This window comes from Hyphomonas jannaschiana VP2, assembly GCF_000685215.1.
GTDB lineage: Bacteria > Pseudomonadota > Alphaproteobacteria > Caulobacterales > Hyphomonadaceae > Hyphomonas > Hyphomonas jannaschiana.
Window position 1 is genome coordinate 1 of record NZ_ARYJ01000017.1, and the last position, 51,080, is coordinate 51,080.

General features: G+C 62.9%; 43 protein-coding genes and 1 pseudogene. 13 read left to right on the forward strand and 31 right to left on the reverse strand.

Annotated features, from left to right (window positions below):
* Both HJA_RS16600 and HJA_RS16605 read right to left on the reverse strand, forming a co-directional pair.
* Positions 1–284 (reverse strand): annotated as a pseudogene (locus HJA_RS16600) (hypothetical protein); the annotation flags it as partial.
* Positions 285–493: 209 nt separating this feature from the next.
* Positions 494–1,642: a serine hydrolase domain-containing protein gene (locus tag HJA_RS16605; RefSeq protein WP_035584517.1), complete on the reverse strand. Its 1,149-nt coding sequence runs from the start codon at positions 1,640–1,642 to the stop codon at positions 494–496.
* A gap of 107 nt (positions 1,643–1,749) precedes the next feature.
* Between HJA_RS16605 and HJA_RS18605 the strand changes: the two genes are divergently transcribed.
* Positions 1,750–2,232 carry an Lrp/AsnC family transcriptional regulator gene (locus HJA_RS18605; protein ID WP_051597824.1) on the forward strand — a complete coding sequence of 161 codons (483 nt, stop codon included), beginning with the start codon at positions 1,750–1,752 and terminating at the stop codon, positions 2,230–2,232.
* A gap of 9 nt (positions 2,233–2,241) precedes the next feature.
* Here the strand turns inward: HJA_RS18605 and HJA_RS16615 are convergent, their stop codons facing one another.
* On the reverse strand, positions 2,242–3,309 hold the full coding sequence (locus tag HJA_RS16615; protein WP_035584520.1) for a citrate synthase/methylcitrate synthase: 1,068 nt from the start codon (positions 3,307–3,309) through the stop codon (positions 2,242–2,244).
* An 80-nt stretch (positions 3,310–3,389) separates the two neighbouring features.
* On the opposite strand from HJA_RS16615, the gene HJA_RS16620 reads away from it, so the two are divergent.
* A complete protein-coding gene (locus HJA_RS16620) occupies positions 3,390–4,523 on the forward strand; it encodes a citrate/2-methylcitrate synthase (RefSeq protein ID WP_035584522.1) in 1,134 nt (377 codons plus the stop codon).
* Positions 4,524–4,529: 6 nt separating this feature from the next.
* Here HJA_RS16620 and tkt read toward each other — a convergent pair whose 3' ends face one another.
* Complete coding sequence (gene tkt, locus HJA_RS16625; RefSeq protein WP_081814780.1) at positions 4,530–6,518, reverse strand: transketolase; 1,989 nt, start codon at positions 6,516–6,518, stop codon at positions 4,530–4,532.
* An 86-nt stretch (positions 6,519–6,604) separates the two neighbouring features.
* On the opposite strand from tkt, the gene HJA_RS16630 reads away from it, so the two are divergent.
* The 4 genes from HJA_RS16630 to HJA_RS16645 all read left to right on the forward strand — a co-directional run bounded on the left by HJA_RS16630 (position 6,605) and on the right by HJA_RS16645 (position 8,080).
* Positions 6,605–6,874, forward strand: coding sequence for a DUF4164 family protein (locus tag HJA_RS16630; RefSeq protein ID WP_051597825.1), 270 nt, complete (start codon positions 6,605–6,607; stop codon positions 6,872–6,874).
* 4 nt (positions 6,875–6,878) lie between these two features.
* On the forward strand, positions 6,879–7,187 hold the full coding sequence (gene zapA / locus HJA_RS16635; RefSeq protein ID WP_035584532.1) for a cell division protein ZapA: 309 nt from the start codon (positions 6,879–6,881) through the stop codon (positions 7,185–7,187).
* 95 nt (positions 7,188–7,282) lie between these two features.
* Positions 7,283–7,489: a twin transmembrane helix small protein gene (locus HJA_RS16640; RefSeq protein ID WP_035584535.1), complete on the forward strand. Its 207-nt coding sequence runs from the start codon at positions 7,283–7,285 to the stop codon at positions 7,487–7,489.
* Positions 7,490–7,507: 18 nt separating this feature from the next.
* Entirely contained in the window at positions 7,508–8,080 is a 573-nt protein-coding gene (locus HJA_RS16645) for a cob(I)yrinic acid a,c-diamide adenosyltransferase (protein WP_035584549.1), read from the forward strand.
* A gap of 99 nt (positions 8,081–8,179) precedes the next feature.
* Here HJA_RS16645 and HJA_RS16650 read toward each other — a convergent pair whose 3' ends face one another.
* The 7 genes from HJA_RS16650 to argH are packed head-to-tail and all read right to left on the reverse strand — an operon-like array spanning position 8,180 to position 17,675.
* Entirely contained in the window at positions 8,180–9,139 is a 960-nt protein-coding gene (locus HJA_RS16650) for an MBL fold metallo-hydrolase (RefSeq protein WP_051597826.1), read from the reverse strand.
* A gap of 57 nt (positions 9,140–9,196) precedes the next feature.
* A complete protein-coding gene (gene mprF, locus HJA_RS16655) occupies positions 9,197–11,743 on the reverse strand; it encodes a bifunctional lysylphosphatidylglycerol flippase/synthetase MprF (RefSeq protein WP_081814781.1) in 2,547 nt (848 codons plus the stop codon).
* A gap of 11 nt (positions 11,744–11,754) precedes the next feature.
* The gene (locus HJA_RS16660; RefSeq protein WP_035584555.1) at positions 11,755–14,517 is read right to left on the reverse strand and encodes a DUF4175 domain-containing protein; all 2,763 of its coding nucleotides are present in this window, start codon (positions 14,515–14,517) and stop codon (positions 11,755–11,757) included.
* Positions 14,496–15,770, reverse strand: a complete 1,275-nt coding sequence (gene lysA, locus HJA_RS16665; RefSeq protein ID WP_035584557.1) for a diaminopimelate decarboxylase — start codon at positions 15,768–15,770, stop codon at positions 14,496–14,498. The genes HJA_RS16660 and lysA overlap by 22 nt, the downstream gene beginning before the upstream one ends.
* A gap of 9 nt (positions 15,771–15,779) precedes the next feature.
* A complete protein-coding gene (locus tag HJA_RS16670) occupies positions 15,780–16,031 on the reverse strand; it encodes a hypothetical protein (RefSeq protein WP_035584560.1) in 252 nt (83 codons plus the stop codon).
* 4 nt (positions 16,032–16,035) lie between these two features.
* Entirely contained in the window at positions 16,036–16,269 is a 234-nt protein-coding gene (lptM, locus tag HJA_RS16675) for an LPS translocon maturation chaperone LptM (RefSeq protein ID WP_035584563.1), read from the reverse strand.
* An 8-nt stretch (positions 16,270–16,277) separates the two neighbouring features.
* Positions 16,278–17,675: an argininosuccinate lyase gene (argH, locus tag HJA_RS16680; protein WP_035584566.1), complete on the reverse strand. Its 1,398-nt coding sequence runs from the start codon at positions 17,673–17,675 to the stop codon at positions 16,278–16,280.
* A gap of 38 nt (positions 17,676–17,713) precedes the next feature.
* Between argH and HJA_RS16685 the strand changes: the two genes are divergently transcribed.
* Entirely contained in the window at positions 17,714–18,298 is a 585-nt protein-coding gene (locus HJA_RS16685; RefSeq protein WP_035584569.1) for a TlpA family protein disulfide reductase, read from the forward strand.
* On the opposite strand, the gene HJA_RS16690 is transcribed toward HJA_RS16685, so the two are convergent.
* The 3 genes from HJA_RS16690 to rpmE form a co-directional block, all read right to left on the reverse strand.
* Entirely contained in the window at positions 18,284–19,087 is an 804-nt protein-coding gene (locus HJA_RS16690) for a hypothetical protein (RefSeq protein ID WP_035584572.1), read from the reverse strand. The genes HJA_RS16685 and HJA_RS16690 overlap by 15 nt on opposite strands.
* A 94-nt stretch (positions 19,088–19,181) precedes the next feature.
* On the reverse strand, positions 19,182–19,682 hold the full coding sequence (locus tag HJA_RS16695; protein WP_035584575.1) for a thermonuclease family protein: 501 nt from the start codon (positions 19,680–19,682) through the stop codon (positions 19,182–19,184).
* A 153-nt stretch (positions 19,683–19,835) separates the two neighbouring features.
* Positions 19,836–20,054, reverse strand: coding sequence for a 50S ribosomal protein L31 (gene rpmE, locus HJA_RS16700; protein ID WP_034766646.1), 219 nt, complete (start codon positions 20,052–20,054; stop codon positions 19,836–19,838).
* Between the two features lie 178 nt (positions 20,055–20,232).
* Here rpmE and HJA_RS16705 point away from each other — a divergent pair, with 178 nt between their 5' ends.
* Positions 20,233–22,080 carry an ABC transporter transmembrane domain-containing protein gene (locus tag HJA_RS16705; protein WP_035584578.1) on the forward strand — a complete coding sequence of 616 codons (1,848 nt, stop codon included), beginning with the start codon at positions 20,233–20,235 and terminating at the stop codon, positions 22,078–22,080.
* A gap of 2 nt (positions 22,081–22,082) precedes the next feature.
* On the opposite strand, the gene HJA_RS18690 is transcribed toward HJA_RS16705, so the two are convergent.
* From HJA_RS18690 to gap, 9 genes are all read right to left on the reverse strand, one after another.
* Positions 22,083–22,241 carry a hypothetical protein gene (locus HJA_RS18690; RefSeq protein ID WP_175354482.1) on the reverse strand — a complete coding sequence of 53 codons (159 nt, stop codon included), beginning with the start codon at positions 22,239–22,241 and terminating at the stop codon, positions 22,083–22,085.
* 74 nt (positions 22,242–22,315) lie between these two features.
* On the reverse strand, positions 22,316–23,815 hold the full coding sequence (locus HJA_RS16710) for a flavin-containing monooxygenase (protein WP_035584581.1): 1,500 nt from the start codon (positions 23,813–23,815) through the stop codon (positions 22,316–22,318).
* An 89-nt stretch (positions 23,816–23,904) separates the two neighbouring features.
* Complete coding sequence (locus HJA_RS16715) at positions 23,905–24,726, reverse strand: inositol monophosphatase family protein (protein WP_035584584.1); 822 nt, start codon at positions 24,724–24,726, stop codon at positions 23,905–23,907.
* An 82-nt stretch (positions 24,727–24,808) separates the two neighbouring features.
* On the reverse strand, positions 24,809–25,480 hold the full coding sequence (gene thiE / locus HJA_RS16720) for a thiamine phosphate synthase (RefSeq protein WP_035584633.1): 672 nt from the start codon (positions 25,478–25,480) through the stop codon (positions 24,809–24,811).
* A gap of 61 nt (positions 25,481–25,541) precedes the next feature.
* Positions 25,542–27,623 carry a M3 family metallopeptidase gene (locus tag HJA_RS16725; RefSeq protein ID WP_035584636.1) on the reverse strand — a complete coding sequence of 694 codons (2,082 nt, stop codon included), beginning with the start codon at positions 27,621–27,623 and terminating at the stop codon, positions 25,542–25,544.
* Between the two features lie 126 nt (positions 27,624–27,749).
* The gene (locus HJA_RS16730; protein WP_035584587.1) at positions 27,750–28,643 is read right to left on the reverse strand and encodes a fructose bisphosphate aldolase; all 894 of its coding nucleotides are present in this window, start codon (positions 28,641–28,643) and stop codon (positions 27,750–27,752) included.
* A 318-nt stretch (positions 28,644–28,961) separates the two neighbouring features.
* Positions 28,962–30,161, reverse strand: a complete 1,200-nt coding sequence (locus HJA_RS16735; protein WP_035584590.1) for a phosphoglycerate kinase — start codon at positions 30,159–30,161, stop codon at positions 28,962–28,964.
* Positions 30,162–30,166: 5 nt separating this feature from the next.
* A complete protein-coding gene (locus HJA_RS16740; protein WP_035584593.1) occupies positions 30,167–30,799 on the reverse strand; it encodes an SAM-dependent methyltransferase in 633 nt (210 codons plus the stop codon).
* 22 nt (positions 30,800–30,821) lie between these two features.
* Positions 30,822–31,829 (reverse strand): type I glyceraldehyde-3-phosphate dehydrogenase, encoded by a 1,008-nt coding sequence (gap, locus tag HJA_RS16745; protein ID WP_035584596.1) that lies wholly within the window; start codon positions 31,827–31,829, stop codon positions 30,822–30,824.
* A gap of 249 nt (positions 31,830–32,078) precedes the next feature.
* On the opposite strand from gap, the gene HJA_RS16750 reads away from it, so the two are divergent.
* Complete coding sequence (locus HJA_RS16750; protein WP_035584599.1) at positions 32,079–33,014, forward strand: DMT family transporter; 936 nt, start codon at positions 32,079–32,081, stop codon at positions 33,012–33,014.
* A gap of 6 nt (positions 33,015–33,020) precedes the next feature.
* Here HJA_RS16750 and HJA_RS16755 read toward each other — a convergent pair whose 3' ends face one another.
* Positions 33,021–34,193, reverse strand: coding sequence for a CaiB/BaiF CoA transferase family protein (locus HJA_RS16755; RefSeq protein ID WP_035584602.1), 1,173 nt, complete (start codon positions 34,191–34,193; stop codon positions 33,021–33,023).
* A 38-nt stretch (positions 34,194–34,231) separates the two neighbouring features.
* Here HJA_RS16755 and HJA_RS16760 point away from each other — a divergent pair, with 38 nt between their 5' ends.
* Entirely contained in the window at positions 34,232–35,389 is a 1,158-nt protein-coding gene (locus tag HJA_RS16760; RefSeq protein WP_081814783.1) for a fatty acid desaturase, read from the forward strand.
* 1 nt (position 35,390) lies between these two features.
* Here HJA_RS16760 and HJA_RS16765 read toward each other — a convergent pair whose 3' ends face one another.
* Positions 35,391–36,794 carry a protein adenylyltransferase SelO family protein gene (locus tag HJA_RS16765; RefSeq protein ID WP_051597829.1) on the reverse strand — a complete coding sequence of 468 codons (1,404 nt, stop codon included), beginning with the start codon at positions 36,792–36,794 and terminating at the stop codon, positions 35,391–35,393.
* 121 nt (positions 36,795–36,915) lie between these two features.
* A complete protein-coding gene (locus HJA_RS16770; RefSeq protein WP_035584605.1) occupies positions 36,916–39,264 on the reverse strand; it encodes a TonB-dependent receptor in 2,349 nt (782 codons plus the stop codon).
* Positions 39,265–39,644: 380 nt separating this feature from the next.
* Here HJA_RS16770 and HJA_RS16775 point away from each other — a divergent pair, with 380 nt between their 5' ends.
* Positions 39,645–42,455, forward strand: a complete 2,811-nt coding sequence (locus tag HJA_RS16775; protein WP_035584607.1) for a TonB-dependent receptor domain-containing protein — start codon at positions 39,645–39,647, stop codon at positions 42,453–42,455.
* A gap of 73 nt (positions 42,456–42,528) precedes the next feature.
* Here the strand turns inward: HJA_RS16775 and HJA_RS16780 are convergent, their stop codons facing one another.
* Positions 42,529–43,485 carry an alpha/beta hydrolase gene (locus tag HJA_RS16780; protein WP_035584643.1) on the reverse strand — a complete coding sequence of 319 codons (957 nt, stop codon included), beginning with the start codon at positions 43,483–43,485 and terminating at the stop codon, positions 42,529–42,531.
* Positions 43,486–43,549: 64 nt separating this feature from the next.
* Here HJA_RS16780 and HJA_RS16785 point away from each other — a divergent pair, with 64 nt between their 5' ends.
* Positions 43,550–44,197 (forward strand): 2-hydroxychromene-2-carboxylate isomerase, encoded by a 648-nt coding sequence (locus tag HJA_RS16785; protein ID WP_035584610.1) that lies wholly within the window; start codon positions 43,550–43,552, stop codon positions 44,195–44,197.
* A gap of 4 nt (positions 44,198–44,201) precedes the next feature.
* Here the strand turns inward: HJA_RS16785 and HJA_RS16790 are convergent, their stop codons facing one another.
* From HJA_RS16790 to cysQ, 4 genes are all read right to left on the reverse strand, one after another.
* Entirely contained in the window at positions 44,202–45,092 is an 891-nt protein-coding gene (locus HJA_RS16790; protein WP_035584611.1) for a hypothetical protein, read from the reverse strand.
* Positions 45,093–45,172: 80 nt separating this feature from the next.
* Positions 45,173–47,032 carry an AMP-binding protein gene (locus HJA_RS16795; protein ID WP_035584614.1) on the reverse strand — a complete coding sequence of 620 codons (1,860 nt, stop codon included), beginning with the start codon at positions 47,030–47,032 and terminating at the stop codon, positions 45,173–45,175.
* A 116-nt stretch (positions 47,033–47,148) separates the two neighbouring features.
* Entirely contained in the window at positions 47,149–48,489 is a 1,341-nt protein-coding gene (gene glmM / locus HJA_RS16800) for a phosphoglucosamine mutase (protein ID WP_035584617.1), read from the reverse strand.
* Between the two features lie 72 nt (positions 48,490–48,561).
* Positions 48,562–49,350, reverse strand: a complete 789-nt coding sequence (gene cysQ, locus HJA_RS16805) for a 3'(2'),5'-bisphosphate nucleotidase CysQ (RefSeq protein WP_035584620.1) — start codon at positions 49,348–49,350, stop codon at positions 48,562–48,564.
* Between the two features lie 135 nt (positions 49,351–49,485).
* Between cysQ and HJA_RS16810 the strand changes: the two genes are divergently transcribed.
* Positions 49,486–51,060: a caspase family protein gene (locus HJA_RS16810; RefSeq protein ID WP_035584623.1), complete on the forward strand. Its 1,575-nt coding sequence runs from the start codon at positions 49,486–49,488 to the stop codon at positions 51,058–51,060.
* Positions 51,061–51,080 lie beyond the last annotated feature (20 nt).

Sequence of the window (51,080 nt, forward strand, 5' to 3'; positions counted from 1 at the left end):
GCGGACTTGCCGCGCACGCAGCCACAAACCGAGACAGGCACATCGCTGCCAAGGGCAGGATGTTTCCAGCGGGGAATGTGCGGCGCTTCATATGTATAGAGATCATCGGGCGGCGGGGCATCAGCCAGGCAAACGAGTCTTATATTGCCGAAACAGTCCACCGCCATCAACGCTTCGCGCCCGGTGCGCGCATGCCAGCGGGCGACGCGCACCAGGTTCCACACCAGCCACGGCCAGAACAGCGGCCAGACATGGTTGAAGTAGCGTTGAAGGTCAGGATGCATGCCCTCAAAGATGGGGCCGGCCCCTATCAGACGAACTCAGACCACCCCCACCGTGTCATACCGGAAAACGCGAAGCGTTTATCCGGGACCCAGTTCTGTCGCGACGACAATGTTTCCGGGTCCCGGATAAGCCCTGCGGACTTTCCGCGATGACATGCTGAGGGTGTGGGAGAGCGCCACGCCTCTCCCCGAACGAGACCGCAGACATGTCAGCCTGCGACCACCTCGCGCAGGCATTGACCGAATAGCGGCCCGAATATCTCTTCATCCGACCTGTTCATGTAAAGCACCAGCACAGAGTCACGCGCGGGCACATAGAAGCCGGCCGTAAAGTATCCGTCGACGCCGCCCGTATGGCCAAGAACCTCCGTCCCTTCGCGGGATGTCATGATATCGAGCCCAAGACCATGCTCGCGGCGCTTGCGCTCCAGAACCGGGTCGGCGGCCATGACGCGGCCAATATCCTCGAACCGGCCGCCGGGAGCCAGAAGGGCCCGCAACCAGATCACAAGATCTGATGGCCGCATCATCATGCCGCCATCGGGCCCAGTATTTTCCCGCGACTCAAACATATCCGCCCACGGATCGAAGGGAGATCCGTAACCATGGATCGTATCGCCGGGCGGAAACACGGCGTCATAATATGTATGCTGTAGGCCAAGCGGCTCGATCAGCTCGGCCTGAAGCAGGCTGGCGACAGACTTGCCGCTGACGGCTTCCAGCGCCAGGGCGACAAGGTGGTAGTTCGTATTGGAATAATCATAGACCGTGCCGGGCACTTGCGTTGCGGGCAGCCCCCGAATGGCATGCAGGACGAGGGCCGGCGTGAGGCGCTGGGAAATATCCCAGTCTTCTTCGTAAAAACGTTCGCTGTAATAATCCGGCACGCCCGACGTATGGTTCAGCAGTTGACGGATTGTCGGGTCCAGCCCCTCCGGAAGCTGCGCCATGACGGCGGGGTCCACATAAAGGCTGAGCGGCGCCTCAAGGTCGATCTGCCCTGCACCGGCCATCTTCACCGTCAGGGCCGCCATATAGGTTTTGCAGATGCTGCCTGCGCGCATCACAGACTCCATCCGGATGGGGGCCCGGGTTTCCCGGTCTTCATAGCCGCGGGTCAGGGAAATCCGCCCGTCCGGACGGTCTACCATCAGGAGGATGCCCGGAACCTCCTCAACCGGCACGGCCTCCAGCACAGCGGCCAGCCGCGCTTCCAGCGAGGCGTCCGGCAAGGCGTCTGGCGCACCAGCCGGCTCCGGCGCCGCCTTCCCTGCTGTGCAGGCCGCCAGAGGCAAGAGGCATGCGCCCCCTGCCATGGCCAGAAGATGACGGCGGGAAAGATCAGGCGGCTGGAACATGCTGTACCTCTGCGGGAACTGAGTTTCCGGGAATCTACCGGAAACCAGAAGGCCAATCTCGCATATTTTGGTTGCCTGAAGGGCGATTTTCGTCGTCTCATGGAGAAATGACAACGAATATCGCCACAATCACCCCTGTCGCGCTGGACTCATTCGACCGGCACATCCTGCGCATCGTCCAGCAGGACAACCAGATGACACATGCCGAGATCGGCGCGGAGGTGGGGCTGTCCCTGTCCGCCGTGCGGCGGCGTCTCAACCGCTTACGGCAGGATGGCGTGATCGCGAAGGACGTCTCCCTTTTGTCTCAGGACGGACTGGGCGTGCGCCTGATTGTGGCCGTGACCTTTGAGCGGGAGATCCCGGAAGCCATCGATGCCTTTGTGGCAGACATGCGCGAAACTCCGGAAGTGCTGCAGGTCTATCACGTCTCCGGTCCGCTGGATTACATCCTCGTCGTCCAGGGGCCGAGCCTTCAATGGTATGAGGCCTGGGGCAAGACCGTTCTGATGACCAATCCGAATATCCGGCGTTACGACACCCATGTCGTCTGGTCGTGCCAGAAATTCGAGACGGCCCTGCCGCTCTGAGGCTGACGCTCAGGCCATTTCAGGCACAGGCCCCATATAGACCGAGCGCGGGCGCACCAGGCGGCCTTCGGCGATCTGTTCGCGGGCATGGGCCGTCCAGCCGAGGATACGCCCACAGGCGAAGGTGGCGGTGAAGGCTTCGCGGGGGATCTGGAGCGCTTCCAGCAGGAGCGCGGTGGAGAACTCCACATTCGTCTCCAGCGTGCGGTTCGGATACTTTTTCGCCAGCCGTCCGAGGACGGTCTTTTCAATATGATCGGCAAAGGCGATCCGGCCCGATGTGCCCGGCAGGCGGGCAACAGCCGCTTTCAGCGCATCGGCGCGGGGGTCGCGTACACGGTAGACCCGGTGGCCGAAGCCCATCAGGCGCTCGCCCCGTGAAAGGGCGTCATCGATCCAGCTTTCCGCATTTTCCGGCACGCCGATCTCGTCCAGCATGTCGAGCACGGGACCCGGCGCCCCGCCATGCAGCGGGCCTTTGAGGGCCGAAATGCCGCCCATCGCCGCCGAGACCAGCCCGGCCCGTGTGGAGGCAACAACGCGCGCGGCAAAGGTCGAAGCGTTCAGGCCATGATCGCAGACCGTGACGAGATAGGCGTCGAGCGCCCGGGCCTCCGCCTCCCCCGGCACTTTGCCGGTGATCATCTTCAGGAAGTCAGCAGACTGGGACAGATCTGCCTCCGGCGCAATCGGGGCCTGACCGCGTTCACGGCGCACGGCGGCAGCCGTGAAGACCGGCCCGGCCGCAGCAAGGCGGATCGCCGAGTCGAGACTCTCATCGTCTTCCAGCAGCGACCAGCCCGTGCGGAGGAAACGGATGATGTCGAGCCCATCCGGAATCTGCGTGACGAGACGGAACGCATCCACCCGCGCGGCGCCGAGCCGGGCGCCGAGGTCTGCCACATCCGGCAGGTCATCAAAGAAGCCCTGCCACAAAAGGTGCGCGGCATCTTCATAGGCCATCGAGGCAGCGAGCAGCTGAACCGGCCAGCCGCGGATGACCAGGCGGCCATTCTGCCCGTCCACATCCGACAGGATGGTTTCAGCGGCGACAACATTTTCCAGACCGGAATCCATTTTCGATCTCCTTCAATTATTTCGCCGTTCATGTCGCGCTAGGGCTAGCGTTCGTCAATCTTGATCAATATAATCAACATATGAGCTGGATTGGACGAGACGACGCGCTGGAGGCGCTGGGCGTGAAACCCCAGACGCTTTACGCCTATGTGAGCCGGGGGCTGATCGCCTCGCGGCCGGACGAGACCGACCCGCGCGCGAGCGTCTATTCCGCCGCAGACATTGCAGGCCTGGTGAAACGCCGGCGCAGCGGACGCGGCCGTCAGGCCATCGCCAGCGCCGCCATTTCCTGGGGTGACCCGGTGATGGAAACCGCCATCACCACGGTGCGGGACGGCAAGCTGATCTATCGCGGAAAAGATGCCGTGAAGCTGGCCGCGGACGCCACGCTGGAGGAAGCCGCCGCGCTTTTGTGGCAGGCGCCCGCCCCCTCGCCCAGCCGCCCGGCCACAGGAAAAGAGGCGGCAGGAGACACCGGCAAGGCCAGGCTGCTCGCCTTTCTGGCCGACCGGGCAGCCCATGATCCACCCAGCTTCGGGCGCGGCAGCGCGGCCTTGTCAGAGGACGGGGCACAATTGCTGGCCGGCGTCTGCACGGCCGTAACGGGCACAGGCGGACGCGGCTTCTATCACCAGCGCCTTGGCCGGCACTGGGGCCTCTCGCCCGGGGGGACGGACCTCTTGCGCCGCGCGCTGGTGCTGGTGGCAGACCATGAGCTGAACCCGTCGACCTTTGCCGCGCGGGTCGCCGCCTCGACCGGGGCGCCGCTGGCCGCGTGCGCGCTGGCAGGCTGCGCGGCGCTGACCGGGCCGCTGCATGGCGAGGCGTCCGCCCGGGCGCTTGCCTATCTGAGGCTGGCAATGAAGGACGGGCCGCAAGCGGCGCTCTCCGGCATTGCCGCAAGGGGCGAACGCATCCCGGCCGTCGGCCACACGCTGTACCCATCGGGGGATCCGCGCGCGGCAGCCCTGATCCGCTGGATGAAGCCCGCCCCTGCCCTGAAGCGGGCGATCAAGGCCGCTGAAGCCGCGAGCGGGGAAGCCGCCAATGTCGACATGGCGCTGGCCGCCCTGTCCGTGCAACTCGATTTGCCGGAGGATGCGCCCTTCCTGATCTTTGCCAGCGGGCGCATGGCAGGCTGGATCGCGCATGCGATCGAGCAACAGGGAAGCGGCCGGCTCATTCGTCCGAGGGCGAATTATACCGGCGGCTGAACCCGTTTAGGCGATCCGCTTTTTCACTTCGGTCACAACCGCCTGCGCCGTAATGCCGAACTTCTTGTAGAGATCGGTGTAAGGCGCAGAGGCACCGAAGCTGTTCATGCCGACAAAGCCGCCATCTTCGCCGATCCAGCGGTCCCAGCCAAAGCGGACACCGGCTTCGACCGCCACGCGCGGCGCGGTGCCAAGAACGGACTTCTTGTAATTGCCGTGCTGCTGTTCGAACAGTTCGAGGCAGGGACAGGAAACGACGCGCGCCGCGATGCCGTCTTCGGCCAGCATGGCCTGGGCTTCGAGGGCAATCTCGACTTCCGACCCGGTCGCCAGAATGGTCGCCTGCGCCTTGCCCTTGCAGTCGGACAGGACATAAGCACCCTTGGAGGACAAATTATCGTCCGTATGCGTGGTGCGGGCCGGAGCAACGCCCTGACGCGTCAGCGCCATGGTGGACGGGCCGGTCTCGTTGGCGATGGCGAGTTCCCAGCACTCCGCCGTTTCCACGCCGTCCGCCGGGCGGAAGACCAGCATGTTCGGCATCGCGCGCAGCGAGGCGATATGCTCGACCGGCTGGTGCGTCGGACCGTCTTCGCCGAGGCCGATGGAGTCGTGCGTCATGACATGCACAACGCGCGTACCCATCAGGGCGCCGAGACGGATGGCGCCGCGCGAATAGTCCGCAAACACCAGGAAGGTGCCGGAATATGGCAGGATACCGCCGTGCAGCGCCATGCCGTTCATCGCCGCCGCCATGCCATGCTCGCGCACGCCATAGTGTACGTACCGGCCAGCCCAGTTCTTCGGCGTCATCGGCTCTGTATGGCTGGTCTTGGTGTTGTTGGACCCGGTGAGGTCGGCCGAACCGCCGACCATTTCCGGCACGAGATGCGTCAGCACTTCGAGCGCTGCGCCGCTCCACTGGCGGGTGGCTTTCTTCTCGCCGCCTTCGGCAACCGCCTTCTTGTGCTTGTTGATCGCCTTGGCGATGTTCTTCGGCAGCCGGCCGGTCATGGCGGCATTGAACTCGCCCTTGTGATCGGACGCCGCGAGGCGCTTCTTCCAGGCCTCATGCTCCTTCTTCGAGCGCTCGCCGGCTTTCAGCCAGGCTTTCTCGATCGCGGCCGGCACTTCGAAGGGCGGGTATTTCCAGCCGATATTTTCGCGGATGCCTGCGACTTCCTCAGCGCCGTAGGGGCCGCCATGGGCCTTGCCGGTGCCGGCAATTTTCGGCGCGCCGTAGCCGATGATGGTCTTCATGGCCAGCATGACCGGCTTTTTCTGCTTCTTCGCCCAGGTCAGCGCAGCCTCGACGGCCTTTTCGTCATGGCCGTCGACTTTCTTGGTGACCCAGCCAGAGGCTTCGAAACGGGCGCACTGGTCGGTATTGTCGGAAAGATCCGTGCCGCCATCGATGGTGACGGAATTGTCGTCGAAGAGAACGATCAGCTTGTTCAGTTTCAGGTGTCCGGCCAGCGTGATCGCTTCCTGGCTGATGCCTTCCATCAGGCAGCCATCGCCGGCGATGACATAGGTATGGTGATCGACGAGGTCATCACCGAAGCGCGCGTTCAGGTGACGCTCTGCCATCGCCATGCCGACAGCGGTGGCGATGCCCTGCCCCAGCGGGCCGGTGGTGGTCTCAACGCCCGGGGTGACGAAGTTTTCCGGGTGGCCCGGCGTCTTCGCGCCCAGCTGGCGGAAATTGCGGATGTCGTCGCGGCTGACAGATTTGTAGCCGGTCAGGTGCAGCAGCGAATAGATCAGCATCGAGCCGTGGCCGGCCGACAGGACGAACCGGTCGCGGTCTGCCCAGGCCGGGTCTGCCGGGTCGAATTTCAGGAATTTGCGGAACAGCACAGTGGCTGCATCCGCCATGCCCAGCGGCAGGCCGACATGGCCTGATTTGGCGGCTTCCACCGCATCCATGGATAGGGCACGAACGGCATTTGCCATGTCCCGGTTGGTTACAGCCATTCTGCTGATCTCCCTCAGTCGCTCCGGAAGTGTGCTAGGCCAGACTCCCGCAGCTACGTCAAGCCGCTTGGCGTAGCTGCGTATTGAGTTTAAGCCTTGGTTTCATGAGCGACATCGACCGCGAATCGCGCCGCCTCGATGCGGCCATCCGGCGCCTGGAGGGGGCCGTGGACGGCTTGCTGGCGCGCGCCGGTGATCCTGATGTGGTCGCCGCAGAAATGGCAGCGCTTGTGTCTGACCGGGAAAGACTGGCCGAGGAACTCGACGCCTCCCTTGCCCGCGAGACCGAATTGCAGGCCCTGGCAGACGAAGCCAGCTCGGCCCTTGGCGCCGCGATTGAGGAAGTCCGCGCCGCCCTCGGCAAGGAGGGCTGACGGCATGGCCAAGGCCGACATCACCTTGCGCGGCCGGAACTATTCCATCGCCTGCGCGCCCGGACAGGAGGCGCGGATTGTCGCGCTGTCACAGCAGCTGGATGCACGGGTGAAGCATATTGCCAGCGCCGTCGGCGACATCGGGGAAGACCGGTTGCTGCTGATTACCGCGCTCGCCCTGCTGGACGAACTGGATTCCGCGCGGCGCACCGGCGGGTCCTCCCCTGCTGCGGAGCAAAAGGCAGCGGAGGCCATGGCGTCGGTGTCCGAGCGGATCGAGGCGCTTGCCGCCCGGCTGGAATCCGGCGGCTGAGGCGAGACAGGCCGGGCGCGACGCTTTCGCGCCTGTCCCCCGGGCCTCGCCAGCCTATATTAGAGTGATTACAAGGCCGGAAAGGCGGACACGACATGCAATTGCTGATTACCATTCTGTTTTACGGCGCCCTGGCGGCCCTGCTGGTCGTGCTGGGCCTCGGCATCGCCAATCTGGCCCGCACGGACGAGAACCAGCCGAGCCGCTCCAACAAGCTGATGCGGCTGCGCGTTTTCATTCAGGCGATTGTGATCGCGCTTCTCGTGATCATCGGCTTCATGGCCGGCGCCATTCATTTCTGACATGCCTGAGGAGACCCCATGGTCAAACTCGACAAGATCTATACCCGCACCGGCGACAAGGGGCAGACCCGCCTGTCGACCGGCGAACAGGTGGACAAATGGCACCCGCGCGTCGCCTCCTATGGCTGCGTGGATGAAGTGAACGCCGCGCTCGGCGTCGCCGCGCTGCACGCCGAAGACGAAATGCTGACGGCCATACGCCGTATACAGAACGACCTGTTCGACCTCGGCGCAGACCTTGCGACGCCCGACCGCGGCCGTGTGCTGGAATGGACGCCGCTTCGCATCGTGGAATCGCAGGTGAAGCGGCTGGAGGAAGAGATCGACGCGATGAATGCGCGTATTCCCCCGCTGGACAGTTTCATCCTGCCGGGCGGATCACCGCTGGCCGCGCAACTGCACGTCGCGCGCACCCTCTGCCGGACGGCGGAGCGGAAAATCGCGGAACTCTCCGGCATGGAGAATGAGCCCGTCAGCCCCGAAGCGCTCGCCTTCATCAACCGTCTGTCTGACTGGCTGTTCGTCGCCGCCCGCGCAGCGAACAGCAATGGCGCGGACGATATTAAGTGGGTGCCGGGGGCGAACCGGTAAGGTTCCCTACTAGTCATCCTTCGACTTCGCTCAGGATGAGTCCGTACACTTGAAGCGCTCATGCTGAGCGACGTCGAAGCACGAGCGCGGGCTTGAGACCTAGCGCCGCATCGCGTCCCGCGTTTCGGCCATCAGGGCGAAGAGATCCATCACCGGCGTCACCTGACCGTCACCGCGATATTCGCGGTAGAGGCTGTCGACATTGACGGCGATGCGCTCAGCGTCGCCCCAATTCGCATAGTCACCGAGCGCGATGTCCAGCGCCGCTTCACGCACGCTGAGCCCGGCATCGAACCGTTTGCGGGCCTCGGCATCAATATAGGCAAGATAGTCGGCGACACGCCGCACGCCCGCCTTGTCCGTGATCGGACCATGCCCTGGCACGATCACATCGGCGTCCATGCCGATGATCGTCTCGCAGGCAGTAATCCAGTTCTTCACCGGCCCCGCCCACATCAGGGGTGTGCCGTCAATGAACAGGATGTCGCCGGTAAATACGATGCGGTCCTGCGGCACATGGACGATCACATCGCCGCCCGTATGCGCAGGGCCAACCTCGATCAGTTCAACCGTCTTGTCGCCAATGGTCAGGTCCATCCGGCCTGTGAAGGTCTGGGTTGGCAGACGCTCCTCGACCGCATCGAAATCGAACGGGCCGAAAATATCGGCGAAATAGGTGCCCGCCGGACCGAGTTGCCCGCCCATTTTCTTGAACTGGGCCAGCATGGCGGGCGGCACTTCAGCCATTTCCTTGGCGCTCGCATCCGAGGCGATGATCTCCGCATGCGGACAGCAGCCATTGCCGTGACAGTGATCGCCATTGGCATGGGTGTTGACGATGGTGCCGATCTCTTCGGCGCGGACGCCTGAGGCATCCGCCATGGCGCCCAGCATGTCGCGCGTCAGGTGCATGTCGAACAGCGTGTCGACCAGCAGCGACTGGTCCCCGTCCACGATCAGGCCGGCATTCGACCAGCCCCAGCCGCCATCCGGCTGGAGCCAGGCATAGAGGCCGTTGCCAATATCCTTCAGGCCGTGCGTGTATTCCCAGCGTGCCATCACTGTCTCCCTGTTTTGCGCGCATCAAGGCAGACCCGCAGGCCCGGCGCAAGGGCGCTACTTGTGGAATATCCGGGCGAGGCCACCGCTCGTCAGGATGGCGACATCCGCCAGCGCCCCCGGCAGAGCCCGCGCATTCGGCGCGGCGAGATAGAGCGGCTCCCACACAGGATGGAACTTGTCCTTGTAGGCCCGCAGGCCCTCAAAGCCGTAAACGGCATTGGCATGTTCGAACAGGAAAGCGCCGACGCGCGTCATCGCCGGAGCGAGGCGGTGGGCCTCCAGCCCGGAGAGCGGCGCCATGCCAAGATCGAACCGCTGGTAGCCCGCCTCTTTCGCCCACAGCATGGCCGAGATGAAGAGATAGTCCATCACCGCGCGCGGGGCCGCCGCAGAGAAGCGCATCAGGTCAATGGCGATCTCATGCTTCCCGGCACCTGGCCAAAGATTGGCGAAGGCCACGATCTCCCCGTCCAGCCGGGCGATGGCAATGGGGAAATTCACGATATAGTCCGGCGCGAACCGGCCGAGGGAAAAGCCCTTCTCCGCCCCGCCATGCGCGTCCAGCCATTGCTCGGAAATCTCATGCAGACGGTCCATATGCGCCGGCACGTACGCTGGGGCCAGCACTTCAAAGCTCAGCCCGTCACGGCCGGCACGGTTATAGACCTGCCTGAGGCGCGCCCTGTCCGGGCCTTCCAGCGAGAACGCCTCCAGCGGCACAATCGCCGTTTCGCCGATTTTCTGGACGGCAAGACCAAGCTCGACGGCGAGGGGCAGGAAATCGCGGCTGATTGCATAGAACACAAGGCCCGCACCGGCGGCGTCGGCGGCTTCCCGGAAGGACCAGACCAGCGACGGGATTTCTTCGGCAAGCCCGACAGGCTCCCCCATGGCAACCCAGTGGCCGCCCCGCACACTGAACATGATGAAAGACCGCCGCGACGGGCTGAGGTGGAACCGCATGTCACCGCTGAGCGCCAGTGCGGCATCGGGGCGGGCCATGTCTGCATCTGCGATAATCTGCCGGATGTCTTCCATCGGCGGCGCCTCTTCCGGCGGGGCGTGCAGCGGGCGCAACCAGTTCCAGGCAAGATACAAGAACGCCAGAACGCTGACCCCGCCTGCCGCCCTCAGAAAGCGCGAGGCGCCGCCCTCCAGCGCCACCTGCCACCAGAGATCGTCCCGGTATTCGACATGCTGATAGGAGAAGAGCCCCAACCAGATTACGGCGCCAAGCGTCGCGATGACGGCTGCCGCCATGACCGGGGTCAGCCGCGTTTCCGTCAGCGGCGTCGCACGGTAGAAGGCAGGACGCGCCAGGCCCAGCAGCGCCAGAACGATCAGGAGCGGCAAGGCCTCGCCCGGTGTGGCGCCCTTGGTAAGCGTCAGCACGCCGCCTGCAACCAGCAGACCCATGGCCACCATCCAGGCATGGCTGAGCCGCCGCGACAGGCCATTCGCAACGATCAGCAGAAAGAGGCCGATAATCGAGGCCAGGAAGTGCGACAGCTCGATCACCGGCAGAGGCAGGTACCGGGCCGCGGCCATCAGCGGCGCCACCAGCGCAGGCGTCATCGCCGCCACAAGAAGATAGGCACCGCTTGCGAAGGCGAGCAGACCGAACACGACGGGCGCAAACAATGTGGCGATGTCCCCTGCCCCGCGCCCGAGCCCCTGAAGGGCCGGCCCATGGCGGGTGAAGAGACGCCGGCTCATCCCAGCTGCAGCAAGCGCCAACGGCACGAGATAATAGATCACGCGGAAGGCGATCAGGCTGGCGACCAGCCCCTCCACCGGACTGGACGGAACGAGCAACAGAATGACTGCTTCGAACACGCCGATGCCACCCGGCAGGCCGCTGAGTCCGCCCGCGAGGCATGCGAGCGCAAAGATCGGGACAAACGCCGCAAAGCCGATCGCGGTCTCCGCAGGGAGAAGGGCGAACAGCACCAGCCCCGCCGCTGTCCAGTCCGCAAAGCTGACCGCGACCCGTACAATCACGCCCTGCCATCCGCCCGGGCCGAGCAGGCTCGCATTCCCAACGTGCCACAGGACAAGCGCCAGCAGGACGCAGCCAATCCCGATGGCTGCCTGATCCGGAAGACCGAAATGCACCGGGAATGCCGAGGATTCGAATACGAGGCCGAGCCCGCTGAGGGCCAGCGCCCCGACCGTCAGGCTGATCCGCACGAGGCGTGAAACGGCCGCGCTTTCATCTTCCGACAGGCCTAGTCCACCATAAATCCGGGTCCGGACATTGGCGCCGGTCAGTTCCGCCTCACCAAGGGAGTTGCCGATGGCCTGTGCGGTGAAGGAAATGAAGGCGAGCTCGCGCCACGAGCGTGCAAGGCCCAGATGGCGCAGTGTCAGGCCATCCCTCAGCACAACCATTGCATAGCTCGCCAGCATGCCGGCCAGGGCAATCAGAACAGCCGGCCAGGCCAGCGCACCGAACCTGGCATACACCTGATGCATGGAAAGATGATCCAGCTTGCCATGAATCGCATAGATGGCGGCAGCGAACGCCAGCAGGGCGAGCAGTACCGGGACCGGATTGCGCCGGGGCGGATCATCCTGCGGCATATTCCTGTCCGCACTCATCCACGCCCCCTCTAGAACCGGTCAAGCAGGCGGCGGAGATATTCGCGTTCTTCTTCGCTGTCGCTCTCATTATAGCGGCGGCGCAATTCTTCCAGAATATCCTTGGCGCGCTGGCGTTCGGCCTCTTCCGGCACGCGGACAGACTCTCCATTGTTGCCGAGACCACCGGTCTGACGCCCGAACGGGTCATTGGTCGCCTGCCCCTGATTGGTCCGCTCACGTTGCATCTCGTCCAGCATCGCGGCGAGATTACGGTTCAGTTCCGACAGGCCCTGCGTCGCGCGTTCCTGTTCCCGCGTGGCTGCGCCATCATTGCCGCGGGCGAGATTGCCTTCCGCGCCGCGCAGGGCATCGCGGATCTCCGCCAGCGCCTGCCGGTCGATGGCGCCGCTCAGCGCATCTTCCTGCCCGGCCCCTTCCCCGAGGCCGCGTTCGCGGGCGAATTGCTCAACCAGTTCACCGAGGCGGGCCTGGCGCTCTGCGAGCGTTCCACCGGATTGAGGCGCGCCCCCTTCGTCCGTACCGGCAAAACTGTTCGTTCCCGGACGCTCGCCGCCTGGCCGGTTGCCGCCTTGCGTGCCATCGCCTTCCGACGGATTGGCGCCTTGGCCCTGACTGCCCTGTCCGGCTTGCTCACCGGGCTGCTGGCCTTGCTGGCCGCCTTGCTGCTGGCCCGACTGCTCACCTGACTCCTGACCTGACTGGCCTTGCTGGCCGGATGGCATCTCGCCGCGCTGTTGGGCCAGCGTGTCATCATTCAGCTGGCGCTGTTCGCGCAGGATCTCTGACAGGCGGCGCATGGCGTCGGTCATTTCCTGCTCTTCCTGCGGCAGGTCTTCCGGCTCTTCTCCTTCTGAGGAATCCCCCGGCATACCGGCCATGCCATTGCCGCTCTGCCCGCGCTGGAACTCAAGATTCTGCAACATGTTGGTGATGTCTGACAGCAACTGGCGGGCCTGTTCGGTGGCGCCTGTATCGGTCAGGTCCTGAAGGGCATTCAGCATGTCCTCGAAATCCTGCCCGCCAAGATTCTGGCCGCCGCCCATGGCCATGCCGTCCTGATTTTCGTCGGGCATGTCGCCGCCATTGGCGATGGCTTCGGCCATTTTGGCCGCAAGATATTCATTGGCGGCATCGCGGAAGGCTTCCATCCTTCGGCGGATCTCTTCTTCCGACGCGCCATCGCGCAGGGCCTGCTCCAGTGCGCGCCGGGCCGCTTCCAGCCTGCGCAGGGCATCGGCCGCGCTGCCATACTCCGCCTTCAGCGCCAGCGACCAGAGCAACGGATCGACGGCCTCGGCTTCTTCCTTGGTGCCCGCCGATTCCAGCATGCCCTCAGCCACCCGGAACGTGAGGTAATAGGCCTGGTTCGGCATGTAGCGCTCCCCCATCAGGGTAACGGAGTCGAGCATCAGCGCGGCCTTCTGGACATCCGGCGGGGCATTGTTCAACCGGTTGGCTGCTTCGGTGTTGAGGGCATCCTGTTTCAGGGCAAACGGGTTCTTCGTCTGCGCCGCATAATCCCTCGGTTCACGGAGCACGGTGACACGTACTTCTTGGGCTACACGGGCGATGGGATCGAGGAAGAGTTTCTCCGGAAGCACGAAGGGGACCGTCTCGCTCACGCCTTCCTGGCCGGACGCATCGGTAACAACGAGGTGCACATCCACCGGCAGGCCGGCCCAGCGATGGCGCGTCAGGTCGATCTGGGTCGTGTCCTTGATTTCCTGCATGGAGGGGGCGGCGAGCGGGATGACGACCCGGTCTTCCTCGTCCGGTGCGGCCGGGTGCGGCTCCTTCAGGCGCATCGAAAGTTCCGCCTTTACAACCCCGTAATCGTCGTGCGCGGTCCAGGCGAACTCCGTCCGGTCGAGGCGGCCATAGGTTGGGATAGAGACGAACTCCACCACCGGCGGATCGTCGGGCGAGGCCAGCAGCCGCCAGGCCGCGCGCTCGCCCCACCAATGCACGGACACGTGGGCGTCTTCTTCGAGAATTGCCTTGGCCTCCCACGCGCCATCCGGCGTCGTCGCGAATTTGACGGAGGTCCGATGCCGTCCTTTCAGAACCAGACGCGGCGCCGAAGGCGCTTCGGTCCGCAGCGTGATCTCGGACCCACGCGGCACGCGGACATCGTTCAGCCCCGGCTTCAGAAAGACCGGCGCCCGGCCGGTATGGTCCGGCGGGATGACCCAGGCCTCGACGGTCATGTCGTCAGCGCCCACCAGCGCGCCATAGTCCGGGCTGAACGCCCGCATCAGGCGGCCCGGCCCCTCCCCGGCTGCCAGGACGGTAAAGCCGATCAGGGCGGCAGGCAGGACATAGCGCAGGCGCAACGGATCCAGCTGGCGCCATTCAGACGACAGGTTCGGCAGCTTCAGCTCCCGCGCGGCCTGCAGCAGCCGGTCACGATGACGGACCCACAGCGCCTGCGAGCCCCGCGTCGGGGCGGCCGGCCGGTCGGTCAGAGAGGATACCGGACGCAGTGGCGACTGGCGGTCGAGCAGCTGGGCAGCCGCTTCGTCGCCGGGCGGCGCATACCGCCGCATACCGCGCAGCAGGAAGATCGCCCCGCCCAGCAGGAACAACAGCGTCAGGACAGCCCCGATGGCCGAGGGCAGCTGGTCGAAGGCCCCCGCAAGGGCCATGCACAGGAACAGGACGACAAAGACAAACAGCGGCCAGAAGGCCCGACCGAACGCGAGCAGGTTCAGCCGGCGGCGCGTGGCCGCGACTTTTGTCCTGATCGTATTCAGTCCGTCCTTTTCAGCCAATCCGGCACCTGTTCCAGTTGCAGCATCTCCTCAAGATCCGGTCTGCGGCGGACAATGTCGAACCTGTCGCCATTGACCAGAACTTCCGGCACGAGGGGCCGCGTATTGTAGGCCGAAGACAGCACCGCGCCATAGGCCCCTGCTGACATGAAAGCGAGCCGGTCCCCCGGCGCCACAACAGGCATGTCCCGCCCGGCTGCAAATTTGTCCGTCGACTCGCAGATCGGGCCGACAACGTCATAGGTCTTTTCGGGTGCGTCCGGAGCAGCCTGCTTCAGCGGGCGGATGTCATGGTGCGCGCCATACAGCGCCGGCCGCATCAGATCGTTCATCCCGGCATCGACGATCAGGAAGGACCGGTCGGGCGCCGCTTTCTCATAGAGCGCCGTAGTCAGCATGACTCCCGCATTACCCGCGATGACCCGGCCCGGCTCCAGGATGACCTGTACGCCGAGCCCGGCGCTGACCTCTGCGATCATCGCCGCATAGGCCGATGGCGGGGGCGGCTCGTCGCCCTCCTTGTAGGGAATCCCAAGCCCGCCACCGACATCGATCCGGGCGATGTCATGCCCGGCCGCACGCAGGCGCTGGGCAAGGCCGACGACTTTCTCGAAGGCGGCCCGCATGGGCACAAGATCCCCGATCTGACTGCCGATATGGACATCGACGCCAACCACCTTGATGCCCGGCAGCGTCGCTGCTTCGGCGTAGAGGTCTTCCGCCTCGGCCCACGGCACGCCGAACTTGTCACCCTTCTTGCCGGTGGAGATATTCGGGTGGCCGCCCGCTGCGACATCCGGGTTCACGCGGATGGCGATCGGCGCCTGCAGGCCCAACCCGTTGGCGACATAAGACAGGAGACGAAGCTCGGCGGCGCTCTCCACATTGAACTGGTGGATGCCTTCGCGAAGCCCCAGTTCCATCTCCCGCGCGGTCTTGCCGACACCGGAAAACACGATCTTCGAAGCTGGAATCCCGGCGCGCAGGGCGCGCTGCAGCTCGCCGCCGCTGACGACGTCTGCCCCGCACCCCTCTTCTGCCAGCGTCGCGAGCACGGCCAGATTCGAATTGGCCTTCACCGAAAACGCGATCAGGCAGTCCTGCCCCTCAAAGGCCGCCGCGATGACCCGGGCATGACGCCGGAGCGTGGCAGTCGAGTAGACATAGCAAGGCGTGCCGACCTGATCGGCCAGCTTTGCGAGATCGACTTCCTCACAGTGAAGCCGTCCGTCCCGATAGTCGAAATGGTGCATAGACGCCGCCTAGCCGCCGATTTCGCCGAGCGCACCGTCATCGACAGGTGTCACCGGCTTGGCGTCGGGAATGATCCCGCCCCACTGGTTTACCTGCGGGCCATCCTCCGGCTCGACTGCGGCAACTACAGCGACCGGCTCATAAGCGCCCGGCGCATTGACGGCACGGATTTCGGTGCCGCTGGCGCAGGCGCCGAGGGCAGCAAGAAGGGCAAGGCCGCCGAGCACACGCCCGGCCGGCCGGAAATCAGCTCTGTTCATGGGATCAATCCTCAAGGCCGCCCAGAAGTTCATCATCATCGCTGGCGCTGGAATCCTCTGCATCCTCGCGGGGCGGGAGCGTCGGCAGGGCAGATCCGTCACCTTCCGGAAGCTCGGCTTCGACATCCTGCGGGTCCCCCCACAGCGGATCCGGACGCTTCAGGTCTCCCGTCAGGCCACAGGCCGGCAGGGTCAGGCTACCAAGGATAAGGGCGGCAACAGCCAGGGGGCGTTTCATGTGGCGGGTCACTCCAGTCCAAGTCTCTGCTTCCACTGTGCCACCTGTTCGGCGACGCGAACAGGGCTTGTGCCACCATAAGATGTCCGAGATGAGGCAGAGGCTTCAACCGTCAGGACGTCAAAAACACCTTTGGTGATGTCCTTGTGAACAGATTGCATGTCTTCCAGCGTGAGGTCGGCCAGATCGACACCCTTCCCTTCTGCCACGGCGACCAGTGATCCGGTCACATGGTGCGCTTCACGGAATGGCAGGCCGAGTTCGCGGACCAGCCAGTCGGCTAGGTCGGTCGCGGTGGAAAAGCCCTTGGCCGCCGCTGCGCGCATATTGTCCGGCTTGAATGTCATGGTCTCGACCATGCCGGTCATGGCGCGGACGCAGAGATCAAACGTGTCGAAGGCCTCGAAGGTCAGACGTTTGTCATCCTGCAGGTCCTTGGCATAGGCGAGCGGCAGTGCCTTCACGGCGCCCTGCAGGCCCGAATAGAAGCCGGTGATCAGCGCCGCCTTGGCCCGTACCAGTTCCGCCGCATCCGGATTTCGCTTCTGTGGCATGATCGATGAGCCGGTCGACCATTCATCGGTCAGTTGGGCGAAGGCGAATTGTGCACTGGTCCAGAGCACGATCTCTTCGGCCAGGCGCGACAGGTGTGTGGCCGCGATCGAGAGGGCCGCCAGTGCTTCCAGCGCGAAGTCGCGGGCAGAAACGGCGTCGAGCGAGTTGGCCATCGGTCGGGCAAAGCCCAGCGCTTCGGCCGTCATGTCCCGGTCGATCTGGAATCCCGTTCCGGCAAGCGCCGCCGCGCCCAGCGGGCACTCGTTGAGGCGGTTGGCGCAGTCCGACAGACGCGTCCAGTCGCGCGACGTCATCTCGACATAGGCCAGCAGGTGATGGCCGAGCGTCACTGGCTGGGCCGTCTGCAAATGGGTAAAGCCCGGCATGATCGTGCCGGCATGTTCTTCCGCGCGCCGGACAAGGGCACCCTGCAGGCCGCCGATCAGGCGTGCCGAATGGTCCAGCGCCCGGCGTGTCCAGAGGCGGAAATCCGTCACCACCTGGTCATTGCGCGAGCGGGCCGTGTGCAGGCGCCCGGCCGGTTCGCCGACGATTTCCTTCAGCCGCGCCTCGACATTCATGTGGATGTCTTCCAGCTCGCGGCGGAACGGAAATGAGCCGTCGCGCAGCTCGTTCAGTACCTGGTCCAGCCCGGCCTGAATCGCCTCATTGTCATCGAATGAGATGATGCCCATCTCCGCCAGCATGTCGGCATGGGCCCGGCTTCCGGCGATGTCCTCTTCAGCCATCCGCCGGTCAATATCGAGGGAGGCGTTGATTTCTTCCATTATGTCGGACGGGGTCGCGGCAAACCGTCCCCCCCACATCGTCTGGCCTTTGCCGCCGGTCATTGGCATACCCCTTCAATAAACTTACGGAAGACGCAAACATGAGGCGCTACGCCATTCCCGGCCTCTTCTTGGTCGGTGTGATCGCAATTGTCTACGTGCTGATCAGCGCAGGCATCGGAAAACAGGATGAAAATCCACTGGCAAAGTACGCAACAGGCGGACTGGCCAAGCTGGACTTCACAACGGCAGGACAAGCAGCCGCACCTGCACCCTTCTACACGGCGGATGGATCGGCCCACACGCTGGACGAATTCCAGGGCAAGACCATCCTCGTGAACTTCTGGGCAACCTGGTGCGCGCCCTGCGAAAAGGAAATGCCATCGCTCGGGGCCCTGCAGAAAGCGCGCGGCGGGGATGATTTCGAAGTCGTCGCCATCAGCGTCGATGCCGCCGAAGACAGGGACTATGCCGAAAAGCGCCTTGGCCAGCTGGGCGCCCCCAACATCCCGTTCCGCATCGTGACGCCCGAACAGTACGAACTTGTCTATGACAGCGGTGTTCAGGGCTTCCCGACCAGCATTCTCTATGGCCCGGACGGCAAGGAAATCGCACGGCTGGCCGGGGAAGCCGACTGGTCCTCATTCGAAGCCGTCGGCTTTATCGACCACCTACTCGAGCGTTGAGAGTTCCAGCCCGATCCGGCTGAGCTGGGACAGGAAAGTTGACGGCGGGGCTGGCACATCGCCTGACACCGGCCCTTCCGCGGGCCACATCAGCACCAGCATCTTCAGTTCCAGCTGCAGGCCACTGGCCTCTTCGGGATCGAGCTTGTTCGCCAGTTCCTGCGCTGTAACGGCATAGCCCCAGGCTTTCTGATAGGCGACCGGATTGTCGATCTCGTTCGAAAAGGTCACGCCTGACCGGTAGGCATTCTCGCAACGTTTCATCAGGAAGATGATCAGCTCGACCGTATCGCCGCCGGCATTGGCCTGCAGCTCGTCCACATTCGTCTCGACTGCTGCAACAGCCGTTTCGGTTTCCAGCGGTCCGGCGCCGTCCTCAAGGGCCTCAACAGCGGCATCGAACAGGTCCGGATCAAGGCCTTTTTCCACCAGGCGGGACAGGCCACCCGGCTTGATCTCACTGATGGCGAGGCGGAAATGCCCTGCCGCCGCATCACGCTCCCCTGCCCGGCTGAGCGCCGCGCCTACAGCCGCCTCGCTTGCGATCATCGCCGCGCGCTGGTCGACCGGGACAAGCAGGGCCGGATCAAGTGGCGCGACCGCACCTTCGCCGCCCTCGCCTTCTCCCATCTCGCCGGCCATCTCGCCGGACTGTGCGGCACCTGCCGGACTGGCGATGGCAGTTTCACCGGCTTCCCCGCCTTCACCTCCGCAGGCCGAAAGGCCCGCTGTGCCCAGAAGGGCCGCCCCAAGGCCGAGCCGGATCCAGCGCTTCGGCGTGTAAGTCATCGGGAAAGCTCCATCTTGGTCTCGTCAAGCTGCAACCTAGGTGCCCCGCCCCCTGCCGGGCAAGCCATTTGGCCTGTGGCGTACAGGCTTCGGGTCAGGATCCTGTGATTGGCTGAACGGTACGCCCCGTACACCATTTGGGCTTGGACTCACCGCCGTCATAATCCCAACGCTTGTGGGTCCCGGCCGCCACGAGAAGCGCGGCCAGGTCCTGCCCGTCAAGCGACAGGTCAACCACAAGCCGCCCATACCGGTCCGGGCCGTAATCATGGGAGATCGTGAGCACCCGGTCGCGCGTCAGCTCGCGCACCCGGGCCTTCGCGGCGTAGCCAAGCTCGCGCTCCTGCTCGCACTTGGCCCCGGAATACCAGTCCGTTGATCCGGTTTCAGGCGCATCAACGCCGTGGAGCCGGAACTTGGTGCCATCTGCCAGGCGGCCGGAATCCCCATCGGACCAATAGACCGAAGAAGTCTCGAACCCGGCCTTGCCGCCAGAGCCCGCAGGCTCGCGGGTGGCCACGGCGACACCAAAGGCGATGCCTGCCAGCACGACAAATGTAATCAACCATTCCTTGAGCCGGCCGCTCCGTCCCATGGGCCTCTCCCTGCCAGTTTGCAGGGAGGCTCGGCGCGAGCGCTTAAGAGACGGTTAAGCCCGGCAGGCGCCGTTAAAACATTACCCAAAAGAAAACCCCGGCCTTGCGGGCCGGGGCTGTTCGGGTCGCAACCGTGAGACGGCGCGGAAGGCTTATACGAAGCCTTTGAACTTGTCTTTGAAGCGGGACACGCGGCCACCGCGGTCCATCAGTTTGCCGTCGCCACCGGTCCAGGCCGGGTGCGATTTGGAGTCGATGTCCAGCACGAGGCGGTCGCCTTCAGCGCCATAGGTGGAGCGCGTCTGGTACTCAGTGCCGTCCGTCATCACCACGGTGATGAAGTGATAGTCGGGATGACCTTCTTTTTTCATGGCTCGCGCCCTTCTGTGATCCGTTACCTGCGGGCCTTGTGGCCGCCGCGCTTCGCCATTAGGGGTGCGCTGGCGTGACTGCTGCCCGTTTTTCAGAAGTGGCGCGTGTAACTGAAGAAAAGCCCTTTCGCAAGAGGGCTTGGCACCCGATTTCCACAGTGCTGCAGAGGCAGTCCGAATGGCCGACACCGAATCCCAGGAAACCATAGACCGCCGCACGGCCGAACCAGGTGGCGGACAAGCCATCGACCGGCCCAAGGGGCGCAGCCTGAAACCCCTGAAACTGCTGCTGCCTTATGCCGGACGGCACTGGCGAACCGTGGCGATTGCCCTCGTCTTCCTGGTCGGCGCAGCAGCCCTCAGCCTGACCCTGCCGATCCTACTGGGTAAAGCGGCCGACAGCGGCCGTCAGGCAGGCGGCGACGCGCAGAAACTGCTCGAACTGGTCGATAAATCCTTCTTCTGGGTCGCCGCCGCCGCCATCGCCTCCGGCGTGCTGGGCGCGGTACGCTTCTATTTCGTCTCCCGTTTCGGCGAGCGCATCGCGGCAGACCTTCGCCGGGACCTCTATGCCCACCTCCTCACCCTGGGACCGCGCTATCATGCGAAAATGCGCTCCGGTGAAGCAGTCTCGCGCCTGACGGCGGACATCACGCTGATCGAACAATTTCTCGGTACCTCCGCCTCCATGGCGACCCGGACCCTGATCACGACCTTTGGTGCACTGACCATGATGCTAGTGGTGAACTGGAAGCTGGGTCTGACGCTACTGGCCATGCTGCCCGTGGCCATGCTGCCCGTGGTCGGCGTTGGGCGCGTGATCCGCACCATGTCGAACCGCGCCCAGTCCCGCCTTGCCGATGCAGGCGCGGAAGCCTCAGAAGCGCTCGACGCGATCGAACTGGTTCAAGCCTACAGCCGCGAAGACAGCCGCCTCGCCACGTTCACGGAAGCTGTGGAAGCAACCTTCGCCGCCGCCATGCGCCGGATCACGGCGCGCAGCCTGATGATCGTCATGGTCTCGGTGCTGCTGTTCGGCGGTTTTGTCTGCGTATTGTGGCTGGGGGCCCGCGCCGTGGCCAAGGGCGAGATGAGCTTCGGCGACCTCTCCGCCATGGTGCTCTATGCGCTCTATGCGGGGTCCGGTTTCGGCATGCTGGCCGAAGTCTATGGCGAAGTGATGCGCGCTGCCGGCGCCGCAGACCGGGCCGCCGAAGTGCTGAGCGCTGAGCCGGAGATTGCTCCGCCCGCCCTGCCCCGGCCGATGCCGGAAAAAGTCACCGGCGCGCTGGCGTTCGATCATGTGACCTTCGCCTATGACGAGGCGACCAATGACGGCAAGCCGGTCTCGGCGTTGACGGATTTCTCCCTCACTGTGAAACCCGGCGAGTTCGTCGCGCTGGTCGGCCCGAGCGGTGCAGGCAAGACGACCGTCTTCCGCCTCGCCCTGCGCCTGTTCGACCCTCAAGCAGGCACCGTCACGCTGGATGGCGTCGCCTCAGGCGACGTCCTGCCCGCTGACTGGCGGCGTAATTTCGCCTATGCCCCGCAGGAATCCGCCCTGTTCACCGGCACGGCTGCGGAAAATATCGGTTTCGGCACGGACAATCCGGATGAGAAGCTGCTGGAGCATGCCGCCCGCATGGCCGAGGCGATGGATTTTCTGTCAGAGAAGGAAGGCCTCGCCACACCGCTCGGCCAGAAAGGCCGCAGCCTGTCCGGTGGCCAGCGCCAACGCATCGCGCTTGCGCGCGCGCTGGTACGGGATGCACCCGTCCTCCTGTTGGACGAGGCAACCTCCGCCCTCGACTCCGAGAGCGAGGCGGCTGTGCGCCGGGCGATCGAAAATGCTTCCGAGGGCCGCACGACGCTCGTCATCGCACACCGCCTGTCCACCGTGCGCCGCGCCGACCGCATTGTCGTCATGGAACACGGCCGGATTGTCGAGGAAGGCAGCCATGAGGAACTGGTCGCCAAAGGCGGGCTCTATGCCCGCCTCGCCGAACTACAGTTTGCGGAAGGCTGAGATCAGCTGCGCTTCCATTTCTTGACCTTGCCGTCCACCGTGAAAGCGAAGGCAAGCGACAGGATCAGCGGCACCCAGATCGGCAATTCGCCAAGCCCCGGCGCGCCGACCGCTTCGGCGATGTGATCGTCCACACACCACCACAATAGCCATAACCACATACAGACACTCCTTTTTCTGTACGCCCCTTACGGGTGACAGATAGGAAGCCTGCAGGCCTTTGTTTAGTGGCAGCTTATTCTGCGGCTTGCAGGGCCGGTTTCGGGGCCGCGGCATCCGCGGGCGTGGTGAATTGCATCACGCCATCCTCGATCGGCTCGTCACGCAAATTCTTCCGGTCGGTGAAATAGCTCTGATGCAGCTTCCACGGCGCTTCCGTGTGCTGGCGAGGGAACTGGTCCATCACGCGCTGGAAATAGCCGGAGGAAAAATCCACGAATGGCTCGGTCTCGTTCGGGAAGGCCGGCAGGTACGGCATGGCCGAGGTCGCGCCCTTCTCGTCCATCAGATTGATCAGGCGGCAGACATATTCGCTGGTCAGGTCCGCCTTCAGCGTCCAGGACGCATTCGTATAGCCAAAGGTCACCGCGAGGTTCGGCATGTTCGACAACATCACGCCTTTATAGTTCAGCAGCTTGCCGGGATCGACCTTCGCCCCGTCCACAGACACATCGACCCCGTTCATGAAGACGAGATTGAGCCCCGTCGCCGTCACCACGATGTCAGCCTCCAGCTCCTTGCCGGACTTCAGCTTGATCCCCTTCTCCGTGAAGGTCTCGATATGGTCCGTCTCGACGCTGGCCTTGCCGGACTTCAGGACGTTGAAGAGGTCCGAATCCGGCACGAGGCAAAGCCGCTGCTCCCACGGATTATAGTGCGGGGTGAAGTGCCTATCGACGTCATAGTCAGGCCCAAGTTCCTCGCGCACCATTTTCAGGAGGCGCTCCCTGGCCTGTTCCGGATTTTCCCGCGTCTTGCGGAAGAAGTATTGCTGGAAGGCGACGTTCCGCCAGCGGATCAGCCCGTAGGCCCAGCTGTCCGGCAGAATGGCACGCAGGAAGTTTGCAAACTTGTCCACCGCCGGGCGGGAGACGACATAGGTCGGCGAACGCTGCAGCATGGTGACATGCCCCGCCTTCTCCGCCATGGCCGGTACCAGCGTCATCGCCGTTGCGCCGGAGCCGATGATGACAACCTTTTTGCCCGAATAGTCGAGGTCTTCCGGCCAGTGCTGGGGATGGACGAACTGGCCCTTATAGGCCTCCTCCCCCGGGAAGTCCGGCCGGTAGCCCTCGTCATAATTGTAGTAGCCACCGCACATGAACAGGAACCGCGTCGTCAGTTCGCTACGCTTGCCCGTTTTCGTGTCTTCCGCCGTGATGTGCCAGACCTGATCTGGGCTCGACCAGTCCGCCGCCACGATCTTCGTATCGAACTGGATGTGCCGGGTGATGTCATACTCGTCTGCGGTTTCGCGGACATAGTTGCGGATCGACGGACCATCGGCGATGGCCTTGGCCTCGGTCCAGGGTTTGAAGTTGAAGCCCAGCGTGTGCATGTCCGAATCCGAACGGATGCCCGGATAACGGAACAGGTCCCACGTCCCGCCGATGGCGCTTCGCTGCTCGAAGATCCGATAGGTCTTGCCTGGGCACTGCTTGCCGAGGTGAACGGCAGCGCCGATGCCCGAAAGGCCTGCGCCGATGATGAGAACGTCTGTGTCTGGCTGTGTCATGCGCGCCAGACTACGTGTTTTTACGGATAAGGAAATAGGTGACGCCAGCGTCACCTATTTATTTTCTGCCATCCGGCCGCGAAAACCGGTCAGACAGACGCCGCTTTGCCGAACGAGGCGGCATGACGAAGCTGCTTTTCCAGTTTCGGATGCAGGTCGCTGTTCGACGCCAGGATCGACCCGGTCTGCAGCACATCCCCGCCATCTATTTCACTGATGACGCCGCCTGCCTCACGGACCAGGACGATGCCGGCTGCAATATCCCAGGGCTGGAGATTCCGTTCCCAGAAGCCGTCGAAGCGTCCGGCAGCGGTCCAGGCGAGATCCAGTGCGGCCGATCCGTTACGGCGGATGCCAGCGGTGGTTGGTGTCATGGCGGCGACTTCGCGGGCGAACGTGACGTGGCTCTCTTCGGACTTGCCATGCCAGGGCGTGCCCGTAGCGATGACGGATTCATGCAGATCCCGGCGGGCTGCCACACGCAGCTTGCGATTGTCCAGCCAGGCGCCCCGGCCGGTCTCAGCCCAGAAAATCTCGTTCTTGGCCACATCGAACACGACACCAGTCAGCAGCTCTCCGTCGCGCTCCAGCGCAATGGAGACGGCAAAATGCGGCTGGCCATGCAGGAAGTTCAGCGTGCCGTCGAGCGGGTCGACGATGAACCGGTTGGACTTGTCGGTGCCCTCAACAATGCCACGCTCTTCCATCACGAAACCATAGCCAGGACGGGCCTTGGTCAGGTGGGTGAAGATGATCTCTTCGGCGCGGTGATCGGCATTGGACACAAAGTCCGCCGGGCCTTTTTTCGAGACCTGAAGGTTTTCGACTTCACCAAAATCACGCGCCAGCGAACGCCCGGCAGCGCGGGCGGCAGCGATCATTACGGATCCAACGGGAGAGGGTTTTGACATGTGAAACAGCGTCCGGTCGCAATTCTTGCGGAAGAGCGGGCGGCGTAAGCCTTTGTCGGCAAAGGGTCAAGGCGCCGGAGTGTTAATCCGCTGCCAAGGAATCGAAGAGCGCATTGAAGGCCGCAACCGCTGCCGGGGCGCCTTCGGGATGATCCCAGACACCGGCGGAGACGGCAATGAAATCCGCGCCCGCCGTTACCAGCGGCGCAGCATTCTCCACCGTGATGCCGCCGATGGCGACGCAGGGAATTTCCATACTCTCCTGCCAGATTTCCAGAAGGTCAGTACCAGCCGGCACGGTGCCCGCCTTGGTGCCTGTCGGATAGAAGGCGCCGAACGCGACATAGTCGGCCCCCGCCTCACCTGCCTGCATGGCGACATGGCGGGAATTCTTGGCCGTCGCCCCGACGATCATGTCCTTCCCGACAATCGCGCGCGCCTCTTTGACCGGCATGTCATCCCAGCCGACATGAACACCGTCCGCGCCAAGCTCCACGGCCAGCTTCGGGCTGTCATTGATCAGGACGGCCGCGCCATAGGCCTGCGCCATTTCGGTGACGGCAGCGCTCACTTCGCGCGTGGCAGCTTCATCGATGCTGCCATCGGCCTGCTTCAGGCGCAGCTGCAGACAGGCGATGTCGCCGGCAGAAAAGGCTGTTTCCAGGATCGCGGCAAACGCATCGACATCGTCGATCCGGGGTGGCGTGATCAGGTAAAGCCGCGTGCGCGGCCGGGTGTATTCAGGTTCGGACATGGCGCCTAGATGCGACGGTTCCGGGCCGGCGGCAAGCCAGCCCGTACCGCGCCAGTGCAGTCTATTCTTCCGTCTCGGCTTCCGCCGCATTCAGGAGGTAGGCTTCATAGGCGTCCGGCGACCAGTCGCGGCCGAGGAAATCATGCACCAGCTCCGCTGCCGGCTTGGACGAGCCCGGAGCCAGGACGAGATCGCGATAACGCCTGGCTGTCTCCCCGTTGCGCAGGCCATTGGCCTCGAACTCCGAGAACAGGTCTGTCGAGATCGCCAGCGACCATTGATAGGTGTAATAGATCGCCGAATAGCCATCGAGATGCCCGAAGCTGGCATAGGGGTGGACGTCCGGCAGCGTCTCGAAGGGGCTCAGCTTCGACTGGTTCTCATTCCAGATCTCGTCGAAATCGACCTCCGAAGGCGGACGGTTGTAATAGTCTAGCGAGACATTGGCGTAGAGCAGCTGGCGAAGCGTGCCGACACCGATACCAAAGTCGCGCGCGGCAACCATCTTCTCCACCAGTTCCGGCGGGATCACATTGCCATCGGCATCCTTCGCGAACCTGGCCAGCGTGTCATAATCCCAGACCCAGTTCTCCAACATCTGTGACGGGGCTTCGATGAAGTCCCATTCGAGATTGGCCATCGACAGATTGGCATAGTCCGGCTGGCCGGAGAACATGTCGTGGATCAGGTGGCCGAACTCATGCAGGAAGGTTTCGACCTGCCCGTGCTCCATCAGGCCGGTTGTGTGATCGCCTGCAGGGAAGTTGCACATCAGTGCCGCCACCGGCACACCATCCGAGGTCGGACCGAAACGGATCGGGAAAGCCGCCGCATGTTTGAACTTGCCGTCACGCGGATGCATGTCGAGGAAGAAACGGCCGATCAGCTTTCCGTCCTGGTACATCTCATGCGCGCTGACGCTTTCCTGCCAGACCGGCGCGCCGTCCCAGGGTTTGATCTCCACATCGAACAGATCCTGCACCAGGGTAAAGATACCATCGCGCACATCGTTGAAGGCAAAATATTTCCGGACTTCCTGGGAATCCAGTTCATAGTCTGACTTGCGGATCAGCTCCGAGAGATAGGTGCGGCTCCAGTCGCTGACCGAAGTGGCCTCCGGTGACAGTTCCTGCTGCTTTGCCAGAAGCCGGTCATATTCCAGCTCGGCTGCATTGCGCGCGGCGCCTTCCACCGCGTCGAGGAAGTCGCTCGCAACCTCTGGCGAGCCGGTCATCTTGTCTTCGGTGATCAGGGCGGCCCAATTGTCGTAACCGAGCGTGGTGGCCAGTTCGTAGCGCTTTTCGAGGATGCCGCGCAACGACGCCACATTGTCCGGATAGGCCCGGTTCTGCGCTTCCGCCGCCAGTTCTTTGCGAAGCGCCTCATTCGGCGAGTAGGTATAGATCGGGAACAGGTCCGGATAGTCGGTGGTGATGGTCACCATCCCGTCCTCTCCCGGCGGGTGAGCGGTGATGAAGTCTTCCGGCAGGCCAACCAGGTCTTCCGGTGTCACCTTCACGCTACCCTGAATTTCACGCAGGTTCTTGTTGAACTCCGTCGAGAGTTCGGCGAGCTCCGCATTCAGGCTGCGCACTTTCTCCCGGGTTGGCTCATCCTTGTCGATCCCGGCCCGGCGGTATTCAGAGAGGGTACGCTTCAGAAAATAGGCAGAGCGCGCATCCAGCTTCGTCGCATCAATCGTGGACAGCCGGTCATAGACCGGGCGCGACAGCGAAATCCGGGTCGTCATGTCGGATGTTTTCTGCTGGCAGGTGTCGCCGGTTTCCCGGATCGCCGGGTCCGGATTGGCTTCGGCAATGATCGACGCTTCACCATAGCCGACTGCGAACGCTACATTCAGCAGGGCGTCATAGTCTTTCAGGTCCCCTGCCCCGGCCGGTCCGTCCCGGGTCTCGAGGTCTGTCAGCATTTTCTCGGCCTGCGCCAGGGCCGCATCACAGCGGGTCGTGAACGCCTCGGCAGAGGCCGGCGCCAGCACCAGTTCGTCCAGCATGGCCATGCCTTCATCCGACAATGCACTCCGGTCAGGATTGGCCGGCGCTGCGGCGGGCTCACTGCATCCTGAGAGCAACAGAAGTCCGGTTACGGACGCGGCGGCGAGAAGGCTGGGCTTGAATGGCATGATTTCCCCTTTGGCCATGAGTTACGCGAACAAAAATGCCCGCCATTTTCATGGCGGGCACTATGACGTTGCGTTTCAAGGGAAGTCCAGAGCCAGGCAGCCTGCCAGCCCCGTCCCTGAAAGGAATCAGCCTGCTTTCGAGGCTTCGTAGATGCTGTCGATGGACGCGGCCAGCGCAGCATCGAATTCCGCATCGCTCTGCTTGGCCGACAGGCCTTCGGTCAGGGCGCGCGAGAAGGAGGCGATCATGCCGGTATTCGACGCGAGGCGGGTGTTGGCTTCATCGCGCGAATAGCCGCCCGACAGGGCCACGACGCGCATCACGCGCGGATGATCGACCAGCGGCTTGTAGAGGTTCGCCGTCTCCGGCAGCGTCAGCTTCAGCATGACCTGCTTGTCATGGCCGAGGGCGTCCAGCTGCTTCAGGATTTCTGCGAGCAGGATGTCTTCTGCTGCGGCCTTGTCGGCGATGGAGATCGTGACTTCCGGCTCAATGATCGGAACCAGGCCGTGGCCCAGGATCTGACGGCCGACATCGAACTGCTGCGCGACGACGGCGGCAATGCCTTCCTGATTGGCGGCGCTGATGACCGAACGCATCTTGGTGCCGAAGATACCCTTGGCGACCGCACGCTCCAGCAGGGCGTCGAGATCCGGCATCGGCTTCATGACCTGTACGCCGTTTTCTTCGTCGGCGAGGCCTTTGTCGACTTTCAGGAACGGAACGACACTGCGCTCTTTCCAGAGATATTCAGCCGTCGGCACGCCATCGATTTCACCGTCCATGGTGCGCTCGAACAGGATCGCACCCATCACCTTGTCGCCATTGAAGGCGGGGGATTTGATGATGCGGGCCCGCATCTCGTGGATGAGGCCGAACATTTCCTCATCGTTCGAATACGCGTCCTCTTCGATGCCATAGAGGCGCAACGCCTTCGGGGTGGAACCGCCAGACTGGTCCAGCGCGGCAATAAAGCCCGCCTTCTCTCCTGCCTGCTTCGTCATGGTCTCGTTTGCCATTTCAACTACCGTCATTCTGAATGGATCCTGTGAACAGTGCTTGTTTTGCAAAGTTTGGGTTCAAGTACCGTGCCGGTTGGCCGCGTCAACCGCTGGCGAATTCCGGCTAGTTTCCAGCAGATTCGCGCGAAATCCCAGCCCAATGCTGGTTCACCACGGGAAATGGGGTGCCGACTGGTGACGGGGCTGACCCAAAACTGGATTCGCGAGTCACGGGAAAATCGGCAAAACCCGCCCCGCCGACCAGCAACCTGCGCGATTTGCCGCAGGTTGCCTGCGGCCCCACCTGCCTCTGACGGAGCGTGTAGCTGAAGGGGATCAGACTTTCAGCGCTTCCACGCCCGGCAGCGGCTTGCCTTCCATCCATTCGAGGAAGGCCCCGCCTGCCGTCGAGACGAAGGTGAAGTCCTCCGCAACGCCGGCATGGTTCAGCGCGGCGACCGTGTCCCCGCCCCCGGCCACGGCAATCAGCTGCCCTTCTTTCGCCCGGAGCGCAGCGGCCTTTGCAGCATCGACCGTCGCCTTGTCGAACGGCGTCAGTTCGAACGCGCCGAGTGGCCCGTTCCACACGAGCGTCTTCGCCCGGCCCATGGCGGCAACGAGATGCATGACCGTCATCATGCCGGCGTCGAGGATCATCTCGTCAGCGGCAACCTCATCGGGCCGGCAGGCGCGGTTCTCAGCGTTCGCCTTGAATTCTTTCGCCACGACCACGTCGCGCGGCAGTAGAATCTCACAGCCCGACTCTTCGGCATTCTTCATTATGGTCAGCGCCGTATCAGCCAGATCATGCTCGCAGAGCGACTTTCCGACATCCACACCCTTGGCGGCCAGGAAGGTGTTTGCCATGCCGCCGCCGATGGCCAGCATGTCCACCTTGGAGACAAGGTTTTTCAACAGGTCGATCTTGGTCGAGACTTTCGCCCCACCGACAACGGCCATGACCGGACGCTCCGGCGTTCCGAGCGCTTTTTCCAGCGCGTCGAGTTCGGTTTCCATCGCCTTGCCGGCATAGGCCGGAATGAAATGCGTCACGCCTTCAGTCGAGGCATGCGCGCGGTGCGCCGCCGAAAAAGCATCGTTCACGAACAGGTCACCCAGCGCCGCCATCGCTTCGGCCAGGGCCGGATCGTTCTTCTCCTCGCCCGCCTCGAAGCGCGTATTCTCCATCAGGATCACGTCACGCGGCGCACGGCTGGTAACGAATGCTTTTGCCTTCGGACCGAAGCCGCAGTTTTCCGCAAAATGGACTGGCGCATCCAGCACGTCGGCAAAAGCAGCCGCGATGGGCTGCAGGCTCATCTCAGGGACGATCTGACCTTTCGGACGTCCGAAGTGTGCGAGCAGGACCACTTTCGCCCCTTTTGCACGCAGGGCCTCGACGGTCGGCAGCGCAGAGCGCAGGCGCGTATCATCGGTGACTTTGCCATCCGCCATCGGAACATTGAAATCGACCCGGACAAGGGCGGTCTTGCCGGTCAGGTCTCCGGCATCTTCGATACGGCGGAAGTCGGACATGGGGGTTACTCCGGTTTGCGGAACACGGCGCGCAACAGCGCCGCCGGTCCGGAATGGTAAGGGCCTTCAGAAAGGGTTTCGATGCCGGTCAGGAAAGACACGGCTTCGGCGTCCTTGAAATCCATGCTGATGTCGGCTGGCGCAAACAGCATGTCGAGCACGGGCGGACCGCCGGAATTGTGGGATTTCTGGTAATCGAGCTGCTCCGGAAGGAAACCTTCCAGAAAGACATGCCCGCCGGGCTTCAGCGATTCCAGCATGAAAGCGTGGAGCGTCGGCCGGAACGGCGACGGCACATGCAGGAACATGGACGCGATCACGTCGTATTCGGCTTTCGGCCAGCTCCATTCGCTGAGGTCGGCTTCGAGACAGGTGACGGAGACGCCGCGTGCGGCGGCAAGCTCGGCGGTCTTGGCGAGGCCGGCAGCAGACATGTCCACCGCCGTCACGTCCAGCCCGCATTCGGCCAGGAACACCGCGTCGCGCCCTTCCCCGCAGGCGGGGACAAGCGCGCGCTGGCCTGGCCGGAGCAGGTCGCGGAACGCCAGCAACAGCCGGCTGGCCCGCTCCCCATAGGCAAAGCCCTGTTCACTGAAGCGGGCGTTCCAGAAATCCTTCGGAATACCCGGTGTCGTCATGAACAGGGCTCCTTTGCGTTGGTTAGATGAGTTTCGCCATGGCGAGCGCGGTGTCCGCCATACGGGTCGAGAAGCCCCACTCATTGTCATACCAGGTCAGGATCGAGCAGAAATTGCCGTCCATGACTTTGGTCTGGTCGAGGTGGAAGATCGAGGAGTGCGGATCGTGCACGAAGTCGATCGAGACGTTCGGCTGGTCGGTATAGCCGAGGACGCCCTTCATCGGGCCGTCAGCAGCCGCCTTGATGGCCGCATTGATCTCTTCCGGGGTCGTCTTCTTCTTGGAAACGAATTTCAGGTCGACGACGGAAACGTTCGGCGTCGGCACGCGGACCGAAATACCGTCCAGCTTGCCGTTCAGTTCCGGCAGGACCAGGCCGACAGCCTTGGCGGCGCCTGTGGAGGTCGGGATCATCGACACGGCAGCTGCGCGGCCGCGATAGAGGTCCTTGTGCATCTGGTCGAGCGACGGCTGGTCGTTCGTGTAGGAGTGGATCGTCGTCATCATGCCCTTCTCGATGCCGACCAGGTCATGCAGGACCTTGGCGACCGGCGAGAGGCAGTTCGTGGTGCACGATGCGTTGGAGACGACGAGGTCGTCCTTGGTCAGCAGGTCGTGGTTCACGCCGTAAACGATGGTCTTGTCGGCATTGGTCGCCGGGGCGGAGACCAGGACGCGCTTGGCACCGGCTTCAAGGTGGGCCGAGGCCTTTTCCTTGTCGGCGAAGATGCCGGTACATTCCATCGCGATGTCGATGTCGAGCTCGCGGTGCGGCAGGTCTTTCGGATCGCGGATGGCGGTGCAGAGGATCGGCTTGCCATTGATGACGATCTTGTCGCCATCGACCTGGACGTCAGCCGGGAAACGGCCATGCACGGAGTCGAAACGCAGCAGGTGTGCATTGGTCGCGACCGGGCCAAGGTCGTTGATCGCGGCAACTTCGATGTCCTTGCGGTCGTTTTCGATGATGGAGCGCAGGACCAGGCGGCCAATACGGCCAAAACCATTGATTGCAACGCGAACGGTCATAGAGATTCTCCTCTTGAGGGATGAAAACCGGAAACTTTGGGCGCCCTTTACGACGCCGCGGGCAAATCGTCCACCCGAAGACGATGCGGCAGGGCGCCGCCAACGCTTCTGTGAACGGGGCTCACGGTGAGCAAGGGCAATTGTGCCGTCTTGTGTGCAAGTTTCGTGCAATATTTGCGTGGACTTCACTGTCCTGCACGCCTATCCGGGCCAGCCGGGGCCCCTTCCCGGTTGGAGGACCGGCTTTCCATGGCACAACAGGTAAGTCAGAGCGGCAGACGGACAGCCAGCGACTGGGCGCTGTTTGCCCTGCTCAGCCTGATGTGGGCCGGGGCCTACCAGCTGACGCGGATCGCCGTCGACAAGGGAAACCCGGATGCCGGCCTGCCCGCCGCCTGGGTCCTGGCCGGACGCCTGACCATCGGCGCGGCAGTGCTCTGGATCATCATGCTGGCCATGGGCCGGCGCCTGCCGCCTTTGCAGGACTTTCCGCGCTGGCGCACCATTCTCCTGATGGGCCTGACCAGTTCGACTTTCCCCTTTTTCCTGATCACCACAGCCCAGAAGACGGTCAATTCCAGCCTCGCGGCGCTTTACACCGCTGCCGTTCCCCTGTTCGTGGCCATTGGCGCTCATCTCATGTTCCGGGACGAACGCCTGACGCTGGGCTCGGCGCTGGGCGTCCTCACCGGCTTTGCCGGGGTCGCCATCCTGTTCGGACCGGACGCCCTGCAAAGCCTCGATTCGGCCAGCACAATCGCCCAGCTCATGCTGATCGGTGCGACGGTCTTCTATGCCCTGTCTAGCCTTCTGGCCCGCGGCGCCCCGCCCATGCCGTCGATCAGCTTTGCGACCGGCTTCGTGACTGTTGCGGCGGTGGTGACCTGGCCGTTCGCGCTGACGGTCGCCCCTTCCACGGTGAATGCCGACTGGACGCACTGGGCCGGCGTGGTCGGCCTCGGCATCATCCCGTCGGCCATCGCGCAGGCGCTCTATATGCTGCTGATCGCGCGGACCTCGGCAACCTTCCTGTCGCTGACGGGCTATTCCATCCCGGTCATGGCTGCCGTGCTTGGCTTCGTCCTGTTCGGGGAAACCCAGAGCTGGCACGCCATGCTTGCCTTCGCGCTGATCCTGTCCGGCGTCTGGCTCGCCCGCCAAGGCGGCGGCGACAAGACCGCCTAGAGCCCGCTAGAGTCCGAGGCTCTGCAGCACGGTCTCCGTATCCTCGCCAAGTCTGCGCGGCTCCGTGCGCACCGAGGCTGGCGTCTCGGAGAAGCGCACCGGATGACGCATGCTGCGATAGGTACCGGCGTCCGGATGTGTGCGCTGCGCGAAGAAATCGACCGCCTTCATGTGCGGATCTTCCAGCACATCCTCTACCGTATTGTAGCGCATGGCCGGGATATTGGCGGCGTCCAGCAGGTCCAGCCATTCCCCGGTCGTCTTGGTCGCCGCAACCTGTTCGATCAGGGCATAAAGCTCCGTCACGTTTTCAGTGCGGGCCTGATAGGTTGCAAAGCGCGGATCCTCGAACACGCCGGGCATGCCGCCGATCTCGAAAAACTGCGCCCATTGCGCGTCGGAGTAAGGCACTAGTCCGATATAGCCATCCTTGGTCGGGTATGGTTTGCGGTTGGGATTGATGGAGCGCGTGTAAGCCATGCCATAGGAGGCCGGCACGAAGGTCTCGCCATAGAGGTTCTCGACCATGTTGAAGAAAGTGAAGGCCTCCAGCATCGGCACCTGAACGAACTGGCCCTGCCCCGTCTTCTCCCGGTGATAGAGCGCCGCCAGCGTCGCATAGGCTGCGAACAGGCCGACCGTCTTGTCGGCCACGAGAGACGGCGCATATTCCGGCGCCCCGCCCGAACGCATGGCGTTCAGCGCCGCAAAGCCTGAAGCGCCCTGGATCAGGTCATCATAGGCCTGGCGCTTCTCATATGGCCCGCCTTCACCGAAGCCCGCGCAGTGGACATAGACAATGTCGGGCTTGATCGCCTTCACATCCTCATAGCCAAAGCCCAACCGCCCCATGCCGGCCATGCGGACATTGTGGAAGAAGACATCCGCATCCCTCAGCAGCGCCGTCAGCGCCGCCTTGCCCTCTTCTGTCTTCGCGTCCAGCTGGACCGAGGCCTTGTTGCGATTGAGCGCCATGAAGAGCGGACCGAGATCACCCGTCGGGGATTTGCCGGCATAGCGCATCATGTCGCCGCCCTTGCCGGACTGGCCACTCTCCACTTTGACGACATCCGCGCCGAGATCTCCGAAGATCAACGTCGCAAACGGCCCGAGAACGACCGAACTCATGTCCACGACTTTCAGGCCCGCCAGCGGTCCCGACGCTTTCTCAACGCTCATTTCTCACCTTTGAATCCATAGAATTCTGTCTTTTCTGCATGTCCGGGATGGAAGGTCTCTTCATCACCTGTCAAGCAAAGCCGTGTCTTCTTGCAGAGATTGACGGAGGCTTCGCCCTGGAACCGACCTTCTCCCGACAGGACCTCAAGTCCGCCATTCCCGAGCGCTGTTTCCGGCCGGACACGGCGCGCGCGTTCGCGTATCTCTTCTTCGACGTCGCCCTGATCGGCCTCTGCTACTGGGCACTGTCGCAGACCTCTGCCTGGTATTTCGAAGTGCCGCTCATCTTCCTGATTGGCACCCTGCTCTGGGCGGTCTTCGTGATCGGGCATGACGCCGGGCATGGCGCTTTTTCCCGCTCGCGCCTCATCAACACGCTTGTCGGCCTCGCCACGCATGGCCCGATCCTGGTGCCCTATCGCGGCTGGCAGCGCAGCCACGCCATGCACCACATGAAGACCGGGCATTTGCAGGAAGAGGAAGTCTTCCGCGCCTGCCGCGCCGAACAGGACTGGTTCAGCCGCAAACTTCTGTTCCGTTCCGGTATTTTCGTGCTGATCGGCTGGCCGATGTACAAGCTCGGCTTCCGCAACATCACGACCTATGACCCGGTTCATGGCAGCCACTACCTGCCCGTCAGCGACCTCTATGCGTCTCACGTCAAATGGTCCTGGTATGCGAGCCTCGGTGTGAACCTGACCTTCCTCGCGCTCTATGTTTTCCTCGGTATACAGTTCGGCTGGGTCTTCGCGCTGAAATACATTATCGCGCCTTACTTCATCTATGCCGCCTGGCTGACCTTCGTGACCTATATGCAGCATGTGGCGCCTGAAGTGCCGGTCTACGACTCTGATGACTGGTCGGGCCTGAAAGGCGCGTTGGCGACGGTCGACCGGAACTATGGGCCCTTCAACTGGTTGACCCACAATATCGGCAATCTCCACGTCATCCATCACATCTTCCCGACCATCCCGCACTACCGGCTGCAGGAAGCCACCGATGCGGCACGCCCCATCCTCGGCGACGGGTACATGAAGTCAGACCGATTCGTGCTGGCAGATTTTGTCCGAACCCTGATCGGCTGCCATTTCGTGGAACACGAAGACGGCAAGGAAGTCTGGAAATCCGCCTACCCCTTCGCGAAGAATTATTCGGGGCCCAAGCCGGAAACTCACAAGCAACTGCCAGCCGAGTAAGTCAGCCCCAGCGTGCAAGCCGCAGGGCTTCAATGTCAGCCAGCTTCTGCTCATAGGCAGACCAGTCATCGGTCTCCACAATCGGGTCCCAGAGCGCTTCAACCTCATCGATCAGCAATGACGGCGGCGCCGGACGCTGGAAGATGTCATGCGAGAGCCGTTCCGGTCGTACCGGATCACGCGCAAGGATCTGTGCCTTCAACGGCGCGAAGGCTGCATCGGTATAAAGCGCCGACTGCGGTGACGCGGCTGCCCGGGCCTCGCTGGCCGATCCGCCGAACCAGTCGTGGAAGACCTGGGGCCAGGCCGCTTCGCTTTCCGTCATCCAGGCATAGAAGGCCTGCAGGAAGCCGACATCGTCCTCCGCCTCCCCTGTCGGCGCGATGCCCAGGAGGCCATGCGTGTGCGCCACGAAACTGTCCCGATAGGCCAGCTGATACGGCGCGAGCGCCTTGGCGAGATCGTCAGCGTCCGCACCCGTCGCCAGCAGGGCCGAGGCCAGCTGCTGCAACGCCCAGCCGCCCTGTACCGGCTGCCGGCCGAACCGGTAGAGCCCCTGCTCATCGAAATAGGCGGCCGTGAAATTCGGATCCGAAACCGGCAGGAAGCGCCATGGTCCGAAATCGAACGTCTCGCCGGTGATGTTGAAATTGTCTGTATTCATCACGCCATGGACGAAGCCGGCCGCCATCCATTGGCCGATCATTTTCCCCGTCGCGACAGCGATGCCCTCAAGCAGGTTGCAGGCCCGGCGCGCGAGGTCCGGATCGGCGGCCTGCGGATGAAACTGGTCCACGCAATACTCAACCAGCCGGGCCATTTCGGCGCCCTGCTCCAGATAGGCGAGACGCTGAAAACTGCCGAACCGGACATGACTGTGCGACAGGCGCGTCAGCACGGCTGACCGTGTCGGTGACGGCTCGTCATTGCGGGCCAGCTGTTCCCCCGTTTCGACCAGCGCGAAGGATTTGGATGTGTTGACGCCCAGTGCCTCCAGATAGGACGAGGCGAGCACTTCCCGCACGCCGCCCTTCAGCGTGAGCCGCCCGTCACCCTGCCGGCTCCAGGGTGTCTGGCCGGACCCCTTGGTGCCAAGGTCCAGCAACCGGCCATCACGGTCGCGAAGCTGCGCAAACAGGAAGCCCCGGCCGTCACCCAGTTGCGGATTGTATACGCCAAACTGATGCCCGTGATACCGAAGCGCCAGCGGTTGCGGCAGGTTGCCAGGCAATGGCTCGAACCGCCCGAAATGCGCCGCCTGCGCGGCGGCATCCAGATCGCCGAGGCCCACCTCCCCTGCCCAGCGGTTATTCCAGAAGTGGACTTCATGTTTCGGAAAATCTGCCGGCTCGACAGGATCAGCCAGGAAATCAGCAAGGGCGAGAATCGGGGTTGCGTCGGTCATACCCCCAATCAGCATCTGCCTGCGCTGCCTGCAAGGCCACATCCTGACCGGCCCCTGCCCCGCCAAAAGAAAAGGGGCAGACATTGCTGTCTGCCCCTCTCTGAAATGCGTTCCAGGAAGCCTAGCGCTTCATGGTGATTTCGAAGCCAATGCGGCGGCCCGGGATCAGCGGCGAGAACGTGCCGGCTGCCGGGTTGTAGGCATATGGCGTGTTCGAACCCGTTGCGCGGTTCGTGCTGCCCGGAACGAATACCGAGACGTTGCCACCGAACGGCAGCTGCGTATCGTTACCGGCAGACACTTCATCGAGCAGGTTCTTGCCGAAGAGCGCAACCGAGAGACCTTCATACGGCGTATTCCAGGTCAGGTTTGCGTCCAGCATGTCGACAGCGTTGGTCCAGCCCCAGTTATTGTCCGTGTAGGCACTCTTGTCGCGGTGCTGGAAGTTCGCACGTGCGACCAGGGAGCCCTTGTCACGCAGGTCGAGGTCATAGATCGCGCCGATGCCATAAGTGGCTTCCGGCACGCGCGGCAGGTCAAGACGCAGATCCTCGCCATTGACCAGGCCATCGCTCGAGATGTCATAATCGACGCTCGTATAGTCTGCGTCGATGATGCCGACGTTCGCCGTCACGAGGAAATTGTCGGTCAGCGCGTAGCGGCCTTCCGCTTCCACGCCCAGGATCTCGGCATCGGCGGTGTTCAGAATGACCTGAGACACACCGGCAGACGGCGACGGCAGGTTCAGCTCACGCTGGATGTCCGACATCTTGTTGTAGAACACGGCAGCGTTGAACTGGGCACGGCCGTCATCGGACTGATGCTTGAAGCCGACTTCATAGCTGTCGACCGATTCCTCTTTGGTCGAAGCTTTCCGGTTCGGATCCGGGAAGACCGAAAGGAACAGGGCCGGGTCGGTGATCCGGAAGTTGTAGCCACCCGAACGCACGCCATTCGTGTAGTGAGCATACATTTGGGAGGTGTCATCCAGCTCATACTGGAATCCGATCTTCGGCGACCAGTTGCTCCAGTCATCCTTGTTGGAGAAACCGTTCGGCGCACCCGTGTACGGGTTCACACCGGTCGTCGGGCACGTTCCGTCGACGACGGAACACTCCGGACGCGGCTGGATGTAGGTGATGTCCGCATCTTTCTCTTCATAGCCATAGCGCAGGCCGAAGATGGCCGTCAGGCGATCGGTGACCGCGTAGTCAACCTGGCCGAAGAGACCGTACACATTGTGGTCCTGAGCACCGCCGCCATAGAACATCCATGGCAGGGACGCCGGGAAGGTCGCCGGCCGCGTTGACGGAAGATTCCGGATCTCGGTGTAGCGAACTTCCTGGTTGAAGTAGAAACCGCCAACCGTCACATCGGCCTTGCCGAAGGTACCGGCGTAGCGGAGCTCTTCCGAGAATTGCTCCGCCGTCGTTTCCGAACCGGAGTGGAACAGGGTCAGCGGGGTCGCATCGATGTCACCGGAGGTGGTCCCTTCGGAGTCGCGGTAGCCGATGATGTTGGTGATACGGCCATTGCCGAAGGCGACGTCGATGTCCGTCCGCAGGGTTGCGAAGGTTACTTCGCTGTCCTGAAAGCCGGGATTGTTGATCGAGAAGTCGAACGAGTCGCGATCGAACAGGCCGCGGTTCTGGCCGGCAGGGCCATCGCCGCGCGTTTCGAAGTGCTCGACCTTGCCGAGGAAGGTAATGTCCTCGGTCGCCATCCATTCGAGGGCGCCGCGGACGATGGTCGTCTGCGCTTCACCCTGATTGTCGCCATTGTAGAGGTTCTTGAAGTAGCCGTCGTCGAAATTGTAGTAGACGCCGAGCTTGCCGTTCAGCTTATCTTCGACCAGCGGGCCGGAGACCGTCGCCTGGACGGTGGAGTTCGGGCCGCCGCGATCGTCGTCGATCGGCGTTTCGACCGAAGCGCGAGCTTTCCAGTGGAATTCGTCGGTCGGGTTGCCGGTATTGATCAGCACGGCGCCGCCGGTCGTGTTACGGCCGAACAGGATGCCCTGCGGGCCGCGCAGGATCTCGACGCTGTCGAGGTCGAACAGGTCCAGCACGACGCCGCCATTGGTGCCGAGATAGACGCCGTCCACGAAGGTGCCGACCGTCGGGTCGATCGACGGGATGGTCGAGTTGATGCCGAGACCGCGGATCGAGAAGTTCGCCACGCCGCGCGAGGTGCCGGCATCGTTTAGCGAGACGTTCGGCGTCGAGTAGCTGAGCGACCCGAGGTCACGCACGTTCAGGGCGTCGAGCGTGTCGGAGTTGAAGGCCGTAACGGCGACCGGAACGTCCTGGACGTTCTCGACATTGGCCTTCTTGGTGGCCGTGACTGTGACGGTGCCGAGCACCTTGTCGATCGCGGATTCGCGTTCGGTTGTGGTTTCCTGAGCGTGGGCTGCAGACGTCAGAAAAAAGACCGCAGAAGCGGTCGCAAGCAAGCTGTGCTTGAGCGCCATGGTTTCCTCGTTTTGAATTCAAGTTGATCTGGGAGAATATTCGGACCCGTTCTCACGCGGGCTATTTCCAACGTAACAACGAGACCCGAAGCATTCACAGTAGTCTCACAGTCGCACCCGAATATTTTGGGCAAGTGTTACAATAGAGCCACAATTCCCGGAAATTGGGCATATGACTGCCCATTCCTTGCGCAGACGAAACACCAAACAGGCGAATGACAACGTTGTTGTTAGATGATTATTTCGCGCACGATCCCTTCTCTGCTGCGCCGCACAATATTTTTTCCTGTTCGAGAAGTGTCAGGTCTGCCTATCCTGCCCCGGCGTGAGAGCAAATCCGGACACCTAGATCCGGTGCCTCGCACAAACGGAGGAAACAAATGAGACAAACAATTCGGCTGCTGACCGGCGCGTCAGCGGCATCATTGCTTCTAGCCCTGCCAGCCATCGCTCAGGAAGAAGACGGCTCGGAACTTCGCCAGTCCAAAGTGACGGTGACCGGTTCCTACATTGCCGGCACCCCTGAAGACGCGGCCCTGCCCGTCGACGTTCTGACAGCGGGCGACCTGAAGCTCGAAGGCAGCCCCAGCATTGACGAACTGATCCGGAACCTCGGCGTGTCATCGGGTACCGACAGCCAGACCAACCAGTTCGCTTCGAACGGCCTTGAAGGCACATCCAACGTGAACCTCCGGGGCCTTGGCCCGGGCCGGACACTGGTACTGCTCAATGGCCGCCGCCAGGTGCTGCACCCCTACGCGATCGGTGAGCAGGCTCAGCTCTTCGTCGACACGAACATGATTCCGACCGCCGCTATCGGCCGGATCGAAGTCCTGAAAGACGGCGCCGCGGCGCTCTACGGATCCGACGCCATCGCCGGCGTTGTGAACTTCATCACCCGCGACGACCTGCGCGGCCTCGAAGTCAGCGGCAACTACCAGACTTATGACGGCACGGATGGCGAGTACCAGCTTAGTGCCGCCTATGGCCTGCAGGGCGGTGACTGGAACTGGGTCACATCGGTCAGCTATTCGTACAAAAACGAAGTTCCGCTGCGGGAGAAGGACTGGGCCGTTCTGCCCTATGCAGACAACCCGGTCGGGGGCTGGTCCTCGCTCTCCAACCCCGGATATTATATTCCGCTGAATGGTGGCGCAACGGTTCTGGATAATGGCTGTACCGACGTCGGCGGTATTGTCGTAGGCACCTGCCGATTCCAGTTCACACAGTTCGACAACCTCGTTGAAGAGGAAGAACGCTACAACATCTTCTCCGAATACAATCGCGAGATGGGCGGAGCGAATCTCCACCTCGAAGCCCTGTGGGGCAAGACGGACGTGCCGAGCTGGAAAACCTCACCTTCCTATCCGCCGCAATCTCTCCTGAATCAGGTCGTGCCCGCAAACCATCCGGGTTTGCTGCAATATGTGGCAGACAATCCGGGGGCAGCTGATCTTGCTGCCAACGGGGCTCTCTACCTTGGCCGTTCATTTGGCTGGGGTGGCTTCCCGGGTACAGGTGGTGCTCAGGAAGGTTTCCGGAAGTACGACACGCTGCGCTTGGCCGGATCCCTCGATGGTCAGTGGTCAAATGGTGTCAACTGGGACATTGGCCTGACATACCACAGCACCGAAGGCGAACGGATCACCAATGATACCTACATCAACGGTCTGACCATTGCCCTTCAGGGCTTTGGCGTCTGCGGCGATCCCAACACTGGCGACATTCCAGCCGGAGCGGTCGCAGGCCAGGGCGGTTGTGAATACTACAACCCCTTCTCTAATGCCATTCCGTCCAATGCCGTAACGGGCGCGGCCAATCCGAACTACGTTCCGGGCCTTGAGAACAGCGTTGCGCTGGCTGAATGGATGACTGACGGCGTCGGATCTGTTGTGACTTCCGACCTCATCGTTCTGGATGGTGTCATTTCCGGCGAGAGCGGCGTTCAGGCTGCTGGCGGCGGAATTGGCTGGGCGGCCGGTTTCCAGGTTCGCCGCGAAGGCTACGAAGTCGATCCGAATGAAGTGACCGACCTCGCCCTTAATCCGGGTCCGGCTGGCAACGGTCCGTTCTCCTTCCTGGCGGGCACCAACGCTCTGGATGAAGATCAGACGATCTACGCTCTGTTCGGCGAACTCCAGATCCCGCTCTATGACGACCTCGATGTTCAGGTCGCCGTGCGCTACGAGGACTACGGTGGCAACACGGGGTCGACATTTGACCCGAAAGTTGCAGCCAAGTGGCAGGTGAATGACAACTTCGCCCTGCGCGGTTCTGCCCAGACGTCGTTCAAAGGCCCGACGCTGAACCAGAACAACAATGCTGTCGCGACAACGCTTCAGTATGTTGCTCCGGCGCTTGCGTTCAAAGCCGTGGACCAGTTCGGCAATCCGGACCTGTCACCGGAATCGGCCTTCAGCTTCAACCTGGGTGGTATTTATGAAGCCGGTGGTTTCTTTGCCTCGGTCGATTACTACAACTTCGACTTCTCTGATCCGATCATCGTCGAAGACCAGGCCAGCATTGTGAATGCTGCAGTTGCTGCACTCACAGCCGGAGACACCGAATCCCCGATCTTGTCGCGGATTACCTTCAACGACCCGAATGCGCCATCTGCCGGCTCGATTTCCCGTGTTCGCACGAACGTGACCAACGGGCCGGGTATTGAAACCTCGGGTGTCGATGTCCGCTTGGAAAACAATTTCGGCAATGTCTTCGGTGGCGGCGCCGAATTTACCGCCGGGTTTGATGCGTCCTACATCATCGAATACGTCGTTGACGACTTCGAGATTGAAGGTGTCCTGATCGCCGGAGGTGACCGGGTTGGCCAGTTCAACCGCGGAAACTTCTCGCGTTCCCTGCCGCAGTGGAAAGCAAACCTCTATGGTAACCTCGCCATGGGCGACCACAATGTTCGCCTCATCATGCGTCACGTGGATAGCTACAAGGACGAACGGGCCGCGGCGGCTCGTGGCGGAGTCGGAGCAAAAATCGACAGCCAGACGACGTTCGATCTGTTCTACAACTGGCAGGCTCCGTATGGGTTTGATTTCGGCCTCGGCGTGGTCAACCTGACGGACGAAGATCCGCCATTCGCGGCCTTCGACACGAGCTACGACCCGTACACCCACAATCCGTTCGGGCGGACGTTCAAGATCAGCCTGACGAAAAAGTTTGGCCCTGGAGAGTAATTCTCTCCCAGAAGCCGACATACCTGGGCGGTCCTTCGGGACCGCCCTTTTTCTTTGTCTTCAGATATGCCGGTCAGAGCGCGCCCAGCGCCCGCCCGGTTACCTGGCCTGCATCCCGGATCGCGATCCGGATCGTGTCGGACAGGGCCGTCAAATTCATGAAGCCATGCACCATGCCGGGATATTCACGCACCGTCACCGGCACGCCGAAACTCGCCATCTTGTCGGCATAGGCCAGCCCCTCATCGTGCAGCGGATCCCAGCCGCACAGCACGAAATGCGCCGGCGGCAGGCCGCGGAAGCAATCTTCCTGCGCGAACAGCGGCGAGACACGGATGTCCATCCGGTCCTCCGGCGTGGCGAGATAGGCATCCCGGAAGAATTCAAACAGATTGGCGGAGATGAAAAAGCCGCTCTCGTTGAACGGCATCTTCTTTGTACGGATGTCGGCAAACTGCACCAGCGGATAGAGCAGAAGCTGGAAGGCCGGGGCCGGCCCGCCGGTGCGGTTCATTTCCTGCGCAAGATAAGCGGAAAGGTTCCCGCCTGCACTATCGCCAGACACGGCGAGCCGCTCGGCATCCAGCCCCAGCGAACCGGCATTGTCCTGCACCCACCGCCAGACCTGCAACGCATCTTCATGCGCCGCGGGGAATTTGTGTTCCGGCGCCAGACGGTAGTCGATCGAGACGACCCGGCACCGGGCCCCTTCCGCCAGACGCTTGCACAGCATGTCGTGGCTCTCCAGGTCTCCGATCACAAACCCGCCGCCATGGAAGAAGACGATACCGGGGCCCGGCGCGATGCCTGCCCCCAGCGGCGTATAGACTCGCGCCTTCACCCCCCCTGCCCCGGTGGGGACGGTGATATGGGAGATGTCCGCCATTTCCGGCGCATCCTTTTCGATCGCATGGCTGGCAAGATAGAATTGCCGGCGCAACCGGTCTGCAGTCGCCTGCCAGTCCAGCCCCTTGAGATCTGGCATGGTGAACCGGTCGAGAAACTGGCGGAGAGTCTGGTCGAGTGTCATGGCGGCCAAGATGGTGTCGAAATTCGTTCTTGTGAAGGCGGCATGAAGGCGGCAAACTATTGGCATGAGAACTGTCGATGTCTTCTGGTCGTTCCGCTCGCCATATTCCTATCTGGCAACGAAACGCCTGCGCGCCCTTCCCGCAAAGTGGGATGTGCGTGTCCGCCCGCGCCCGGTCTACCCGATCGCGATTCGCACGCCCCATTTCTTTCAGGAAGTCCGCCCGCAATGGGTGCCTTACCTGATCCGGGATTATGTGCGGAATGCGCAATATTTGGGCCTGCCCATCGGGCCACTGAAGCCGGATCCTGTGGTCATGGACATGATCACGCGCGAGATTTCACCCTACCAGCCTTATATCGGCCGGCTCACACGGCTTGGCATTCTCGCCTGCGAGAAAAGCGATGAGGATGGCTGGGCCTTCATGGACGAAGTCTCCACCCTGATCTGGTCCGGCGGGGCCTGGACCGAGGGCACGGCCCTGAAGGAAGCCGCCGCCCGCGCCGGGTTCGACCTGGATGAGATGGATGCCCGCCAGGAAGCGGAAAAAGACCGGCTGGAAGCAGTGATCGCCGAAAGCCAGGCCGAACAGGATCCCCATCACTGGGGCGTGCCGCTCATGGTGTTCGAAGGCGAGGCCTTCTTCGGTCAGGACCGGATTGACCTGCTGGAATGGCGGCTTGGCGAAGCGGGCGTCGCCCGAAAGGACTGACGCCTCAGAAACCCACCCCGGTCCGGAAGGCCGAGGTACCATTGTCCCTGAACTGCCGGGCCGCTTCCGCAAGGAGGCGGCCTTTGGTTTCCTGTGGCAGGGTCTTGGCTGCCGTCACGGCGGTGGCGCCCAGATTACAGACATTCACGCCGTTCAGCGTCTTCTTCGCATCATCGCCTGCTCTCAGCGACACCATGAGCGGCAGGACATCGGGATCGGCCATCAGCGACATGACGACGCCCTGCAGCGCTGCCTCGTCGGCCCGCGTCAGCGTTCCCCGCTGGACAGGATGTACCCGCGCATCTTCGATGGCGATCATCAGACCCGCCATGACGTCAAACGAATAGTCCTTCAGCGGGGCCTTGAACTCCGCCATCGCAAGTTCGAAGTCGGCCGGCTGGCGGAACTCCATGTCTGCCAGATCTGCATAGCGGGCGGCATTGCACCATCTGCTCCGCTTGCGGGCCGCTTGCCGCAGCCTTGTCCGGGTCATGTCCAACAATGTGTCAAAGTGCTTTGTGTCCGCCTGACCTAGCTCGTCCGCATAATCGCGCAGGACCTTTTCAGCATGCGCCATGATCAGCTGCGTGAGGGCCTCATCATCCCGCTTTCCGGCGCGGGCAATCTTGCGGGAGAGATCTTCCTGCGCCTTCGGATCAACTCTGCCCAGCGCGATAAAATAGGATTCTGCAGCCTCTCCCGGCAGGTCCGGCATGCTTGTCTCAAGCGCGGAAACCTGTGTCAGACGTGAGGAATCATGACCCGCTGCCTTGTGCGGCAGGCTCAGCACGGCGAAGAAAGCGCCGCACACAACCACCAGTGTTATCAATGCGAACAGCGCATTCTGCTGGCCGGACGCAGGCGCTTTTTGCGCCTTGCGTGCGTCAAAGGTCATGGTCTCTCCCCACGAAAGCGAGACAGAGAGTTACGGCAAAAAGCCTTCCAACGGCTTAAACGTGCCCGGGCACTGCCTTATCAGAGCGAGAGGACGCCCTGTCCCGGCGGGTCGGAGAACAAGGCCGCCACGAGATCTGCGCGGCGGGACTGAACCAGACGCTGGTTCACATAACCTTTGTCGGTGATCTCGCCGGCATCGACGCTCGGGGGCTCCGTCATGACCATGACCCGGCGGATCCGGCGGGACGATCCCGGCTCCCCCGCATTGAAAGCTGCGGTCTTCTCCGCAAGCTTCTCGGTCAGCACACGGAAAGCGGTCATCATGTCCCCGCCATTTTCCTTGACCAGCTGTTCCATCCCGGCCGGTGACGGCCAGACCAGCGCGCCGATCATGTCCTTGTCCTGTCCGCAGATCACGGCATCGAAGATCAGCGGCGAACAGGCGGCCACATAGTCCGGGCGCAAGGTGCCGACGCTGACCCATGTGCCGGAGGAAAGCTTGAAGTCCTCCCCGACCCGGCCATCGAAGATCAGTCCCTTATTCGGATCGTTCTCGTCGACGAACTTCACCGCATCGCCGAGGCAGTAGAAGCCTTCCTCGTCGAACACTTCGGCATTCTTCTCAGGATTGTTGTGATAGCCCGGCATGACCGACGGCCCTTTGACCCGCACTTCCAGCTTGTCGCCGTTGGGCACCAGTTTCAGTGTCGAGCCTGGCAGCGGCAGGCCAATCAGGCCCACCCGCTCCGCCTCCCAGTGGACAACGGTAATGCCCTGCGTCTCGGTGGCGCCATACATGGTGACGATCGGGATGCGCCGCCCGGTGGCCTTGATGGCGAGCGCCTGCAGCCGGTCATAGAGATCGTCAGACAACGTTGCTCCGCCATAGCCGATGGACCGCATGTTCCTGAAAAACGCCATCAACAAATCGTCATCGGCTTCCATCGCCTCGGCCAGCATCGCCAGGGCAATCGGCGCCGTGCCGAAGACAGACGGCGAACAGTCGCGGACATTTCGGATCGTTTCGTGGAACAGGGCCGGTGTCGGCTTGCCACCATCGATCCAGAAGGTCGACCCGTTCCACAGCGCGCCATTGAAGTTCACATTGGAACCGGAGATGTGGTTCCAGGGCAGCCAGTCGAGAAGGTTTTCAACCGCATCCGGATCATGGTCCGGGTCCCTGCCGCTGTCGCGCAGGCCCTCCTGCCCCGCGATCATGGAACACATCGCGCCCTGCGTCGTCGGCACGGGCTTCGGCATGCCGGTCGAACCGGAGGTGAAGAGGTATTTGCCGATGCTCTCATCCGTCAGACGGTCGCGCGCCTCGCGCACGGCAGCTGTCGGCTCTGTCGCCGCCAGCGTATCATAGGAAAGGACGGTATTGTCGCCGCCAGTGTCTGCGGAGAACACCGTACAGTCATCGCAGTCCAGAGCTTCAATCGCCTTTTTGAACGGCTCCAGCGTCTCGGCGAAGATCACTTTCGGGCTCACCGCATTGTAGCAATGCTTCAGCTTCTCGAAATCCGTGGACATGGTGGAGTACGGCACCGAAATCGGGGCGGCTGGCGCGCCGATCTTCTGCGCGGCAAGGATCACCATGGCCGAGCGGATGGAATTGCCTGACAGGATCATCACCGGTGCATCCGGCCCTGCCCCCATGTCGATGAAAGCCTGCCCCAGCGCATCGGTAATCCGCGCTGCCTCGCCATAGGTGACGGTCACCCATTCGTCTGTTTCCGGATCGCGCTCTTTCAGGAACGGCCGGTCCGGATGCTCAGCGGCGCGCTCGTCCAGGCAATGCGGAATGGTGCGCGGACGCGGACCCGGCGCATGGCGGGCGGCGATATAGTGAATGCCGCCCGGCGCGGTACGCATCTCGACATCCGGCGCCTTCTGCGGAAGCGGGCGGAAAGGCGGCTGTTCTGTCGCATCGGCCATGCTGTGTTTCTCCCTGAACGTGATCTTGTTTTGGCCGATGATAGGCGATCAGGAGGGAGAGACAATTCGTTCCCCAACGAAAGGCGGGGTTTCAGGATGGAGGCTTTGACGCGCGGTCAGGCTTCGGCCTGGACGGCCTCGACGACTTCGGCCAGCGCCTCTTTCATCATGGCCTCTTCCAGCGCCTCCGCCATGACACGGATCAAGGGCTCGGTGCCGGACTTGCGGACCACAAGCCGTCCCTTCTCGCCCATATTGGCTTCGGCGCGGGCGATGGCGGATTTTACCCGCTCGGTCTCCAGTGGATTGGTTCCAGCATAGCGGATATTGACCAGCTCCTGCGGCGCCGGCTCGAACACCCGTCCGAGCACGGAGGCCTTCTTGCCCGTCCGCGCCATCACTTTCAGAACCTGCAGCGCCGCAAGCAAACCGTCGCCCGTGGTCGAAACGTCCGACAGGATGATGTGGCCAGACTGTTCGCCGCCAAGATTGAAGCCGTGCGCCCGCATGTGTTCGGCTACATAACGGTCGCCTACTTTCGTACGCGGCAGGGTCAGGCCGAGGCTCTTCAGATACTCCGCCAACCCCATATTCGACATGACCGTGGCCACCATGCCGCCACCCTTCAGGCGTCCGGTATGGAAGAGTTCGGTCGCGATCAGCGCCATCACCTGGTCACCGTCGACCTCTTCGCCCAGCTCGTCGATTACGATCAGCCGGTCGGCATCGCCATCGAAGGCAATGCCGATGTCCGCCTTGCTGTCGGTCACGGCCTTCATCAGGGCCTTGGTATCGGTGGAGCCGACCCCGGCATTGATGTTCACCCCGTCCGGCGACACGCCCATGACGGTGACATTGCAGCCCAGCCGGCGCAGCGCATCCGGCCCCGCCCGGTAGGCTGCGCCATGCGCGCAATCGAGCACCACGTTCAGTTTCGCAAAACCATCGTCCGGCTCGATCGCTTCCAGGCACCGGTCCACATAGCGCCGGACGCCATCGTCCATCTGGCGGGGCTTCGCCACATCGGTCGGCGCCGCATAGCTGCCTTCGAACGCATCGAACATGGCGGTTTCGAGCTGTTCCTCAACCGCATCGGTGAACTTGATGCCCTCCGGCGAGAAGAGTTTCAGGCCATTGTCCTGATACTTGTTGTGCGAGGCCGTCACCATCACGCCGAAGGCCGCGCCGGTTTCGCGGGTCAGCAGGGCCACCGCCGGGGTCGGCACCACGCCGACACAGACCGGCGTCAGCCCCATGCTGCAGAGGCCGGCCACCAGCGCCGCTTCGATCATCTCGCCCGACCGGCGGGTATCCCGGCCGATAATAACGTCCCGCCCGCCATCGGGCGCAAAGGTCCGCGCCGCCGCAATGGACAGGCGCAGCGCCGTCTCAACGGTCATCGGCTTCTGGTTTACGCGGCCGCGGATGCCATCCGTGCCGAAGAACTGGCGTGCCATGGTGATACTCCCTGACGGAACAGGTCGCAGGAAAAGCTGGAGAAAACTCTACCGGATCGTGGCAGGACTATGTCAGACCGGCGACACGCCGCCATACACAATAAAATACGGATTGTCATAGCCGCGCTCACGCTTGCCATAGAGCAGCGGGGCGCCCTCTTCTGTCAGCACACGGCCACCAGCGGCTTCAACGACAGCCTGGCCGGCTGCGGTATCCCACTCCATCGTGCGGCCCATGCGGGGGTAGAGATCGGCCTCACCTGCGGCGATGAGGCAGAATTTCAGGGACGAGCCTGCCCCCTTGATGTCTGCAATTGTGTATTTTTCGAGGAAGGCATCGGTTTCCGGCGTGCGGTGAGACTTGGACGCCACCGCCGTCACGCCCGCCTCCGGCGCCTTGCGGATACGCAGTGGCGTGCGCTCTGCCGGCACATCCGCGCCCGGCGCCGCATCGGCCTGCCAGGCGGAATTGTAGGCGTCGGCCACGAACAGGCGCGACAGGGCCGGTGCATAGACGACGCCCATCACCGGGCGGCCATGCTCGATAATGGCGATATTTACGGTGAATTCGCCATTCTTGTTGATGAATTCCTTGGTGCCATCCAGCGGATCAACGAGCGCGAAGCGGCTCCCATGTTCGGGCATCTCACCGGCGGCCATGGCCTCCTCGGCGATGACTTTCAGGTCCGGATCGGCCTCGGCCAGCGCTTTCAGGATCAGCGCCTCGGCCTTCTCATCTGCCAGTGTGACCGGAGAATCGTCGCCTTTCCGGCTGAAATCGAAGTCGCCCTCATAGATCTCCATGATCAGCTTGCCTGCATCCAGCGCAATGCGCGCCAGCGTGTCACCTGTAATCGCCAAACCTGTTCTCCTGCATGAAAATCCGGCGCTCTTCCTGTCAGCCCCGCCCGCGATAGGCAAGCCCGCAGCGGCGTCATTGACTGGCGCGCCCCTCTACGAGACGATTAACCCTCGTGAGATGAGTGGAGTGGGAACATGATTTCACGCCGGCACCTGCTGCTGTTAGGCGGCGCCGCCGCCCTGCCCTGGCCGGGCCGGGCGCAGGCGAACGACAAGCCCCGCCACGCGCTGATTATCGGGAATGCCGCCTATTCCGAGGGGATCGGGACACTGGCCAATCCGGTCCGGGACGCCCGTCTCGTCGCCGAAGGCATTCAGGCCTGCGGCTTTTCCCTCGTCACAGGCGACATCGTGACGGATGCCGGCCGGTCGGAGATGATGTCGGCCTTCCGCGCCTATGTGGATGCAATGCAGGCCAGCGGGCCGGAGGCGACGGGCTTTGTCTATTATTCCGGCCATGGCGCGGCCCGCGAGGGGGAAGGCAATTTCCTGATCCCGGTCGAGGATGCCGACATGCTGGACGAAGCGCTGTGGGACGATTCCATTTCGCTCGACTGGGTCATGGGCAAGCTGACCGATTGCGAGGCGCCGACGGTCCTCTCCATTGATGCCTGCCGCAATGTGCTGAAACTGCCGGAAGCCGAGCGCGCCCTTGGCGGCGGGGAATCCTTCCGGGGCCTGCGCCGCTCGGCGGGCAGCGCTGAAGAACGCAACATGTTTATCTCCTTCGCCACCTGGGAAGGCGAGACGGCGAGCGATGGCCGCGCCGATGACGGCAACGGTCCCTATGCCAAAGCGCTCGGCACCCGCCTGCTGGAACCCGCTGTCACGGTGCGCGACATGTTCGAGAATGTCCGCCTCGACGTGCTGGAAATGACATTGCAGCGGCAGGAGCCGATGAATCTGTCGCGCCTGCAGCGCCGGTCCAGCGACATCCGCATCGGCTCTTGGAGCCGCGCGCCGGGCGACGCGCCCATGTCACCGGTCAGCCAGAACCCGCTTCGCGTGGCACTGGTTTTCTCCAATGATTATGCGGGCAGCGATGCCTATGCGCTGCCGAACACACATGCAGACGGCGAGAAGGTTTCCACCGCCCTCGGCGAAAGCGGCTACAAGGTACGTCATATCCGGAACGCCGATCTGGGTGGCTTCCGGGATGGCCTGACCATGTTGCGCAATGCGCTGAATGCGGCCGGCCCGGCCAGCGTGGGCGTCGTCTATTTCGCCGGATACGGAGCATCCCTGTTCGGCGAAGACAATTACCTCATCCCGAACGGCCCCCTGCCCCGTGATGAAAACGAAGTGATAGAGCGCGGCGCAAAACTTCGCGAGGCCGTCGAATTCCTGGAAGACTCCGCCGCGCAGGCCGTCGTCGTGATGGTGGATTGCGGGCGCAAATACGACTCGCCACTGGAGACAAAAGGGCTGGAGCCCGGCTTTGCCGACTACACGTCAGACGCCAATGTCGTGATTGCCTATGCCGACAAGCCCGGCACGACCCGGCCGGACGCCACCGGCCCGTCCGTCTTTGCCGATGCCTTCGCGAGCCGCATCCAGTCGCCCGACCGGATCGACATCAACAAGGTGATGCTGCAGGTCAGCGGCGATGTCATCGCCGCCACCGGCAACCAGCAACAGCCCTGGTTCCAGACGTCCGTCCGCCTGCCAATCTTCTTCCGGGCAGACCTGGACGAGGGCCTGAGCCCCTAATCCAGCACGTCCGCCAGTTC

Excerpts from the sequence above, each read along its gene's own strand:
- HJA_RS16605 (WP_035584517.1), bottom strand. The coding sequence starts at position 1,642 with ATGTTCCAGCCGCCTGATCTTTCCCGCCGTCATCTTCTGGCCATGGCA.
- HJA_RS18605 (WP_051597824.1), top strand. The coding sequence starts at position 1,750 with ATGACAACGAATATCGCCACAATCACCCCTGTCGCGCTGGACTCATTC.
- HJA_RS16615 (WP_035584520.1), bottom strand. The coding sequence starts at position 3,309 with ATGGATTCCGGTCTGGAAAATGTTGTCGCCGCTGAAACCATCCTGTCG.
- HJA_RS16620 (WP_035584522.1), top strand. The coding sequence starts at position 3,390 with ATGAGCTGGATTGGACGAGACGACGCGCTGGAGGCGCTGGGCGTGAAA.
- HJA_RS16630 (WP_051597825.1), top strand. The coding sequence starts at position 6,605 with ATGAGCGACATCGACCGCGAATCGCGCCGCCTCGATGCGGCCATCCGG.
- zapA (WP_035584532.1), top strand. The coding sequence starts at position 6,879 with ATGGCCAAGGCCGACATCACCTTGCGCGGCCGGAACTATTCCATCGCC.
- HJA_RS16640 (WP_035584535.1), top strand. The coding sequence starts at position 7,283 with ATGCAATTGCTGATTACCATTCTGTTTTACGGCGCCCTGGCGGCCCTG.
- HJA_RS16645 (WP_035584549.1), top strand. The coding sequence starts at position 7,508 with ATGGTCAAACTCGACAAGATCTATACCCGCACCGGCGACAAGGGGCAG.
- HJA_RS16650 (WP_051597826.1), bottom strand. The coding sequence starts at position 9,139 with ATGGCACGCTGGGAATACACGCACGGCCTGAAGGATATTGGCAACGGC.
- mprF (WP_081814781.1), bottom strand. The coding sequence starts at position 11,743 with ATGAGTGCGGACAGGAATATGCCGCAGGATGATCCGCCCCGGCGCAAT.
- lysA (WP_035584557.1), bottom strand. The coding sequence starts at position 15,770 with ATGCACCATTTCGACTATCGGGACGGACGGCTTCACTGTGAGGAAGTC.
- HJA_RS16670 (WP_035584560.1), bottom strand. The coding sequence starts at position 16,031 with ATGAACAGAGCTGATTTCCGGCCGGCCGGGCGTGTGCTCGGCGGCCTT.
- lptM (WP_035584563.1), bottom strand. The coding sequence starts at position 16,269 with ATGAAACGCCCCCTGGCTGTTGCCGCCCTTATCCTTGGTAGCCTGACC.
- argH (WP_035584566.1), bottom strand. The coding sequence starts at position 17,675 with ATGACCGGCGGCAAAGGCCAGACGATGTGGGGGGGACGGTTTGCCGCG.
- HJA_RS16685 (WP_035584569.1), top strand. The coding sequence starts at position 17,714 with ATGAGGCGCTACGCCATTCCCGGCCTCTTCTTGGTCGGTGTGATCGCA.
- HJA_RS16690 (WP_035584572.1), bottom strand. The coding sequence starts at position 19,087 with ATGACTTACACGCCGAAGCGCTGGATCCGGCTCGGCCTTGGGGCGGCC.
- HJA_RS16695 (WP_035584575.1), bottom strand. The coding sequence starts at position 19,682 with ATGGGACGGAGCGGCCGGCTCAAGGAATGGTTGATTACATTTGTCGTG.
- rpmE (WP_034766646.1), bottom strand. The coding sequence starts at position 20,054 with ATGAAAAAAGAAGGTCATCCCGACTATCACTTCATCACCGTGGTGATG.
- HJA_RS16705 (WP_035584578.1), top strand. The coding sequence starts at position 20,233 with ATGGCCGACACCGAATCCCAGGAAACCATAGACCGCCGCACGGCCGAA.
- HJA_RS18690 (WP_175354482.1), bottom strand. The coding sequence starts at position 22,241 with ATGTGGTTATGGCTATTGTGGTGGTGTGTGGACGATCACATCGCCGAA.
- HJA_RS16710 (WP_035584581.1), bottom strand. The coding sequence starts at position 23,815 with ATGACACAGCCAGACACAGACGTTCTCATCATCGGCGCAGGCCTTTCG.
- HJA_RS16715 (WP_035584584.1), bottom strand. The coding sequence starts at position 24,726 with ATGTCAAAACCCTCTCCCGTTGGATCCGTAATGATCGCTGCCGCCCGC.
- thiE (WP_035584633.1), bottom strand. The coding sequence starts at position 25,480 with ATGTCCGAACCTGAATACACCCGGCCGCGCACGCGGCTTTACCTGATC.
- HJA_RS16725 (WP_035584636.1), bottom strand. The coding sequence starts at position 27,623 with ATGCCATTCAAGCCCAGCCTTCTCGCCGCCGCGTCCGTAACCGGACTT.
- HJA_RS16730 (WP_035584587.1), bottom strand. The coding sequence starts at position 28,643 with ATGGCAAACGAGACCATGACGAAGCAGGCAGGAGAGAAGGCGGGCTTT.
- HJA_RS16735 (WP_035584590.1), bottom strand. The coding sequence starts at position 30,161 with ATGTCCGACTTCCGCCGTATCGAAGATGCCGGAGACCTGACCGGCAAG.
- HJA_RS16740 (WP_035584593.1), bottom strand. The coding sequence starts at position 30,799 with ATGACGACACCGGGTATTCCGAAGGATTTCTGGAACGCCCGCTTCAGT.
- gap (WP_035584596.1), bottom strand. The coding sequence starts at position 31,829 with ATGACCGTTCGCGTTGCAATCAATGGTTTTGGCCGTATTGGCCGCCTG.
- HJA_RS16750 (WP_035584599.1), top strand. The coding sequence starts at position 32,079 with ATGGCACAACAGGTAAGTCAGAGCGGCAGACGGACAGCCAGCGACTGG.
- HJA_RS16755 (WP_035584602.1), bottom strand. The coding sequence starts at position 34,193 with ATGAGCGTTGAGAAAGCGTCGGGACCGCTGGCGGGCCTGAAAGTCGTG.
- HJA_RS16760 (WP_081814783.1), top strand. The coding sequence starts at position 34,232 with ATGTCCGGGATGGAAGGTCTCTTCATCACCTGTCAAGCAAAGCCGTGT.
- HJA_RS16765 (WP_051597829.1), bottom strand. The coding sequence starts at position 36,794 with ATGACCGACGCAACCCCGATTCTCGCCCTTGCTGATTTCCTGGCTGAT.
- HJA_RS16770 (WP_035584605.1), bottom strand. The coding sequence starts at position 39,264 with ATGGCGCTCAAGCACAGCTTGCTTGCGACCGCTTCTGCGGTCTTTTTT.
- HJA_RS16775 (WP_035584607.1), top strand. The coding sequence starts at position 39,645 with ATGAGACAAACAATTCGGCTGCTGACCGGCGCGTCAGCGGCATCATTG.
- HJA_RS16780 (WP_035584643.1), bottom strand. The coding sequence starts at position 43,485 with ATGACACTCGACCAGACTCTCCGCCAGTTTCTCGACCGGTTCACCATG.
- HJA_RS16785 (WP_035584610.1), top strand. The coding sequence starts at position 43,550 with ATGAGAACTGTCGATGTCTTCTGGTCGTTCCGCTCGCCATATTCCTAT.
- HJA_RS16790 (WP_035584611.1), bottom strand. The coding sequence starts at position 45,092 with ATGACCTTTGACGCACGCAAGGCGCAAAAAGCGCCTGCGTCCGGCCAG.
- HJA_RS16795 (WP_035584614.1), bottom strand. The coding sequence starts at position 47,032 with ATGGCCGATGCGACAGAACAGCCGCCTTTCCGCCCGCTTCCGCAGAAG.
- glmM (WP_035584617.1), bottom strand. The coding sequence starts at position 48,489 with ATGGCACGCCAGTTCTTCGGCACGGATGGCATCCGCGGCCGCGTAAAC.
- HJA_RS16810 (WP_035584623.1), top strand. The coding sequence starts at position 49,486 with ATGATTTCACGCCGGCACCTGCTGCTGTTAGGCGGCGCCGCCGCCCTG.